Below are 55411 nucleotides of genomic sequence, written 5' to 3'. Positions count from 1 at the left end.
CGGCGGCCGACTCGTCAGACCCCAGCAGACGATCGGGGATGCATGCCGCGCGCTCTTCGAGGGCACGCCCGCGGTCGGTCAGCGAGATCTCCACACGCCTCTCATCGGTCGCGCTGCGCTGGCGGCGCACCAGCCCCGCCGATTCCAGACGCTTCAGCAGCGGTGACAAGGTTCCCGAATCCAGATGCAGGCGCTCACCGAGGTGGCCGACCGTGCATGGCTGTTCTTCCCACAGCACCATGAGGACCAGGTACTGCGGGTAGGTCAGCTCGAGTTCGTCCAAAAGCGGTCGGTAGGCAGCGGTCACCGCGCGTGACGCCGAATACAGCGCGAAACACAGCTGCTCATCCAGACGGGGGCCGGGCACGCCCGAACTTTATCGCACACTGCTCAATTGTGCACAATAGGTTCTGTCTCGGGTGACCCCGCGTGTCGCTCACCGGCCCACTCTCAGCGACAGAGTCGTCGGATGGGCAGACCCACTAACGGAACACCGACAGAGTCGCTCACGGTGGGCCGGGAAGCTGTCAGAGAATTCACAGCTCGTCCCCATCCGGTGGGAGTACTCCGGTCTGAGACGAGCGAAAGGACTGCTGATGAACACCGAGACCGTAGATCGTCAGTTCACGGCGCTGCAGGCGCAGGCCGATCAGACGGGTGCGTTGATCCGCACGCTGGCCGACAAGATGTCCGCGGCAGCGGCGGCCGGAGACGCGAATGCCCGGGAGTGGGGGCTCGATCTCAAAGAGATCGCGCTGGCGATCCGTGACGAACAGGCGACGACAACCGAACTCCTGCAGGCCATCCACGGACTCGTCGACAACCACGTCGCGGCGGTGCCTGAGCAGGCATACTCCACGCCCGCTGTCGCGTACGCCCCAGCCCAGTACCAACCGCCGCAGTACTCGCAGTACGCCCAGCCCGCGCAGGGCGGCGGTGCGCTGCAGCGGTTCCTCGGCGGGCGCTTCGGGCAGGCGATGGTGACCGGCGCCGGCATCGGGATCGGCGACGACATCGTCAACTCGATCTTCGATCGGTTCTGACGCCCTTCGCTGCGCGCGGCCTTGCGTGCCGATCCGTCGGTACGATCGGGAAGCACTATGGCTCGACAGCGCAGTGTGGTGCGGTCGGCGCTCGTCGCCACCACGGTGGTGGTGTGCGCCGCGCTGGGCTCGGCCACCGCCTGGGCCAGCGGGCTCGGCGACTACCTCTGGGAGCGTCGCCCCCTCGTGGTGTTCTCGCCCGCGGGCGACGACCCGAGGCTGACCGAGACCCTCCGCAGAATCGACGACAGCCAATGCGCATTCGCCGACCGCGACATGGTGCTCGCCCTGGTGGTGGCCGGCGGCAGCAGCACACTCGACAGCGCGGCGATGGACCCCGGTGAGTCGGACCGCTTGAGTCAGCGCTACCGCGTCGCACCGGACGCCTTCACCGTGGTGCTGGTCGGCAAGGACGGCGGCGAAAAGTGGCGCACCGACGAGGTTCCGGATCTCAAGGTCGTGTACTCGGTGATCGACGGCATGCCCATGCGGAGCCGTGAGACGCGCACCGACGCCGGGGGCTGCTGACGTGGCCCGGAATCCACGGTGGCTCGGCGTCGCCCTCGCGGTCTCGGCTCTTCTGGTGGTCGCATGCGGACGGCCGGCAAGCGCCGACGACACGACAACTGCGCCGGGAGGACGGGTGGTGAGCCTGGTCGACCTCGGCAACGCCGGCGCGGTGGCCGGCTGGACCACGGTCAACGACCCGGTCATGGGCGGCAAGTCCGCCTCGCAGGTCGCGTTCAGCGGCGGCGGGCTCGAGTTCTCCGGCACCCTGTCGCTGGAGAACAACGGCGGTTTCGCCTCTGCCCGCAGTCCACAGGACGCCGGCATCGGGCAGAAAGCCGCCGGCGCGACAGCTCTGAACGTGCGGGCCACGGGCGACGGCAAGACCTACGTGCTCAAACTCGGCATTGCCGGGCAGCCGTGGTCCTACATCCAGCGGTTCCAGACCGACGCCGGTGCGGCACGCAGCTACGCGCTGCCCGTCGCGGGTTTTGAACCGGTCGGCATGCGGCTGGACCCCGCACCCGACGCTCCGCGGCTCCTCGATCCGTCGACCATCGACCAGGTCGCCGTCTACATCCTCGACAAGCAGCAGGGCCCGTTCGCCATCACGATCACCGGGGTCGACGCGACCTCCTGACGGGCGGTTGCCCCAACTCGTCAGCCCACACCAGTTGCAGGGCAGAGATTTTCAACCGCGCGGCGTGGTGGTGATGTGCACGTGGTCGTAGTGGCCGTACCCGGACGCCTGGGGTCCGGCCGGGGTGGAGTAGGTGCCGCGCCAGATCACGTCCTGCAGCCCGAAGCGGGATGCGTTGGCCAGCGCGAACGCCCGGATCTGGTCGCCGAGCGCGATGCCCTCGGGGCTCTCGGGGTTGGGGATCATGATGTCGATCGCCAGCCCCCGCGGGTGCCACGGTTTCGAGTCCGGCCGCACGCCGTCGATGGTGGAGATCTGCGGGAACTGCGCGCTGACCGCCCGCGCGGCCAGGATCGTATTGGGTTGTAGGCCAGCCTCATTGGCGACACCGACCGGCAGGGCGTCGGGAACCTGCGGAGGCGCCAGGTCACCCGGCGGCACCGCGGGCATCGCGACGACGGCCGGGTCCTGCGGCAACGGAGGTGCGGCCGGCACCGGCGGTGGCACTGCCGCGTCGATGACGGCCTGCTGCTGCGGCGTCAACGCGGCGTACTGCGCCTCCGCGGCGGCGATCCGGCGCAGAAGGTCCTGCCATTTGGCCTGCAGTTCCGCGCGGATCGCAGCAGCGCGCTCGGCGGCGGCGCGGGCGTCGGCGGCCGAGCGCTCAGAGGCGCGGGCAGCGTTCTCGGCCTGTGTGCGCGTCTGGCTATACGACCGCAATTGGGCGGCCGTCGTCGCGTCCATCACGTGCTGCAGCGACAGTCGGTCGATGAGGCGCTGAGGCGACGAGGCGGTGAGCACCGTCGACATCTGGCTGTCGCCACCGCTCATGTAGGTCATCGCCGACAGGCGATCGACCGCATCCTGAAGAGGTGCGAGCTGTGCGGTCGCGGCGTCCAGCGCACCCTGGTCGGAGCGCCGACGGTCGTCGGCCACGGCGAGCTCCGCCTGCTTCGCGTCGACGTCACGCTGGGCCGCCGTCACGGCCTCACGACTCTGCACCGCTTGTGCCGAGAGCTCGTTGAGCCTGGCCAGCGCCTCGTCGGCCGGTTCCGCGTGTGCGATGCCGATCGTCGCCGCCACCAGCACGGCGCCCGCGATACCGCTGAACGTTCCCCGAGAGGCGTGGCGCATGCGGATTGTCACGATCCTTCGTCAATGGTCCCGGGAAAGGCTACGAACTGCGTCCGACGATGTCTAGTCGAACGCCGCGGCACTCAGTTGATGATCTGACCGCCGTCATCGGAGAGCAGGACCGACAGCCGCTCCCGCCACGTCTGCAGCTGCTCCGGTGTCAACCGCTGCCACTCGGTCACCTCGGCGATCACCCGCAGCGGGGCGGTGCTGCGGTAGGAGCGGGTCGGGTTCCCGGGGAACTTCTTGTCGGTCACATTCGGGTCGTCCTCGAACGCCCCCGTCGGCTCGACCTCATAGACCCGGGGCACGGAAGTGCCGCCGGCGAGTTCCGCAGCGATCTCCGCCGCCAGTCCGGCACCGTCGACCCGAGCCGTGAAATAGATGTGGTTCATCACGATCTCGGGACGGTAATTCGACGGCCGGCCCGCGGTGAGCAGATCACCGACCGTCAGATCAGCGATCGTGCCGTGGAAGAACGGGCCGTCGACGAGCGGTCGAGACACAGGCGACATCCTTGCGGTGGGGTACGGGGCCGGGTCAGCATGCCGCACGACCGGGGTCTTGCCACAAGCCCCGTACCCCCGCTTAACCTGGAGTGGGAGACGCGATCGGCACGCACCGCAGTGGCGGTCAGCAGCCTTGTCGCCTAGGACGCATACCCCCAAAGGGGTACGAACAGCTCACCAACGACGGCTGACCCCGCAGCTCTGTCGGTGCTTGCATGAGTGACGGCCATCACAACACCGACATTGGAGCGTCACCATGGGCTTTTTCGCCGATGCCGCCGAACTCGACACCTACATCGGGGGCGTCTTCCGCGACGCGTTCGACCATCCCGAGTCCGGACCCAAGCTCAAGGGAGCCAACCTGGTCATGCGGGTCATCTACACCGATCCCGACTGCGAGATGACGATGGTCTTCCGCGACGACAGCTCGGTGATCGCGGGACCCACCGACGAGAAGGCCGACGTCACGCTGCTGATGCGCGGCGACACCGCCGATCAGTTCTGGCGCGGCGACTACAACCTGGCGATCGGATTGGCCAAGGGTCAGGTCAAGGCCAAGGGGCCGGTCAACAAGATCCTCAAGCTCGTGCCGCTGACCAAGCCGCTGTTCCCGATGTACCGCGAGAAGGTCGCCGCCAAGGACGCACAGGCCGGCACCCATGCCTGACACCATGCGCGCGGCGGTGCTGCGCGCTCCGCATCGTGTCGAGGTCGCCGAGGTCGCGATTCCCGAGATCACCTCTCCCACAGACATTCTGGTTCGCGTCGAGCGGACCGCGATCTGCGGAACCGACCTGCACCCCTACGAAGGTCGACTGGAACTGGAAGCCGACGTCGTGCTGGGTCACGAGTTCCTGGGCACCGTGGTCGACACCGGTTCGGCGGTCGGCAGGTTCACCGACGGCGACAGGGTGGTCAGTTCGTGCGTGGTCAGTTGCGGTGCATGCCATCAGTGCCGCCGCCACCAACCCGGTAACTGCGCCGGCGCCCGCATCTTCGGCCTCGGACTCGCCCTGGGCGACCTGCAAGGCGGTCAAGCCGAGTACGTCGTGGTCCCCAACGCCGACAGCACCGCGCGCCTCATTCCAGACACCGGCACCGCCTCCGACGACGACATCCTGTTCGCCGGCGACATCATGACCACCGGCTACGAGGCGGTGGCTCGGGCGATCACCCCCGGCGACACCGTCGCGGTGGTGGGTGCCGGCCCGGTGGGGCTGTGCGCGGCGATGGCGGCCGACGTGCTGGGCGCCGCGCAGGTGATCGTCGTCGACAGAGTCGCCGCCCGCCTGAAGGAGGCCGCGAACCTCGGAGCCATCGCCGTGGACGCGACGCACGATGATCCGGCCGACGCGGTACTCGACCTCACCGATTGGCGCGGCGCTGACGTCGTCGTCGACGCGGTCGGCCACGAGTCAGCGCTCCTGTCGTCGATCGCACTGGTACGCGCGGGCGGCACCCTGTCCATCCCCGGCGTCTACAACGAGGATGCGATCACGCTGCCCTTCGGCGAGCTGTACCTCAAAGGTGTGACGGTGCAGATGGGCGTCTCGCACATCACCGAGTACATGGACGAGGTGATCGCGTTGACCAGCGCCGGAAAGCTGCGGCCCGGCGTCATCATCTCCCATCAGATGGGCCTGTCGGACGCGGTCGAGGCGTATCGCATGTTCGAAGCCCGCGAGGCCACCAAGATCGTGCTGGATCCGAGGACCTGACATGACAGAGGACCTGACATGACAAGCGTTGACATGAAGCATTATTCGATGCTGATCGGCGGATCTCCGGTCGACACGGAACGGCGTCGGGAGATCGTCGATCCCAGTACCGGCGCCACCGTGGCGACGGTCGCGCACGGCGATGCCGGTCACGTCGATGCCGCCGTCGCCGCAGCCCGCGCCGCATTCGACGCCGGTGTGTGGCGCCATCGCACACCGCAGGAGCGTGCTGCTGTGATGCGCCGGATCGTGGCCGCAGCCAACGAGATCGCCGACGAACTCGTGGAACTGGAGATGTCCGCGAACGGTGCGACGGTGCGTCAAGCCACCGGGTTCCACGTCGGATACGCCCTCGCGCATTTCGCCTACTTCGCGGACTTGGCGGAGACCTACGCCTGGCAACGCCCCGCGCCCATCACGACGTTCCCGGCTCTGGGCCAGGCGGTCGTGCACCGGGAGCCCATCGGCGTGGTCGGCGCTATCGCGCCCTGGAACTTCCCGCTGCTGCTGACCCTGTGGAAGGTCGGTCCAGCGCTGGCCGCCGGCAACAGCGTGGTGGTCAAACCCGACGAGCACACACCGCTGTCGATCCTCGAGTTCGCCCGTATCGCCGAGGCCAACGGTCTCCCACCCGGCGTGCTGAACGTCGTCACCGGCGACGGACCCGAGGTCGGCGCCCGGCTCGCCAGCCATCCCGACGTCGGCAAGATCGCGTTCACCGGATCCACGGCCGTGGGGCGGGAGATCATGCGACTGGCCTCGGGCACCGTCAAGGAGGTCACGCTGGAACTCGGCGGCAAGGGACCATCGATCGTCCTCGACGACGCCGATCTCGATCTCGCGGTCGACGGAGTTCTCTACGGATGCTTCGTCTACTCCGGGCAGATATGCGAATCCGGCACGCGTGCACTGGTTCCGGCTGATCTGCACGACGACTTCGTCGAGCGGCTCGTCACCCGAGCCGCCACCATCGTGCAGGGGCCGACCCGCGACTGGGACACCGACATGGGTCCGGTGATCAACGCCCGTCAACAGGCCCGGATCCTGGACCACATCCGCGGTGCGGTCGACGAGGGAGCGGAAGTGGCGCTCGGCGGCGAGGCACTGGACGAGCCGGGGTTCTGGGTGACCCCGACCATCCTCACCGGCGTGCGCAACGACATGCGCATCGCGCGGGAGGAAGTGTTCGGCCCAGTGCTGGCCGTGATCCCCTACCGCGACGACGACGACGCGGTCCGCATCGCCAACGACTCGGAATACGGCCTGGCCGCGAGCATCTGGAGCTCCGACAATTTCCGTGCCCTCGAACTGGCCGCCCGCATCGACTGCGGAAGTGTGTGGATCAACGACGCCCATCAGATCAACTGCCAGGTGCCCTTCGGTGGGTTCAAGCAGAGCGGCGTCGGCCGCGAACTCGGCCCCGATGCTCTCGACGCCTACACCGAGGCGAAGGCCGTGCACCTGGATCTGTCCGGGGGCCGGGACAGCAAGCCCTACGACATCCTGCTCAGCCACGCCGACGAATGAGGACCCCCCGATGACCACCATGGACGACGAACTGTTCAGTGCCGACCTGTCGTTCGACGATGACGACGACACGGTCGACGTTCCACCGACCAACGACGTCGCGGCGACCCGCGTCTACGATCCCCTCAACGTCTCCACCGACGCCTTCTGGGACCTCGATCTTCCCGAGCGCGAGCCGATCTTCGCCGAGCTACGGGCCGACCGACCGGTGAGCTGGCAGCCACCCATCGAGACCGCGGTCTCCCCCGACCCCGACGACCCCGGCTACTGGGCAGTGGTGAGGCATGCCGACATCGTCGAAATAAGCCAGAACAGTGATGTTTTCGTGTCGCGGTACGGCGTCATGTTCGACATGCTGCCGCCGGTGTTCCTGGAGATGGCGATGTCGTTCCTGGCCATGGACAATCCGCAACACCACAAGATCCGGCGGCTGGTGAGTTCGGTGTTCACGCCGCGCCAGATCCGGCGCATCGAGGGCGACATCGCGTCTCGGGCGCAGCGCATCGTCGCCGCGGCGGTGGACAGGAGCCGGGCCGGTGAGGCGGTGGACTTCGTGACCGACATCGCCAGGCACCTGCCGACCGAGATGTTCGGGGACATGTTCGGGTTCCCCGAAGAGTTGCGCGCCGACGTGGTGCACGCCGCCGACGAGACGCAAGCGTGGGCCGATCCGGTGCTGCTGGCCGGACGTGATCCCGCCGAGGTCCAGATCGAGGCGGCGCTGCGCATCCACGACATGACCCAGGAACTCATCGACGAGCGTCGCTCGAACCCGCGCGAGGACCTGCTGTCGGCGTTGGTGAGTGCCGAGGTGGACGGACAGAAGCTGTCCGACTTCGAGATCGGCGCCACCATGGTGCTGTTCTCGGTCGCCGCCAACGACACCACACGGCACACGTCCAGCCTGGCAGCCAAGGCGCTCAACGACTTTCCGGATCAGCGTGAATGGCTGTGGGCGGACTTCGACGAGCGGATCTCTGTGGCAGTGGAGGAGTTCCTGCGCTGGGGTTCGGTGGTGCAGAACTTCCGTCGGACCTGCGTCGCGCCCTACGAGTTGGGTGGCCAGCAGATCCTGCCGGGTGACAAGGTCGTCATGATGTACGCCTCCGGGAATCGCGACGAGGCGGTGTTCGCCGATCCGACCACCTTCGATCTGAATCGTGCGCCCAATCCACACATGGCGTTCGGCGGGGGCGGAATCCACTACTGCCTGGGCAGTCAGCTCGCCAAGGTCATGCTGCGCTCACTGTTCCGCGAGATCCATCTCCAGGCGCCGAACTTCACCACGGGTGATCCGGAACTGGTGCGCACCAACTTCATTCGCGGCGTGCTCAGCATGCCCTTCGACGCGGGCGCACCCGCATGAGCGGATGGCGAGTATCCGTCGACACAGCGCGCTGTTCGGGGATCGGATTGTGCGAGGCGCTCGCACCGGGCACCCTCGAGGTAGGTGACGACGGGCATGCGCGCGTGCTCGACGCGGGTGTCGGCGACTCACATCTTGAGCAGGTGGAGGAAGCGGTGCGAAGTTGCCCCACCCAGTCGCTGTCGGTCGAGAGGGTGAGTGATCAGGCGTCGTCTCCGCGATAGAGCATCGAGACGGCTTCGACACGGTTCTCGGCGCCGAGCTTGCGCAGGATGTGCTTGACGTGTTGTTTCACAGTGCCTTCGGCGATGAAGAGCTTGGCGGCGATGGCGGCGTTGGTTCGGCCGTTGGCCATGTGCTCGAGGATCTCGGCTTCCCGAGAGGTGAGCAGGCCGCGCACCGAGCGCTGCCCGGGGCGCACCGGCATCGCCGGCCCGCGCTCACCGGTGCTCGTGCCCAGCGTGTAGTCGCCGATGCCGGCCGCAGCGTCGGTGCAGTCACGCGACGCCAACTGCAACGCCACGCCCACGGCTTCCAAGCGCTCGGCGGCACGTGCACGACTGAACGCGAGCGACAACCCGTTGGCGTAAGCAGTCAGCACCTCGCAGTCGGCATCGTCGGTCTCGCGGTGCTGTCGGTACCGATCGGCATGGAGAAGCGCGACAACACGGTCACCGGCCACCACCGGCGCAGCGACGTAGGAATTGCTGCGCGACGCATCGGCGATCGGGCGGTGCACCCGGGCGTCGTGCTGAACGTCGGTCACCACTCGGGCCTCTCGACGCCGCACGATCTCCGTCTCGAACAGTCCGCGCACCAGCGGCTGCGGCTGCTCCTGTCCCACCCTGTTGATCTCCGCGGCCCAGTCGGGGTCGTCAGGGACATAGACCGACTGCGACACCCACACCCCGTCGACGATGCGGGAGAAGATGGCCCGGTCGAAACCGAGCCGGGTGACCAGTTGCGGTGCCAACTCCATCAGGTCGTCGACCGTGCACGGTGCGGCGTCCAGTCGCGCGAGTGCATCACCGAGCCCGCGCGTCCTGTCGCGCGCACGTGCGAATTCAGCCTCCCGGTCGGCGAGCATGCGCAGCGCCGCAAGCACGGCGGCCGCTTCTGCGTCACCGGCGAGTGCGTCCGCCAGCGTCGACCAGGACTCTGCGAGCACCGCTCGGCCCTCTCGCGATGACACCGCGCTCGGCCGTGTCTGGTCGGCGTCGATCAGACGTCGCAACCCATCACGCACAGCGCTCATCCGGTCATCACGCCGAGCATGCGACCCGTCCCTGTTCGCGCCACCGGTGTGAGGCACCGCACAAGAATAAACGACTCGTTCAATGCTGCCACGTAGACCGTATCAATGATACGGTCGAGACCATGTCCGACGGCTCCCGGCTCAGCCACCTCTCCTACGTGGTGCTCGGTGTCATCGCGGTGCGCGGCCCCACCACCTCGTATCAGCTCAAGCAGTACGTGGCCGAGTCCATCGCCTATCTGTGGCCTCTTCAGCACGCCACGCTGTACCGCGAACCGCGCCGGCTGGAGGACTGCGGGTTGTTGCAGTCCGAGACCGAAGACGGCGGCCGGCGACGCCAGTTCTTCAGCATCACCCCCGAAGGCCTTGACTCCCTCCGAAATTGGTTGCGCGACCCCGGGACCGCGCAGGCCTCCGAGCTCCACGACGAGGCGCTGCTCAAACTTCATTTCGGTGAACTCGCCGATCCGGCGAGCGTGCGAGAGCTGGCCGAGAACCAGATCGTGGAGCGCAAGGCCCGATTGGCCCACTTCACCGATCTTCAACACCGCTACCAGGATCGTCCCGGCATCGGCTATCCGCTGGCGACGTTGAGGGCGGGCCAGATGATCGAGAAGGCTTCCATCGCGTTCTGGCGCGAAATCGCCGAGACCGCAGACGAACTGGCTCCCCCGCCTCCTGGACGTTCCGAACAGCCATCCATTCATACCGATCACACCGAGTGAAAGTGACTGCCCCCATGGCCCTTCCTGAAATCTTGCGCGACAATCTCGCCCTGCCCGCCGTCGCGGCCCCGCTGTTCCTCTGCTCCGGACCGGAGTTGGTGATCGCGCAGTGCAGCGCCGGCGTCGTCGGATCCTTCCCCGCTCTCAACGCTCGCCCGGCCTCGCTCGTGCGCGAGTGGCTGGAGCAGATCACGACCACGTTGGACAGCCGGCGCCGTACGCATCCCGACACGGTGACGGCTCCGTTCGCGGTGAACCAGATCGTGCACAAGTCCAATGAACGTCTGGACGAGGACGTGCAGGCGTGCATCGACTTCAAGGTCCCCATCGTCATCACATCGCTGGGTGCCCGCGCCGACGTCAACGACGCCATCCACTCCTACGGCGGCATCGTGCTGCACGACGTCATCAACGACAGGTTCGCGCGCAAAGCCATCGACAAGGGAGCCGACGGCCTGATCGCTGTGGCTGCGGGAGCGGGCGGGCACGCCGGCACCATCTCACCGTTCGCGCTCGTGCAGGAGATCCGCGCGTGGTTCGACGGGCCGCTGCTGCTGTCCGGCGCCATCGGGCACGGCCGCTCGATCCTTGCCGCCCAGGCCGCCGGCGCCGATCTCGCCTACATCGGATCGGCCTTCCTGGCCACGACCGAGGCGCGCACCGAGGACGGTTACAAGCAGATGATCACCACCAGCGGTGCCAGTGACATCGTGTACTCGAACCTCTTCACCGGTGTGCACGGCAACTATCTGCGCGGTTCCATCGAAGCGGCCGGGCTGGATCCGGAAAACCTGCCCGAATCCGATCCGTCGACAATGGATTTCGGCTCCGGCGGGAACACCGACGCCAAAGCGTGGAAAGACATCTGGGGCGCCGGCCAGGGGATCGGCCCCATCCGGGATGTGGTCTCCACGGCCGAGCTGGTCGCGCGGTTGCGCGAGGAGTACGCCGCCGCTCGCGCCCGGTTGTTCGCCGAGGAACTCGCCGGCGTGTGACGCCGGGGGTCACATCGCGACGCGATGGACTGCCTCCGGGTGGATGACGATCCGCACCCACTGTTGGCGCTGCATCTCCGCGAGATCATGTGCGCGAGTGGGGTCGTCGAGGTCCCAGTAACGCGCGGCCAGTCGTTCGAGCACGGCCCGAGCGCCGTCGTCGGCAACCCTCGCTGTTCCCGTCACCGACACCCACCGTTCGCGCTCGCCCACCGGTGCCGTCACGACGAACGAGACGCGCGGGTCCCGTCGTAATCTGCGAACCCGGACGGCATCGGGTGCGCTGAAAACCTGGATGTCGTTGGCCTCGGTCACCTCGAACCACACCGGTCGCGGCTGTGGCGGCAGCGGACCCTCCGCCGTGGACAGGAATCCGTAGAGAGGGCGGCGCAGCAACTGCAGATCGTCGTCCGTCAGCCGGCTCATCGCGTCCACGCTCCTGTGACCGCCACTCGAAGGACATAGTCCTCGAAAGTCCGGGCGGGCCGTCCGAGAACCGCCGCGACGTCGTCGGTGGGCTCCGAGATCAGACCTTGCCCCATCAGCGCGAACATCGCGGTGACGTGCTCGGCGTCGCCGCGATCGAGACCCTGGGCGAGCAGCACGTCGACGTAGTCGTCGGGGTCGATTCTCCGATAGGTCAGCGGCCGGTCCGAGGCTCGCGAGATGGCCGCGACGGCGTCGGCGAAGGTGATCGAGCGGGGACCGCTCAGCTCGTACACGCGGCCCCGGTGCCTGTCTGGGTCGGTCAGCACTTCAGCGGCGACATCCGCGACGTCGTCGAGGTCGACGAACGGTTCGCCGATATCGCCTGCGGGCAGCGCCAATTCGCCGCCGACAAGTGGCGCGTACCAGAGTTCCTCGTCGAAATTCTGCGCGAAGTTGTTGGGCCGCACTATGGTCCACGACAGACGGCTAGCGCGCACCGCGTCCTCGGCATCGCGCATGTCACGACCGAACGACGAGTCGCCCCAGTCATCGGCACCGCGTCCGGACAGCAGGACGACGTGCTGCACGCCTGCGGCCGCAGCCTGTGTCACGAAGTCGTGGACCGGGCCGGGTACCGTCGGCGCGACGATGTACGCCGCGGTCACGTCGTGCAGCACCGCGTTCCAACCGCTCGGCGCAGCCCAGTCGAAGGGAGTTGCGCTGCGTCGCGACGCGGCGCGGACCTGCACACCTCTGAGCCGGAGTCGGGCGGCTACCCGTCGTCCAGACTTCCCGCTCGCGCCGATGACAAGGGTGGTCGAAGTAGTCATACCGTCGAGTCAACCCGGGTTTCTTGGACGAGTACATGGGTTGGAGTCCGCGATACCTGTTCGATCGTCTAGCCTCGGCACTATGGACGCGTTCGGTGACCTGTTCCGCGGCGTACGGGCGCACGGCTCGCTGTTCGGCAGTTCCCTTCTGACGCCGCCGTGGTCGCTGCACTTCGTCGACGGTGCACCGCTGACGCTGTGCACGGTCCTCGGGGGCGGCGGATGGATCGTCCCCGAGAACGGTCCGCCGCAACGCCTCGACTCCTACGAGACGGTCATCGTGCGCGGCCCGGACACCTTCACATTCGTCGATGCTCTCGACACGGCAGCCGAACCGGTGGCCTGCGGCGAATTCTGCGCGACACCGGAGCAGGGCGGAACCCGACACCGCCTCGGTTGGGCTGATCCTGGACATTGCTCGGGGACAACGACATTGATCGTGGGCGCCTACCCTCTGCGCGGCGAGATCAGCCGACGACTGCTCGACGCGTTACCTGTCGTCGTGCACGTCGGCGCGGGCGGAACCGGTGACGCCGTCCTGGATCATCTCGCCGAGGAGGTCGCCGTCGACGTGCCGGGACAGCAGGTTGTGCTCGATCGGCTCCTGGACTGGATGCTGGTGTGCACCATCCGCGGGTGGTTCGACCGACCCGGCGGTGAACCGCCGTCCTGGTGGGTGGCTCAGCGCGATCCCGTGGTCGGAGACGCGCTGCGGCTGCTGCACGACGATCCCGCGGCGCCGTGGACGGTGGCGATGCTGGCCGAACGCATCGGGGTGTCCCGATCGACGTTGGCCAAGCGCTTCAGCGAGTTGATGGGCGAAGCGCCGCTCACCTACCTGACGCGATGGCGGATGGCTCTGGCGATGGACAGGTTGAGCGACGAACCGGACCTGTCCATCGCCCAGGTGGGACGCGCCGTCGGCTATGCGGATCCGTTCGCGTTCAGTGCGGCGTTCAAACGGGTGCGAGGTGTCAATCCCCGCGATTTCCGTCGCGCCGCGCGCTCGACGTCCCCACGGTGACGTGACTCTCGGACGACAACGGCGTGGCTGTCGGCGGGCGATCAGCGCGCCATGGCCGCTGCCGCCTCGAACACCAACTTCGCATGCAGCTCGAACAGCTCGACGAAGCGTTCTGAATTCTCGTCGATCTCGTTGGCGATGAAGAGACCGTCGGCGCCGGCGATCAAATAGGTGGTGAGCAGTTCGACCTTGTCGGCAGCCAGCCCAGGTGCCACGGCTCGAATCACATCGGCGAAACGTTCGAAAGCGGCGATCCTGCTCTGCAGATAGTTGCTCTTCGCCCGCAATTCGTTCGGCCGGCGATCCAGCGCCAGTTTGAGGCCGAGCCGCAGGAAATCGGGGGTCTCCTGCAGCGCCTTGGCGACCTGCGAGCCGATCTGCCGCGCCCGCTCGCCGGCACTCCCCTCGTTCGGCAGATTCAACGCGTGCGACCACCGTTCGAAGCTGCGGTCGATCACCGCGGCGATCAGATCGTCCTTGTCCGCGAAGTGCCAGTAGATCGAGGTCGGAGGCAGACCGCTGAGCTCACTGACCGCCGAGATGCTGGTGGCGTCATACCCACGCTCCGTGGCGACGGCAGTCGCTGCATCCAGGATGCGCTGGCGCGACGCGTCACCGTTGGCGCGCGTGCGGCGCGGGGCCGAACTCGACCGTTTGGTGGGCATGAACAAGTCCTTCCTGTCCCACGATCATGCAATACTGCTTATTGTAGGGAGCACTACATCAACGATGGGACGGTTCATGCAATGTCAGGCGATGTCTTCTCGACACCAACCCGCCGCAGGTTTCTCGCGATGACGGGCCTCTCCATCGCCGCGACCGCCGCGGCGTGTTCTGCTCAACCGCCATCCGCACCCGCGCCCGCGCCGAGCCGAACCGGGCTCCCCTCGGCGTCCAAGCACAACATCGTGTTCGTCTTCACCGACCAGGAGCGCCATTTCTCCCAGTGGCCGAGCGGAATGTCCTTGCCCGGCCGGGAGCGCCTGCAGGCCGACGGAGTCGAGTTCACCAACCACTACTGCCCCGCCGTCATGTGCACGAGCTCGCGTTCGGTGATCCTCACCGGTCTGCAGACGCCGGACAACGGCATGTTCGAGAACGTCGACCTGCCCTACGTGAAATCCATGAGTACCGACATCCCCACCGTCGGCGACATGCTGCGCACAGCCGGCTACTACACGGCCTACAAGGGCAAGTGGCATCTCAACAGCGCATTCGAGACGGCGCAGCCAGACCACCTCTTCACGAAAGAGATGGAGGCGTACGGGTTTTCCGACTACGTGTGGCCGGGTGACGTGCTGACGCACACGCTCGGCGGGTACACCTACGACAACATGATCGGCGGGAGCGTGGTGTCTTGGCTGCGCGATCGGGGCCGCTCACTGGCCGACGAGAACAAGCCGTGGGCTCTGTTCGTCAGCCTGGTCAATCCGCACGACATCATGTACTTCAACACCGACGCACCCGGTGAGCAGGTCCAGGACAACGGACGGCTGTTGCTGCATGCGGCCCGCGCTCCGAAGAACGAGCTCTACGAAAAGCATTGGGATGTCGATCTTCCCGGCAGCCTCGAGCAGTCGATGACCGAAGCGGGCCGACCGGCCGCGCACGGTGAATACCTGAAGGCCTGGGGGTACACCCTCGGCACCATCCCGCCCGAGCAGGAACGCTGGCACAGATTCTCTGATTTCTATCTCAACAGCATTCGCAGTGTCGACCAGCAGGTCGAGCTGCTGCTGAACGAACTCGACTCGTTGATGCTCGCCGACAACACCATCGTCGTGTTCACCAGCGACCACGGAGAGATGGGCGGCGCGCATGGGCTGCGCGGTAAGGGGCCGTTCGCCTACCAAGAGTCAATTCATCTGCCTCTCTACATCAAGCATCCGGATGTGGCTGGCGGACAGAAGGTCACGTCGTTGACGGGGCACATCGACCTGGCACCGAGCCTGCTGTCCTTCGCTGGCGTGCCCGCCGGTTCTGTCGGCGACGCCGCCGGCCGTGACCTCCCCGGGTCGGATCTCAGCCCTGTGCTGAGCGATCCGAGCAGCGCCGACGTGCACTCGGTGCGGGACGCGGTGCTGTTCACCTACAGCGGACTGGCGACCAACGACAGCGAGGTGATCAGGATCGTCGCGGACGCGAAAGCGGCGAACCAGGATCCCAAGCAGGCGATGGCGCAGGCGGGCTACCGGCCGGACCTGGGTAAGCGGGGCAGCCTACGCACCATGTTCGACGGGCGCTACAAGTTCACCCGATACTTCGCGCCGACCCAGCGCAACCTCCCGCGCGACATCGACGAGCTCTACCGGTTCAACGACGTCGAGCTGTTCGACCTGCAGTCTGATCCGGCGGAGATGACGAATCTCGCTGCGCGGAAGGGCGACAACGCTGAGCTGGTGATGGCGTCGAGCGCTGTGCTCGAAGCGCTCATCACACACGAGATCGGTGTCGACGACGGCCGCGAGATGCCTGACTTCGACAACATCGACTGGACGATCGACCGCATGGACCTCTAGCTCTGAGGTGTCAATGCCTTCACCAAAACGTCGGCGGCGAGGAGTCCGAGGTTGTTGGCCGCGAGCGGACTGTCGCCACTGAGCAACAGACGATCCTGGTGGACCCGCCCGGTCATGTCATCGTTGAGCACTGTGATGCCCTGCGCTTGCAGTGCCTGCGCCAAGAGCCACGGCAAATGACCAGGGATGTAACCCATCTCGACATTGGCTCCCTCGTCGAGCGCATCGGGGAACACGCACATGGAGTACCCCGCGAATGGCGACTGGCGACCATCTCGACCCGCCGATAGCAACGCGGCCGGTCCGTGACACAGAGTGACGATGGATTTGTCGTGAGCCAGCGCCCACTCCAGGGTCTTGGCGACCTCCTCGGATTCCGGCAATCCGAGGAGCGCGCCGTGCCCGCCGGGTATGAACACCGCCAGATAGGGGGAATCGTCGCCGAGCTCGTCGGCGAGGACATCTGAGAGCTTCTTCGGCTGCTTGAGTTTCGGCTTGAGCGTCTCGTGAACGTGCCGAACGGTCTCATCCTCACTCGGCATCGCCCACAACTCGAGCTTGGCCGGATACCCGGTGATCGTGGCGACCTCGACCTCGAAACCGGCCTCGATCAGGTGATGAAGCGGCAGAAGCGTTTCCACGGGATGATTACCAGTGGAGAACATCTTCCCGTTCCTGCAGAGCAGATATCGTTCCTCGGCGGCGATGGTCAGGATCTTCCAGCGGCCCTCGGTGTAGGCGCCCTGGTGCTTCACCCCATCGAAGTCGGTCCGGGGTGGAACGTACTGAGTCAGCGAGTACGGCGAGGGGAAGAACGCGTTGTCTTCGGCTTCGTCGGGGCGGGGGTCGTGGCTCGCGTCTCCAGAGTGATTGGTCATCGGTCGTCCCTTCCTCGTCGATACGTCAACTGTTCGGGAAGTGGCCGTCGATCGCAATGGGCGATGAAGCCCTACGTCATCTGCTGGATCTGGATGAGGTTGCCGCACGTGTCGTCGAGCACTGCTGTGGTCACCGGTCCCATGCTGGTCGGTTCCTGGGTGAAGTAGACCTCGAGCGCACGGAGCCGTTCCCACTCGGCGCGGACATCATCGACGGCGAACGCGGTGAACGGGATGCCGTCGGCGACGAGCGCCTCCTTGAAGGGTTTGACCGCTGGGTGTGCATCGGGTTCGAGGACGATTTCGGTGCCGGTGGGATCTTCGGCGGACACCACGGTGATCCAGCGATGCTCGCCCATCGGGATGTCATGCTTGGCCCGGAAGCCCAGCACGTCGGTGTAGAACGTCAGCGCCTTGTCCTGGTCGTCGACGAACACGCTCGTCATCGTGATCCTCACGGTGTTTCCTCTCTGTCGTTGACCTGCGTCGTCGTCAGCCACCGCTGCACGATGGGTTTCAATGGCGTGGTGTCGATGTCGTGGAACTTGAAGCGGCCCTCACGTCGAGTGCTCACCAGACCCGCGGCCTCGAGAACATCGAGGTGCTGCGAGATCGCCTGCCGTGACGAGCCGAGGCCATGCTTGGACGCCAGGCGTGCACAGATCTCGAACAACGTCTGACCGGTCCGGTCGGTCAGCTCGTCGAGAATCGCCCGGCGTGTGGGGTCCGCCAACGCCTTGAAGACATCGCCCACACCCGACGACGTTAGGCAAGTATTCACTTGCATGTCAATGGCATGCGCGGCGAGAACCACGCGCTTTCCAAGGGGGCGTCCAGCGCATCTCACTGGCAGCGTTGAGACGTACTCGAGGACTGGCTCGCGCATGTCCCACCCGCCGGTATCCACGCTCCCGCCTGATCTGTCCTGATCAGGCATGTTCGCTGACTCCGTCAGCACGTACGTTGGTGAGCACAGCCGATCACGGGGGAATGTGATGACGCACTCGTACAGGCGCCGGGCGTTGAGCATCCCGGTCGCCGTCGCACTGGCTCTCGGTGGTGCAGCCTGCACCAACGACAGAGCCGAACCGGCAGCAGCGTCACCGGCGCCGTCGAGCCCCGCGGCGAATGGCAGCACTCACGATCGCGTCGAGAAGCTGCTGGACGAGGCCGAAGACGCCTTCGACTCGCCGGCGAGAACGTCGTCGGCCGGCAACACCGACAAGACGGTCGACAACATGCAGATCGTCGCCGAGCGCCTGATGCAGGCACACGACCTCGCGCCGTACCGAAACGATCTGCTGTTCAGTGCGGCCTCGGCCCAGATCGCCCGCAAGGACGTCGACGCGGCGATCGCGCTCTACAGAACGGCTCTCGACACGGCTCCCAATGATGTTGACGCACAGTCCTATCTGGCCGGCTGGTCGCGCTTCCTCGGCAGGCAAGCCGAGGCCGACACCTACCTGAACCAGATTCGTGCGCTGGATCCCGCACGCGCAGAGCACTTGCAGACGATGTTCGCCACCATTGACCAAAAGGTCGCGACCCCGTTGACCGATGCCCTGCCGGCGCTGCAGGAGCCGGGACTCGGCATCGTCACGCTCGGCTATGCGTTGCGGGACGACGGATCGATGGACGACATCTTGATCGATCGCCTCCAGCAGACCAAGGCCGCCGCACAACGCTGGCCGAACGCACCCATCATCGTCACCGGCGGCGTCGAGCAGTCCGGACGCACCGAAGGCGAGTCGATGAAGGAATGGCTGGTGGACAACGGCGTTGCGGCCGCGCGCATTCACGACGAGAACTTCGCGCGCTCCACGGTCGAGAACGCCTCCTACGGTGTCGAGGTGTTGGCGCAACTGCGCGCGACGCATGCGCTCGTCATCAGCTCCGCCAGTCACATCCGCCGCGCGCTGACGGTGTTCCAGCTCGCCGCCGCCGACACTCTCGGTAAGGACTACGTCTTCGCAGGAAGCGGAAGTGCAGACAAACCACTGGCCGAGCTCGCCACCGCGACTCCCGATGAGCTCCTCTCGATCTATCGCGACGCGTTCAGCTCGAGAGGGATGTGGAGTTACCGCAGCGCGCCACTGTTGCGGCAGTAGTTGCTCGCGACGCTCAGGAGCGCGGACGATCAGGCGGGTTGAACCCGGGATTGACCAATGCCGTGGCGGACGCGGTTCCGATCGGCCCCTGCTCGTCGACGAGAAGCGCTGTGCCCGTGGAAATCCCATCGCTACTGTGATGCGTCAGCGCGGCGAGCCCGATGAACGCACCGGAGGGTAAGCGGCTCAGCGACACCGTGTAATCGGCGTTGATGAACGGCAGCCCGTCCTCGCCGAAACCCGTGATCGAGCTCGCGACATCACCCGCCATCGCCGCGGACCCGAACGGCGTCTTGTCCAGCGCATCGACGATCGGCAGCATGTCGTGAAACCACACGAACTTGGGGCCGCTGTGCGCCCACGCCGCGAGGCCGTCACCGGGACGTGCATCGTCCCGCCCGTAGGAGTACATCAGCATCGGCGCGTCGTCGGAGACCGTTGCGGGCGTGATCGGCAGCGGGGGCATGACCACATCGGCAGACCAGCGCGGAGCGGTCGGCTGCTCACCGGACCGCAGATAGAGCAGGCTGGCGCGGGCGATCGGCCTGCCGTCCTGGGTCATCACGACGTCGGCGAGCAGCAGCCGTCGCCCGGCCCGAACGACGTCGGTGCTCACCGACACCGGCGCCAACGCTGCGGGCCGCATCAGATCGACCGTCAACCGTGCGGGGCGCATCCCGGCCGTCTGCCCCGCGAGGTCACGTTCACCGATGAGGCCGAGCAGACCGCCGAGGTAGTTGCCGCTGATGGTGTCGCCCCACGGCCCGCGCGCCCAGTCGGTGGGCGCGAAGAGCTCGCCACCCGCGTCGTCGGTCTGCAACGCGAAGAACGCCCGGATACTCATCGCCTGAGACGATAGCGCCCGCGGCCAGCGAATCTCGTAGGAGTCAGCTGGTACGGAAGATGGGCCAGCAGATCTCCGTGGCGGTGAATCGCGCGGGATCCAGCGAGCCACCGAGGTAATGCTCCCGCGTCGGGCCTTGATCGCTGATCAGCTGTTCGTTGGCGTACTTCCCCAGAGCCGCGTAGCTGCGGTCGATGCCCTCGTGGTCGCCGGAATGGGTCAGCACGGCATAGTCTTCCGCCGGGAGGATGCGGGCGGAGACAGCCTGCGGTGCCGCCCCCGATGGCGGTGCAGGGACGAAGAGCGTCGCCTCGCCTCGGGAATCACTGAACAGCGCTCGCTCGTAGAGGCCGCCAGGAGCGACAGCGGAGTGGACACCGGCGGCGGCCAATGCGGCACCGAGCTGTGTCAGCGCCCCCACGAACCAGGTGTCGATCTCATCGATGTCGATGGTCGCGGTCACCGACCACACTGCGAGTGCCGGCTCGTGACGCACCTCGACAGCGGCGGGAACATCGACGGGAGCGAGCAATTCACGCAAGGCACCCACCGTGTCGCGAGTCTGCTGTAGCTGCAGCTCCATCTGTTCCAGATGTGTGGTGATGATGTCCGTGCGGGCTGCGGCGTCTTCTGTGCTCAGCAGCGCCTTGATGTCCGGGATCGACATGCCCAGGGATCGGAACCGCCGGATGATGTGGGCGTGATCGACCTGACTGGTGTCATAAAAGCGGTAACCGGTGTGCGAATCGATGTGCGCCGGCTCGAGAATCCCGAGATCATGGTAGTGCCGCAGCGCTTTTCGGCTCAGACTCGTCATCAACGAAAAGTCACCGATCGACACCTGCGCACCCATGGGTTCCTCCTCCGCGAGCCGGCGCCTGCATCACCGGTCACGACGATTGTGCAGCTTGCCGCTAGGGGAAGGTCAACACATGGCGCCGTGCTTGACTCTCCCCTTGGGGGAAGCCCGACGGTGTGGTCATGAGAAAAGATTGGGATGCGCTCCCCGACACCGTCACGACGTTCATGACCTCACTTGCCGCACGAGAGGTCGACCGCGTACTCGCCACGCTGACCGCCGACGCTGTGGTCACCGACGAGGGCCACGACCACACAGGGCACCAGGACATCGGAGCATGGGTGGCCACCGCCGCCAGTGAGTACACCTACACCGCTGAGCTGACCGGCGCGACCGCCACCGATACAGCCGTCGACCTCACCCAGCACCTGGAGGGTGATTTCCCCGGCAGTGTCGCCGACCTGCACTACCGGTTCACCCTCGAGGGCGCGAAGATCAGCCGGGTGGTGATCGAGCCATGAGCAGGCGATGGTTCATCACCGGCGGAACCCCTGGCGGCTTCGGCGTCGCCTACGCCGAGACCGCACTGGAGGCCGGCGACCGCGTCGTACTCACCTCTCGGCGGCCGCAGGAACTCACGGCGTGGGCCGGCGCCTACGGCGACCGGGTTCTCGTGGTGGCCATGGACGTCACCGATCCTGCACAGGTGCGCCAGGCCGTGCACTCGGCCGAGGAACACTTCGGTGGCATCGACATCCTGGTCAACAACGCTGGGCGCGGCTGGTACGGATCGATCGAGGGAATGGACGAATCGACGCTGCGGTCGATGTTCGAGCTGAACTTCTTCGGGGTGCTCTCCGTGACGCGCGCCGCACTCCCCGGCATGCGCGCCCGGGGCGACGGCTGGATCGTCAACGTCTCCTCGGTAGCCGGCCTCGTCGCCGCGCCCGGCTTCGGCTATTACAGCGCAACGAAATTCGCGATCGAAGCCGTCACCGAGACGCTACGGGACGAAGTCGCCGCACAGGGCATCTCGGTGCTGGCCGTCGAACCCGGAGCGTTTCGCACCAACGCCTACGCCGGCTTCGCCGACGAGCCCGTCGCCGAGCCGATCCCCGAGTACCACGACATGCTCGAGCAGGTGCGCGCCACGTTCGTCGACATGGACGGCACCCAGCCCGGCGACCCCCACCGCGGCGCCCGCGCCGTCATCGCGGCGATGGCCCAGGACTCCCCACCCCGGCGACTGATCCTCGGCAACAGCGGCTACGACGCCGTCGTCGACACACTCGAGAGTGCCCTCGCCGACATCCGCGCCAACGAGACGCTCTCGCGCAGTGCGGACTTCCCGGACTGATTGCACGAGGAGCACCTCAAGGGTGGACACTGTGGCGTGGCCCTTTCTGCAACGGTGTTCAAAATCGACCTGGGCGTCTCCGATGTCGATCACGGCTACTACGCCGATCACAGCCTGACCGTCGCCCGTCATCCCAGTGAGACCGATGAGCGGATGGTGGTGCGGCTGCTGGCGTTCGGGCTACGCGCGCACCGGCTCAGTGACGTCGACGCCGAGTTGACGTTCGGGCCGGGCCTGTCCACCCCCGGCGTGCCCGACGTGCGGCTCGCCGACTACACGGGGCGAACGCTGGAGTGGATCACTGTGGGCCAACCCGACGAACGTGTGTTGAGCAAGGCGGCCAGCCAGACTGAGCAGGTGCTGCTGTTCCCGTTCGCCGCCAGCGTCCCCACCTGGTGGCGCACCGTCGGGCCGAAAGTGGCTGGACTGCAGAATCTTTCGGTCGTACAAATACCGCACCCGCCCGTGCAGCAGCTGGCTCAGACCGTCGATCGACGCGTCACCGCTCAGATGGTGGTGATCGAAGGGCAGGTGACGATGACCGTGGGCGGAGTGGACGTCACCTTCACGCCCGACCCGCTGATGTGACGGTGGCGCTCACGGTTCCGGGATGACGTCGCGCCGATAACGCCGGGCGGCAACCGCGTAGCAGGCGATCGCCACCACCTGAAGGGTCGGCACCAGGATCAGCAAGGCACGGCCCAGTGCCTGCGTGCCCAACGCACCGGTCAGAGCGTCGCTGACCACGCCGGTCAGGAACGGGCCGACCGCGCCCAGCGTCGCATTGAAGAACAAGAACACCGCCGAGGCCGTCGCGCGCTGTTCGGGAAGAACCAGACGCTGGATCGCCGCGATCGACGGCGCCAGATAGGCGATGCCGATGACGTAGGACAGTGCCAAGAGCCAGACGCACCACGTACGGTTCTCGACGACGAAGGCCAGCACAGACGCCGGCAACAGCGCCGCGATCAGAATCACCACGATCCAGAGCAACCAGCGCGGGTCGCGGGCCGCCAACCGATCAGCGATCCGGCCCACGACGAGTAATCCCAGAATCCCGAGAAGCCCCGTGACGAGGCCGTACTCGATGCCGACCTCGCCCAGCGACATCCCCCGGGTACGCATCAGGAAAGCGGGCGCGAAGGTCGTCAGCGAATAGCCCGCCGCGGACACCAACGCGGTGCCGGCCACCATCGCCAGAAAGCTTCGCTTACGCAGGAGGTCCCACCAGTTCACCGTCGCCTCGGCCGTCCGCGGGGGCGGAGTCGGTAGGCTCTGCCGGACCCCGACAACCCACAGCACCACCGGCGCCAGGATCACGCTGATGGCCCCCATCGTCACGAAAGCGCCTCGCCAACCCAAGCTTTCAGCTAGCAGCCCGCCGCCGAGCAGACTGGCGGCACTCGCCAGCGGAATCGCCATGGTGGTGACAGCCAGCGGCGCCGACCGTTTATTCGCGACGAAGTTGCGCGCCACGTAGGCGTGCGCGGCCGGGGTGCTACCCGCCTCGCCGACGGCCACACCGACACGGGTCAGCGCGAGCTGGAAGCCGGACTGGACCGCCCCACCGAGCATGGTCATCGAGCCCCACAACGTCAGGCAGCCTGCGATCACCGCGCCGAACGCGCCGCGGTCGGCGATGCGCGCGATCAGGATCCCCACCACGGCATAGACGATGAGGAATCCGAATCCGTTGATGACACCGATGGCCGTGTCGGACAACGCGAGATCCCGCTTGATCGGCTCGGCCAGAACGCCAGGCAGGAATCGGTCGACATAGTTCAGGGTGCCGACGAGGGCGAGCACCACGACCGCGGTCCACGCACGCATCGGCGAATGCGCGGCCTCGGTGGGCGGCGCGGTGTCCTGTGGCGTCGTCATCGTTCTCCTCGGTGGTCGCTACCGAGCAGCTTGGCAGACACAGTTCGGCCGGGGCGCGACGGGGACTCGCGCCGCGTAACACGTCTCATCAGCCGGCGCAAGGTCCTTCGGGTCGCTGTTAGTCAGGCCTGGAGGGCGATTCCGGTCGGTCGCGAACACTGAAGGCTGGCAGCATGCCCTCCCGCACCCTGTCGCGACGCACCGTGCTCGTCGGCCTCGCCGCAGCACCTCTCGCGATGAGCCTGGCGTGCTCCCGTGATCAGCGCATTCCACCGTCGACACGTCCCTTGCCGATTCCCCCGCTGGCGAAGCCCGCTCTCGACGCCAACGGAACCCGCAGCTTTACGCTGCGCGCGATGGCCGGGCAGGCCGAGGTGTTGCCCGGGGTGCGCACCGACACCTGGGGGTTCAACGGCTCGATACTGGGCCCGACTCTGCGCGCACGGCGCGGCGAGTCCGTGGCGGTGCGCGTCGAGAACACGCTCGCCGAACCCACCACTGTGCACTGGCACGGGATGCACGTTCCGGCGGCCGCCGACGGCGGACCACACCAGACGGTTCCAGCGGGTGGATCATGGGAGCCGCGCTGGCAGATCCGACAGCCCGCAGCGACGCTCTGGTACCACCCGCATCCGCACGGTGCGACCGAGAGGCACGTCTACCGCGGGCTGGCCGGACTCTTCATCATCGACGACGACACCGCACCCGACCTGCCCCACGAGTACGGAGTCGACGACATTCCGTTGATCATCCAGGATCGCCGCTTCACCGAAACCGGCCAGCTGGACGAGTCCGACCCGACCGACATCGGCTTGCTGGGCGACACGATCATGACCAATGGCATTGCGGGAGCGCATCTCACCGTCCACACCGAGCGTGTACGCCTGCGCATCCTCAACGGTTCCGGCGGCCGGTTGTACAACCTCGGATTCAGCGACAGCCGGGTCTTCCACATCGTCGCCAGCGACGGCGGCCTTCTCGCCGCGCCGGTCCCCGCCACCCGGCTCCAGGTGAGCCCAGGCGAGCGAGCCGAGATCGTCGTCGCACTTCGCTCCGGAGAGCGGACGCGCCTGCGCTCGTTCCCATTCGGCGATCGGGCGGGTCTGGCAGCCGAGGAAGCCGCCCGCTTCGGGGTCGAGGACACGTTCACCGTGCTGGACCTGATCGCCGGACAGAGCCTGCGCTCCAGCCCTACGCTGCCCACGTCGCTGGCTACGCTCTCACCGCCGCCGGCGGCGGCGGCAGTGCAACGGAAGTTCGACCTGCAGTGGTTCATGATCAACCGGAAGCGAATGGACATGAACCGCATCGACTTTCACGCGGTCGTCGACACCGACGAGATCTGGGTCGTCCGAAACGTCGACAACTGGCCACACAACTTCCATGTGCACGACACGCAGTTCCGTATCGTCGACATCGACGGCGTGCCACCGCCGGCACATTTGGCAGGGTTCAAGGACACGGTGTACACCCCACCGGGACAACGGATTCGGCTCGCAGTCCGCTTCGCGGACTACACCGATCCTCGGTCGCCGTACATGTACCACTGCCATCTGGCCTTGCACGAGGACCACGGCATGATGGGTCAGTTCTTGGTTCTCGGAGACCAGGAGCAGGCCGCCGCGCTGCCAGCACCTGCGCACGATCACGCCATGAGCTGATACCCGTACACCGCGAGTTGCACCCGGTTGCGTGCACCGAGTTTGGCGGCCGCGTTCGACACATGGGTCTTGACCGTCGTGACCCCGAGGTGCAAGGAGTCGGCGATGTCCTGGTTGGACAGGCCCTGCACGACCAGGCGGAGAACATCGTGCTCGCGCGCGGTCAACGGGTTGGCTGCCAGCGTGTCCTGCGGCGCCCCCGCCTCGACGGCTCGCGACACCAGCCGCTGCAGCAGATGCGGAGACAAAACGAAGTCGCCGGCCGCGATGCGGCGGATCGCCCCGAGCAGTTCGGCGGGACCGGTGTCCTTGACCAGGAAGCCCGCAGCACCGGCGGCCAGGGCGGGATACAGATGGTCGTCGTCGTCGAAGGTCGTCAGCACGAGAACCTTTGCCGTGGCGCGAGCAGCCATCACCTGTCTGACGGCGATGATGCCATCGACCCCGGGCATCCGCAGATCCATCAGGATCACATCGGGCTGGAGCTCGGCGCCCTGCCGGACGGCCTCCGCCCCGTCCGCAGCCTCGCCGATTACCACGATGTCGTCGGCAGCGTCGCACAGCATCCGCAGACCCGCCCGGATGAGGCGCTGGTCATCCGCGATCAGGACGCTGGTAGCCATGCCCGCACCTGCCAGCCGCCATCTCGGCGCCCCGCGGTGAGTCTGCCGCCGACCATCGCAATGCGCTCGGACATGCCGACCACACCGAGGCCGCCCTTCTGTTCCCCGACGCCGGTGCTGTCGACGCGGATGTCCACCCCACCGTCGGAGCGCCCGATCACCAGGTGGACCGTCCCGGCGGGATCGGCGTGCTTCATCACGTTGGTGAGCGCTTCCTGAGTCACCCGCAACAGCGTCAATCGTGCCATCGCGTCGAGGCCGGTGATCTCTCGGTCGACAGAGGCATCCACACGGAAACCCGCTGCGCGCGTGCGCTGTACAGCAGCGTCGACTTCACCCAAAAGCGCCTCGGGCTCCACCATGGCGACACCGGCCAACGCCGGATCCCGCAGTGCCGTCTGCCACCGGCGGATATCGGCGAGCGAATCCGCGGCGGTGCGGTGAACATCGCCGAGGACCTCGGCGATCCGCGGATCCGTGTCACTACCGATCACGTGTTCGGCGACACTGGTGCGCAGCACGATGGCCGCCATGTGGTGGGCGACGAGATCGTGCAACTCCCGCGCGATAACCGTCCGTTCCTGCGCGCGGACCTCGGACTCAGCGGCTGCCCTGACCTGCCGCTGTCCGCGTAGATACAACCCGAGCAGTAGCGGTATCACCGCTGCCGCGAGCACGACCGTGACGTCGGCCGCTCCCCACCGCGGCGTGTGGTCGTCGAGGGCCACGCCGAGAACGAGAGCCGCGAGCCACCCCGCTGCGGCGATGATCACGAGACGGGCGCCGTCTGTCCGGGCCGTCAGCTCCGCCAATGCCACCGCGCCCAGGTAGGGCAGAAGACCCGACAGTCCCCACGCCTGGGCGGCGAACATCGGCACGGCCAGCGCCGACAGCGCGAGCGAACCGGGAAGGGCCACCGCCCACCCAGCATGAAGATCGCGGCCGCCGAGCACGCGAACACCCAGTACTGCACCGACACCCGGAACTCGCCGGGAAATGTGCTCGCCGCCAGAAGCACCGGTGTCAGCAACAGCGGTGCGCTCCGAAGCAGCAGGGAGGGCACGGGATCAGGCTAGCGCGGCCTACATGCGTTGTTGCCGGCCTCAACCCAACGAATCAGCCTTGTCCTTCCGCGGAGCCGACGACCGTCGCTCTCGACGACATCGACAACGCCTTCCCGTCTACCCGCGACGCGTCAACTTCCGGCGCTGCGGCTTCGGCGCCGCGGCGTCGAGATGGTGCCCCAAGAGCAGAGTCAGTTGATCGCGAACGTCGTCGAGCGGAGTCAGGGAACGCTGCGCAACGGCCATGACCACGGCTCCTTCCACGGCGGCCAGGACGGTGTTGGCGAGGGCCGGCGCGGCGGCGGTGTCTATTCCATGCTGAGTGAGCGATGCGGCGATCGCGTCCCGCCACCCGTCGAACGTGCGCCCAGCGATATCGGCGATCCCGGGTTCTGTGGAGCGGGCCAGACCGGCAGCAGCAATGGGGCAACCCGCTGCGAAATCGCTGCCCGCGACCACGCTTTTCCACTCCGCGATAAACGCACTCAGTGACTCCTGGGGGGTAGGCAATTCCAGCGCGGTCGCGATCTGGTGGTCGATGAAAGTTCCGGCCACCCGTGTCGCTTCCTGTACGAGCTCGGTCTTACCGTCGGGAAAGTTGAGATAGATCGACCTCCGGGAGACGTGCCCGCGCTCCAGAATCGCCGCGATACCGGTACCCGCCACCCCGTGCCGGCGAACGAGATCAATTGTGCTCAGCACCAATTTGTCTCGCGCATTCACCCGTCATCCTCCACCTGCCGTTGTGATCAGGCTTGCCAGTATACCGATCGATGTATTACGTTGGCCGACACTGAGTACATCGATCGGTATACCGCGTTGTCGGGCGGTGGTGAGGAAGAGGTCTGATGGGCAAGCAATGGGATGCGATCGTGGTGGGCTCCGGACTCGGTGGGCTCTCGGCAGCGGCGTACCTGGCCGCGGCAGGGCGCAAAACGCTGCTGCTCGAGCGCTACACCACCCTGGGCGGGTCGTCACATGTCTTCGGCCGACGTGGACAATGGGAGTTCGACTGCGGCGTGCACTACGTCAGCCACTGCGGGCCTGACGGCATCGTCACCGCGATGATGCGCGGAATCGGCATCGATGACCGGATCACGTGGCTACCGATGGACCAGGGCGGCTTCGACCGCATAATCGCGCCCGGCTTCGAACTCGCCACTCCCGTCGGGTGGGACGCCTACGAGGCCCAGTTGCTCGATGCATTCCCGGAGGAGCGCAAGGCAGTTCGCCGCTTCCATGGCCTCATGCGGAGGATTGGTGAGGCTCACGACCGCAACGACATGGCGACCGCCGGCGGCATGGCTCGATGGGCGGGCCGAGCCGGGCGCGGCGCCCCATTCATGGCGCTGCCCTACGGCGCGACGTTGGCGGCGCTCGGCCTGTCCCCTCGGATGGCATACGCACTGTCGGTGCAATCCGGTGCCGTCGCGTGCAGCCCCACCGTGCTGCCCACCGCCGCGATGGCCGCGTTCTTCCAGGACTACATCGGCACCGGGTCCTACTACCCCAAAGGTGGGGGACAGATCCTGGCTGCCGGATTCGCGGCCGTGATCACCGCGCACGGCGGGTCGATTCGCACCAACAGCGAAGTCTCGGAGATCCTGCTCGACGACGGACGTGTGCAGGGCGTGCGACTGTCCGACGGAGAGGTGCTGGCATCCGCGACAGTGGTGTCCGACGCCGACATCATCAAGACCTATACCGATCTCATCGGCCTGGACAAGCTCCCGCGACTGTTCCGTCGGCGGGTGGCGGGCTGGAAAATGTCGCAGCCGTTGATCAACGGATTCTTCGGCGTGGAGCTCGATCTCGGGGAATGCCCCAACAGCAACTACTTCGCGATCCCCGATTGGGGACCCGCGAAATCCTTCGCCCACATGGCATCGTTCGGGAAGAACACCCTCAACGGCAAGGGATTCGACGTCGGCTCCGACTGGGCACGCGACATGGCGGCGCGGCAACCGATGTTCGTCCAGTCCTCGTCGCGACGCGACCCGACCAACCACCGCGCCGCACCACCCGGACATGCCACCATCGAGGTCCAGACCGTCACGCCCTCGGATCCGAGGCTGTGGGGCTTCGATGGTTACGACATCGCCGGCGGCCAGTACAGCCGCGACGACGGTTACCTCGAGGTCAAGAAGATCATCATCGACGGAATGCTGGATCGCATGGAGCAGGCTTTTCCTGGCTCATCCTCGAAGGTGAAACTCAGCGAGCTCGGAACACCCGCAACGCAAACACGTTTCGTGAACAACACCGCAGGAGCCCCGTTCGGACTGCAACTGCGCCTGTATCAAACCGGGCCACTGCGTCCGAGGGACACCACACCGATCCCGGGCCTGTACACCGTGGGTACCAGCACTGCATGGGGTCCGGGCACCGTCGGAGCCATGCTCAGTGGCGTCAACGCAGCGGGCAGCATCGTCGGCCGCGATCTCGTTCCCTTCATCCGCAGCGGCGGCCAGCTTGCCGACTCTTCTGCGCTCCCTACGTGGGAGGACGACTTCGACCCCTTCAGCACGACCCGAGCATTACGCGCCTGACGATCCCCCACTCGGAGCCATCGTCACCCGGTTGCGCCCGGTCTGCTTGGCGCTGTAAAGCGCTTGGTCGGCGGACTGAAGGAGATCCCGTGGCGAGACGGTGCCCGCGTCGATCGCCGCCACACCGACACTGATCGTGATGGGACGCCTCGGCCATGGTGTCCTCTGCACGGCGCGGCGAAACCTCTCGCCGAGGACGAAGGCGCCTTTGCAGGTGGTCTCAGGGAGAACAACCGCGAACTCTTCGCCGCCGTAGCGGAACAGCGAATCCGACTCGCGCATTTCTGATTGCAGGAGTTGTGCAACCGACCGGAGCACCTCGTCACCAGCGGGATGACCGTGGTCGTCGTTGAAGGATTTGAACTGGTCGACGTCGATCATGAGCAACGACAACGTCGTCCGCCTCGACTGCGCGCGCATGAATTCTTCTTCGAGCGTGAGATCGAAAGACCGCCGGTTCTTCACTCCCGTCAGCACGTCGGTGAGCGATTGGGACTCCAGGTGAACCCTCACCTTTTCGATATCGCGCTGGTACTCCTGCAGAAGCTCGACGTACTTCTCCTGGTCGAGAACGGCCTGCTCGAGTGTCTCGATACTCCGACGGAGTTCGAGTTGCGTGATGATCTCGCGAGAAAGGATCGCGAGCGCCTCCCGCTGGACCTCGCTGAGACTGCGCGGCTCGCGGTCGATCACGCAGATCGTGCCCAGCGCTTCGCCAGTCGGTGCCACCAGCGGTGCACCCGCGTAGAACCGGATCCGGGGGTCGCCGGTCACCAGTGGGTTCTCGGCGAAACGCCTGTCCGTGGTGGCGTCCTCGACGGTCATCACCTCGCCCGGGTCCATGATCGCGTGCGCACAGAAGGCTTGCGATCGGGGAGTCTCATTGACGCCGAGACCGACGTTCGCCTTGAACCACTGACGCTGGTCGTCCAGCAACGTGATGAGCGCGATCGGCGTCCCGCAGATCGCCGAAGCGAGTTTCGCGAAGTCGTCATACGCCTGCTCTGGTAGCGAGTCCATGATGTTGTAGTCAGCGAGAACTCGTAGCCGCTGGTCTTCGTTGGCGGGTATGGGAAAACCGTTGGCCGACATGTGTGCCCCCCTTACCTGTCGAGCAGCACCGGCGATGCCCTCGCTGCGATCTTCACGCGAGGCCAAATCTTAGCTCGGCTGGATGCCGCAGACTCGGGAAATTTACGCCTACGGAGTCATGGGCGCGCCGCAAACCCGGCAGCCATTCCTTGTCATGAAGGGCTGTCGTGATGCCCGTGCCACGCGCGCCTTAGGCCGGCGCGAGCGAGTGCGGACGGGACGCAGGCCGCGGCCGGCCGAGGTAGTACCCCTGGCCCCGCGATACCCCGAGTTCACGCAGTGCCCGCAGCTGGTCCTCGGTCTCGATCGCCTCGGCGACGGTGACCGCGCCGACCTCATCAGACAACTCGACGATGGCCGCGGTGAGCACCCGTCGCGCCGGATCTGACTGCACGCCCGCGGTGAACTCGGCGTCGATCTTGATGACATCGGGCTTCAGTCGCAAGATCTGCAGCAGCGTCGCGTACCCCGCTCCGACGTCGTCGACGGCGATGTCGAGTCCGTGGTGACGCAACGGTGTCAGCGCGTCGAACAGGTCGTCAGGGAAGCGGTCGTGTTCGGTGAGTTCGACGCAGACCGGTCGCCGTGCAGCGAGCAGCAGGGCCCGGGCGCGGGGGTCTGCCGCGGCGCACGGGCTGAGGTTGACCGCGACTGGAAGATCGACGGTCAATTGCGCACTGGCAGAAAGAATCTCATCCACGGCGTGGATCTCGAGATCGGCGCCCCGGCCCGCGCGCTGCGCCACGCCGAACCACTCCTCGACGTTGCGTTCGGGAGCATGCGGAAAGCGGCTCAGTCCCTCGTAGCCGACCGTATGACCGGTGGACAGATCGACGATGGGCTGGAACACCGGCTGAAGTGCACCGGGGGCGAAGAGCCGGTCGAGCTCGCCGTGTGTGGCGTCGGCCTCGATCGATTCGGGATAGAGCAGGCTTGCGACAAATTTGGCAGGCTCGGAGGGGACGCCCAGCTTCACTGCCTCCGGATGTAGCGTTGCAAACAGGTCGGTGAGCTGCTTTTGCGAGCTCATCAGCGCTGCGACGAAGCTACTGAGCGAGACGATCGCGGCGGCGGCCGAGTCGTCGAAGGCCGAGGGCGTCGGCGCAACCACCGACATGGCACCGACAACCAGATCGTGATGGCGCAGCGGAATCACGATCCACGACCGCACACCAAGGCCCGCCGCAATGGCCCGACTGCTCGACTGCACCCGGGGGTCGGCGGTGATGTCGTCGACGATGAGCGGCTCGCGCGATTGCATCGCCAACTCGACGAACGATCCCGCGCGAGGGAGTTTGTAACCGAGCAGGCTCGCCGTTGAGCCGTGGGCGGCGACGAAGACCAGATTGTCGGAGCACTCCGGATCACGCAGCACGATCGAGGCGCCCGACGCAGCGGGGGTGTACAGGCACATTTGCTCGGCGGCCCGTCGCACAAGTGACACCGGGTCCAGCGACGCTGACAGGTTCTCGATCAGCCGCCGCATGTCGTCAACTCCTCACTGGTGTCCACCGCGCACCAACACTCGAGGGTCACAAAGAGGACTCCCCACGAGCATGGCCCCACGCGGGCCGCGCTTGTCGCGCGCACGTATGTCGGCAACTGAGTGCCCAGACCCCCGCGAGGAAGGCCATCCACCGGAGAGCGCGGGCTCGCTCACTGCGAGAAGCCGCAACGGCCGGTGGATCGCCCCTTCACCTCACCCCGAAGACTCCCCCGGGTCGAGGCTGGTGGTTCAACCGTGCGCCCCGCGGAAAGCCGCCCGACCGCAACGGTGCCATTCGCGCGACGAACAGTCAGCTCCCCAGCAAACGCGTAAGACTTTTGTCATGTTCTAATCTGCCGGTTAGATTACGCTCGGCGGCACGGAGGCCACTCGGTGACGCGATCCCGGTATTCTTTTGCTGTACAGAGAAATACGACCCGCGCAGCCCAGCGCAGGACGGCGGTTTCCGGTCCCGCAACACGTCCCCGAGTTGGTAGGTGGACGCGGGCGCCTCGGCGCTCACTCCTCCGAGGCGAACCGACGCACCACATGGCTCCGTTCTCCGGCTCTCGCGCGGCCGGTGTTGCCGTCTACGGCATCGGCTTCTGGGTGAGGAGTCGACGCGACCTTCGTCGACTCAGTCCGTCTCGGCCACAACGTATGCATCACAGCAATACTGGGGAATGTGGCTAACGAGCATCCCGACGCCGTTCGCGTCATCACCGTGTGTGACCGTCGTGCCAAAAAGTGGTCGCGCGGGTCTTCACCTCGCCACTGCCGCAGGTCTGAGCTCTCGCCAATGATCGCTCCCACCGTCTGAGGATCTCGATGCACCCCACTTCGCCAGACGTCGACACACCGACCATCGTGGTCGACATCGACGTGCTCTCCCGCAACATCACCGCTAAGGCGACAGCGGTCCGAACCAATGGGCTGCAACTCCGGCCACACGCGAAAACGCACAAGATTCCCGAGATCGCCTCGCTCCAAATGGAAGCCGGCGCCGTCGGCTTGACCGTAGCGACCATCGGCGAGGCCGAGATCTTCGCCGAGCACGGCGTGCACGACATCTTCAGCGCCTACCCGCTCTGGGTTGGCCGTCGTGCAGCTGACCGCCTCCGCGCACTGGCGGCCGGCGCCAGAATCACTGTCGGACTGGATTCGTGCGAGGCGGCCAGGGCCACGGCGTCGTCGCTGGGTCCTGCGGTCGGCGACATCGAGGTCTCCTTGGAGATCGACAGCGGTCATCACCGCAGCGGGATAGCGCCCGAGGCGACAGTCGAGGTCGCTCGCGCGGCGACCGAGGCCGGGCTCCGCGTCACAGGCATCTTCACCTTTCCGGGGCACAGCTATGGCCCGGAAATGCCCGTCCGCGCAGCCAATGACGAGCGACGCGCTCTGGCTGCTGCTTCGACATTGTTGACGGAGGCAGGTTTCGGGATCGTTCACCGCAGCGGTGGCAGCAGTCCGACGGCCGGCCTGTTGGACATCGCAGCCTCGGCCGCCACGGAGGTCCGACCAGGCGTCTACGTGTTCAACGATGCGCAGCAACTCGAACTCGGCAGATGTTCGGTCGACGACATCGCGCTAAGTGTCCTCGCAACCGTCGTGAGCAGACATGAAGGCACGAAGGACATTCCACGAAGGATCATCGTCGATGCCGGCAGCAAGATTCTGGGTGGCGATCGCCCGGCATGGACCACGGGTTTCGGGCGGCTTCTGGACCATCCGGACGCCCGCATCACTGCACTGTCAGAACACCACGCGACGATCGTCTGGCCCGAAACCGCTGCCTTGCCCGCTCTCGGCAGCCGACTGCGCGTCATCCCCAATCACGTATGTGTAGCAATCAATCTCGTCGACAGCGTCACCGTGGTCAGCGACGGCGACGTCGTCACCCGTTGGAATGTTGCCGCTCGAGGACGTAACAGCTGAATCGCGCTGCTCCCGCGCCTGAAGCGGAGAGAGCTGCTATTGCTTGGCCATGTTCGCGAATCGCGACAGATGCAGCTGGTGCGCCACCGTCACTGTTCGCGTCGGGCCGGCGCGGTGCTTGGCGACGATGAGATCCGCTTCACCGCCGCGCGGGTCGTCATTGTCGAACGCATCCGGACGATGAAGCAGCACAACCATATCCGCGTCCTGCTCGATCGAGCCCGACTCACGCAGATCCGACAGCTGCGGCTTCTTGTCCGTTCGCTGCTCCGGACCACGGTTCAGCTGGCTCATCGCGACCACCGGAACCTCCAGCTCCTTGGCCAAAAGCTTGATCTGCCGGGAAAATTCGGACACTTCCTGCTGGCGCGACTCGACCTTCTTGCCCGATGTCATCAGCTGCAGGTAGTCGATGACCACAAGCCTCAAATCTGTCTTCTGCTTCAACCGGCGCGCTTTCGCACGGATCTCCATCATCGTCAGGTTCGGCGAATCGTCGATGTAGAGCGGCGCCTCGCTGATCTCACTCATGCGGCGCGCCAGCTTCGTCCAGTCGTCGTCACTCATCTTGCCCGACCGCATATCGGCGAGCTTGATCCGCGCCTCCGCCGACAGCAGACGCATGACGATCTCGGTCTTACTCATCTCCAGCGAGAACACGATGCTCGGCAGGTGATGCTTGATCGAGCACGACCGCATGAAATCCAGGCCCAGCGTCGAGTTGTGCGTCGGGATCATCGACCGGCTCGCCAGATACATGTGACTGGCATTGTCGACCTCCACGCACCGCACCGGCACGCTCGGCACCGGCCGAACATCGACAATGACCCGCGAAGCGGAGCCTGAGACGCGACGCTCCTTATGCAGTAGATCCTTGCGGTGCAGACGAAAGACGCCGTCGCCGGCGATGAACCGAAGCCGGTCAGTCGCCACTGCCTCGCAGTGATAGCCCAGCGACACAACGAGTTCCGCGACGTCGCGCGTGAGATCCTCGTCAGCCAGCCCGAGTTCGATAGACCCGTCGCTCGCGACAGTTCCGGAGACATCAAGCAACCCCGCCAGCAGCGCCCGGCGGTGGCCCTCGGCTGCGCGCAAGTACTCCGTGGGAATGCCCTCGGCAGCATTCAGTGCGATCGCGCCATGCGACTCGGCGTCGATCCACATCTGGATCTCCGGGTCCGTCGTCGCTGCACCGAGCGAGGCACCCAACGCATACGGCGGCACCGGCAGCGCAGCCCCCGCGCCCTGCACCGCGTGCGTGTTATCGACCGTGTGGTGCGCACCTGACTGCAGCGTCTCAGCGATCTCTTGTGTGGTGTGAATCGCACCCGAGCTCAACCACTGATGCTCCGCGTCCGCGACGATCACTGTGCCATCAGAGAACTCGACCTCGAAGCACGGCCGCTCCGTCATCACCTCGGTCGCGGCGACCACGCGTGTCGGCAGCCCGTCCGGCCCGATCAGCTCGTCCCCGACTGAGACCTCGCCCATCGTCGTCCATCCGGACGGCGTCGGCAGCGGGGTGTCCAGCGCCAGCGCCTTTCCCATACCGGGGCGCGCCGCGACGACGATCATCTGACCCGGATGCAGCCCGTTGGTCAGCTCGTCGAGCTCGGTGAAGCCCGTCGGCACACCCTTGGAGACACCGCCCTGGGACGCGATCGCGTCTATCTCGTCCATCGTCGGCTGCAGCAGTTCTTCGAGCGGGACGAAGTCCTCGGTGGCACGCCGTTCGGTGACGTCGTAGATCTCCGCCTGCGCGCGGTCGACGATCTCGTTGACGTCGGCTCCCTCGGCACCGGCGTAGCCGTACTGCACCACCCTGGTGCCCGCCTCCACGAGCCGGCGAAGCAGCGACTTCTCCGCGACGATCTCCGCGTAGAACCCGGCGTTGGCCGCCGTCGGCACCGTGGAGATCAGCGTGTGCAGATAGGGCGCGCCACCGACGCGGCGCAGCAGCCCACGGCGGTCCAATTCTGCGGCCACAGTGACCGCGTCAGCGGGCTCTCCGCGGCCGTACAAATCCAGCACTGCGTCGTAGACGAGTTGATTGGCCGGCTTGTAGAAGTCGCCGGGGCGCAGACGCTCGAGGACGTCGGCGATCGCGTCCTTGCTCAGCAGCATGCCGCCCAGCACGGCCTGCTCGGCCGCGAGGTCCTGCGGCGGCTGCCGGCCGAAATCCTCGTTCGGAGGAGGCTCCATGGCCGCACGATCATCAGGCCGACCCAAGTCATCGACGACAGCCACGCGGTGACCTCACCCCTCCCCATTCGGTGTCGAACGGACGTTCGATGAGACTGTAAGCCGGCGCACCGACACTGCCCCCGCGGCGTCCGTCAACGTGTCCGCGACGGCCAACGCTAGACGTTGCTGTCGCGGACGCAACCACCCCTTGTTGACAGAGCTGTGGATGATATGTGGATAGGTCTGGTGAGTCATGTTGAGGTGCTGGGGACAACTTGTGGATCAACACTGTGATCTGGCCCGTTTCCGCAGATGATCGCCTGTTCGGAAGGCATCAGCTCTGTGGATGGTAAATCAGTCGGCGTGTCGACCCGGGTTGCCTTCCCGGGCGTGTTGCGTTTCGGCTGAGGGCCGAGCAGGTTAACACCGGGTAATGTTCGCTGTGGCAAGATTCGCCGGGAAAGTTCGCCGTGAGCACGACAACGGCCGGGTTCGGACCTCTCGGTCCTCACCCGGCCGTTGACTCGTGAATCGTTAGTTGGCGACCACGTTCACCGACACGGTCGCGGCCACATCGTGGTGGAGCCGGATCGTGACGGCGTGGGTGCCCACGCTCTTGATGTGCGCCTTGGGCAGCTGCACGGTGCGCTTGTCGAGATTCGGTCCGCCGGCCTTCTTGATCGCGGCGACCACATCGGCCGCGGTGACCGAGCCGAACAGCTTGCCCGAGTCCCCGGCGGTCTTCACCGCGAGCTGGACGCCGTCGAGACCCTCGAGAGCGGTCTTGAGCTCGTTGGCATGCTCGAGGCTCTTGACGCTCTTGAGCTCCTGGGCGCGCCGGATGTCCTCGGCCTGACGCTGCGCACCACGGGTGGCCACGATCGCCAGCCCACGGGGAAGCAGGTAGTTGCGTCCGTAGCCGTCCTTGACCTCGACCGCGTCGCCGGGCGTTCCGAGGTGCTCGACCTCGGCAGTAAGAATCAGTTTCATCTCAGTAGTCCTTACCGCGTCGCCGAGCTGAACGGCAGCAGCGCGACCTCGCGGGCGTTCTTCACCGCAATCGCGATATCGCGCTGGTGCTGAACGCAATTGCCGGTCACCCGACGGGCACGGATCTTGCCGCGCTCGCTGATGTAGGTGCGCAGCAGCGCGGTGTCCTTGTAGTCGATGTTCTGCCCCTTCTTCGAGCAGAACACGCACTTGCGTGTCTTGACCGGCTTTTCCGGAGCCGGACGCCTCTTGGTGGAGGACTTGGCCATGTGTCTAACTCTTTCTTGAAATCACTCGAATTGTGTTGTCTCAGAAGGGCGGTTCATCGTCGGCGCCGCCGAAGGAGCCCGACGCGGGCGCGCTGCCCCACGGGTCGTCCTTGGGCTGCTCGGAGCCGCGCGACGAGTTACCGCCACCACCGCCGCCGCCGAAACCGCCACCGCCGCCGCCACTGCGGCTCGCCTTGTTCACCTTCGCGGTCGCGTAGCGCAGCGACGGCCCAATCTCGTCGACCTCGACCTCGACCACCGTGCGCTTCTCGCCCTCACGGGTTTCGAAGGACCGCTGCTTGAGCCGGCCCGTCACGATGACGCGCGACCCACGGGTCAGGCTCTCGGCCACGTTCTCGGCGGCCTCACGCCAGATATTGCAGCGCAGGAACAGCGCCTCGCCGTCCTTCCACTCCCCGCTCTGCCGGTCGTAGATGCGCGGGGTGGACGCAACGGTGAAGTTGGCCACCGCGGCACCGGACGGCGTGAAACGCAGTTCCGGATCGGCGGTCAGGTTTCCTACGACGGTGATGGTGGTGTCACCAGCCACGAGTTCCTCCTTGGTGAGCGGACGTTGGGCGCGAGCCTACGCAGCGGCTCCGACGATCGGCACTCTTTAGTGCTTGTCGGTCCGCATCACCTTGGTCCGCAGAACGGACTCATTGAGGTTGAGCTGACGATCGAGCTCGGAGACCGTCGCGGGCTCGGCTTTGACGTCGACGATCGCGTAGATGCCCTCGGCATGCTTGGCGATCTCGTACGCCAGCCGGCGCCGGCCCCAGATGTCGACCTTGTCGACACTGCCACCGTCCTTGCGGATGACGTTCAAGAACGTCTCCAACGACGGAGCAACGGTGCGCTCGTCGAGTGTGGGGTCGAGAATGACCATGATTTCGTATGGACGCATAGGAACCCATCACCTCCTCTGGTCTGATCGGCCACGGCGTGTCCATGGCAGGAGGGTCGCCTGCGTCGGCAACCGGCCAAGGCTACATGACCAGGGAGGACAGAACGAAATCGCTACCGGCGAACGGGCCAGTCCCAGACCGTCATGTCGCCCTTGGGGTAGTTCATGCAGACATCGGTGGCGTGGGCGACGACGCCCTTGTTGTTGAAGAACAATTTGGCCCAGTTGCCCCAGCGGGTCGCGACCTGCTCGTAGTACACGTTGGTCGCGGTGTCCTCGGAGTACTGACGCCGCGCGACCGGGTCGAGCGAGAAGAACCAGTGGATGCGATCGAAGGCCATCTGCTGGATGTCGGCGGGGCGGTTGCTCCGGTCGATCATGTAGCGCTCGAAGTACACCGGGCTGGTGTCGCGGGCGGCCGCCATGTACTGCTCGACGTCACAGGTGGTGACGATGATGCGGTGCGGAATCGGATAGTCGTCGGTCGAATCCGCCTGGGCGGTGCCCGCCGCGCCGAACAGCGCGCCCGCGGCAGCAGCCGTCGCCAGTGCGGTCCGCAGCACTCGACTCGCCAAACCGGTCATGGTCGCTCCTACTTCGTCGAATGCGGGCGCGCGTCGCGCCGTGGGCCAACTATATAGCGCAGCTAGGCAGCTGCCCAGTCCGATGCTCAGCCGCCGTTGGTGACGGGGTTGGACGACAGCGTGATGAACTGGCCGTGCTTCCACACACCCCAGCGGCCACCCCACATCGACGTCCACACCACCGGCTCGTTGTTCCACATGTCGGCGGGCTTGCGAGGCGCCCAATTCGGCACCGGCTCACCCGGCGGGTTCGGCGGGAATTCAGCCGGCCCGGGCGGAGGCGGGGGCGGTTGAGCGACCGATGTCGCCGCTCCGAAGCCCAGCGCGCCTGCGGCGAACCCGCCGAGGATCACCGCGACGGGCACGGTCTTGGTGAGGAAACTCATGAGACGACTCCAGCCTGCAGACTGCAACGAGATGCTTAGCAAATATAACCACCATGCGGCACCGGGAAACACCCCGGTTTCGGAGTCCGGGCCGCCGGGTAGAGCGCGATGATGTCCCGGCCGGAGATCGTCGACCGGATTCTGGCCCACGGCGGTGTCCGCCGCACGGTGCGAGCCGGCTTCATCGCCAGCGGTCTCCTGCACTTCCTCATCGCCTATGTGATCGCCCGGATCGCGCTCGGCCGCGGCGGGCACGCCGATCCTTCCGGTGCCATGGCGACCATCGCCGCCGCCACCGACGGGGTGCTGATCCTGTGGGCCATCGCCGCGGCACTCGTGCCGCTGGCCGCGTGGCGTCTGACCGAAGCGCTCCTCGGTCTGCATCCCGCCGAAGGGGGCCGCGACCCCAGCGACGCCAGCATCGGCAACCGGCTCAAGGCCCTGGGCCTGCTGGGCGTCTACTGCAGCGTGGGGTACACCTGCGTGCGCTTCGCGGTCGGACGCCGCGAGCCGAGCAGCGAGCAGAACTCCGGCGCGAGTGCCGTTCTGATGCAATCGTTTTCCGGTCGAACCCTGCTGGTCGTCGTCGGGGCGGTCATCGCCGTGATCGGCGGCTACTACGCGTACAAGGGAGCTTCCCGCCGCTTCGTCGACGACCTGACCACCTCCGGCGGCAAGGTGGTCGTCGTGCTCGGCGTGTACGGCTACGTCGCCGAGGGCGTTGTCTACGCGTTGGCCGGGGTGTTGGTCATCGTCGCCGCCGTCCGGGCCGACCCGGCCAAAGCCGCCGGACTCGACGCCGCGGTCCAAGCGCTGGGGTCGGCGACATCCGGCGATGCGATCCTGTGGTTCGCCGCCCTCGGCTTCGCGTCCTATGGGCTGTACAGCTTGGCGTTGGCCCGCTGGGCGCGGATGTGACCGCGCGGCTGTAGCCAGTCCGGCACCCACGGTGCATACGCGTCCGGGGCGCGGTCGAACGGGCCGCCCGCCGGATCGTCTGTGCCGTGAGCGCGGACCAGGTCCAGCTCCGGCCGATAGATCTGACGAATGATCAACGCGCATAACGTGACCACCGCGACATCGCGAAGCAGCACCGTCGCGGTGAACCACTGCTCGGGCAACCCCTTGTTCTGTTCGCCGAACAGGTACAGCATGCGCGGCACCCAGACCAGCATGTCGATCGTCATCCACGCTAACAACACCCGCCGGTGCGGCAGCGCCAACACCGCCAACGGCACGAGCCACAGTGAGAACTGCGGACTCCACACCTTGTTGGTCAGCAAGAAGGCCGCCACCACCAAGAACGCGATCTGTGCGATACGTGGCCGGCGTGCGGCGGTCAGCGTGATGTAGCCGATCGCGATGCAACACGCCACGAACAGCGCGGCGCTGAAGGTGTTGAGCACCACCGGCGGCTCCCAGAAGCCGAGGTTCGGATCGAACCCCTGCCACCCGGTGAACGACTTCATTACGTTGTAGAGCGAATCCATGTCGTCGCCGCGACGGGTGTTGAGCCGGAAGAACTCCGACCATCCCCGCGGGAACAGGAGCATGATCGGCAGATTCACCACCAGCCAGGTCGCCCCCGCTGCGAGCGCGGTCTTGGCGACCTCCTGCAACCGCGACGTGCGAATGGCCAACAGCACCATGGGAATCAGCAGCAGCAGCGGGTAGAGCTTGGCCGCCACCCCGAGACCGATCAGCACGCCGGCGAGGACGGGCCGTCGTCGCGCCCACGCCAGCAACGCACCGGCGGCACACGCGGTCGCGAGGGCGTCGAAGTTGGTGAAGATCTGGAAGATCACCAGCGGTGAGGCCGCGACCAGGGCGGCGTCCCAGATGCGGCGGGCACCGGCCAGCAGCGCCGTCGCCCACACCGTCGTCAGCCACGCCAGCGCGAGTCCGAATGCGGAGATGTTGAAGAACATCACCACCTCGGCGATGATCGGCACCGACGTCAGCTTCGTCAGTGTCGTGTACGTCTTGGCCAGCGACATCGACAGGTACTGGTAGATCCCGGTCAGCACCGGATACTCCATGTAGCGGACCGCGGGGGTGCCGTCGTACTGGACGCGCGGCATGCCCTTCTCGTCGGTTTCCAGCCAGCTCGACTTGTATGGGAACTTCCCGAGATTCAGTAACTCCGCGGTGTAGAGCGGCACGGTGTCGGAATAGCAGAGCTCGTAGTACGCCCGGTTATTGGCCCAGTTGCCCACCCGTTGATCGGCGGTCCCCGTGCCCGTCGTCTGCAGGCACGCCGCCTTAGTCGAATAGCCCAGCGCCAGGAACACCAGCGCGATGAGCAACATCACCCGCAGCGGCGTCAGGAATCGGGTGCGACCGACCAGCGCGTGCCGGCCGACGGGGCCGCCGATGGTGCCCGACAGCGCGGCGCCGAGAGTGTCCGTGCGGCTGGGGAAGTCGCGATCATCGAGGCTCCGGAGATCACCAGCGAGTGGGGCTGGCGAGTGGACCTCATGCGGCGCACGCTCTTCCTCGGTACCGGCCGGCGGAACCGACGAGGTCACGGAGGCGGCGGCGGAGCGCCTGGCACCACCGGAGCCGGAGCACCCGGCGGTGGCGAACCGGGCACCGTCTCCGGACCGGGCGCAACTCCTACCGGGGCGGGCCCCGGCGTCGCCGGCACCGTCGTCGGCGGGCCCCACGGAATCGTGATGCCGGGCGCGATCTCCAGCGTCGGCTGGATCACCGTCTCCGACGGCGGAGGGGCAACAGTGGTCGACGGCGGCGGTGGCGGCGCCTGCGGCACACCGGCATAGCCGCCGATCTCCTCGGGCTTCGGGAACGACTCATTGTCGGTGCCGTCCAGGGCACCGTCCATCGTGGCTTTCCAGATGTCGCTCGGGATGCCGGAGCCGTACACCGGCGAGCCCCACTTGTTCTCGAGTGGCTTCGTGCCGTCCACGGTGCCGACCCAGACCGCCGTCGACAACGACGGCGTGTAGCCGACCATCCAGGCGTCACGGTTGGCGCCGGTGTCACCGAGCTGGTTGGTGCCCGTCTTGGCTCCCGACGGGCGGCCGCCGGCCAGCGCGTGCCCGTTGGAGTAACCGGCGATCGGCTGCATGGCGGCGATGACGTTGTCGGCCACTGCCTTGTCGATGCGCTGCTCGCCCGCGTTGTCCTCCTGGCTCGCGTCGAACAGGACCGTGCCCTCGGCGTTGACGACCTTCTGCACGAAGTGCGGCTTGTGGTAGACCCCGGACGCCGCGATCGTCGCGTAGGCCGACGCCATGTCGATCACCCGGGATTGATACTGACCCAGCACCACGCCGTTGTTCGGCGGTCCGCCCTTGCCGTCCTCGGACAGCGTGTGCTCGACACCGGGGAAGCTCTCGGCGATACCGGCGGCGTGCGCCGCGTCGGCGACGTCCTGCGGACCGTTCTTGAGCTTCAGCATCAGCCGGTAGTAGCTCGTGTTCAGCGATCGCTTCAACGCTTCGGCGATGTTGCAGTTGCCGCAGCTGCTGCCTTCGACGTTGGTGATCTTGATGCCGTCGACGGTGACCGGGGAGCTGTCGACCTGGTAGCCCAGCCCCATGCCCTGCTGCAGGGCCGCGACCAACGCGAATACCTTAAACGACGACCCGGTCGGCAATCCGGCCTGCGCGAAGTCGAAGCCGTTGGCGTCAGACCCGCCGTAATAGGCCTTCACGCCGCCGGTCTTCGGGTCGATTGACACCACGGCCGTTCGCATGTCCGGGTCCTGCCCGTCCATGTACTCGTTGACGGCGTCCAGTGCCGCGGACTGTGCCTTCGGATCGATGGTCGTGGTGACCTGCAAGCCCTCGGTGTTGAGCTGCTGCTCGCTGATGTTGAAGATGTCCATCAGCTCGTTGATGACTTCGCGTTCGATCAGGCCGTTGGGCCCGGTCGTCTGGTTCTGGGTGGTCGCCGCGTCAGGCGGGATCGTCGGCGGGAACACCTGCGTCGCGCGATCCTGCGCGGACAGCGCGCCGATGGACACCATGCCGTCGAGGACCCAGTTCCACCGCTCGGTGGCGGCCTCCGGGTCCACTGACGGGTCCAGGGCCGAGGGCCGCTGGATCAGGGCGGCCAGCAGCGCGCCCTCCGACACCGTCAGTTGTTCGACGGGCTTGTTGAAGTACGCCTTCGATGCTGCGGCCACGCCGTAGGCGCCGCGGCCGAAGTAGATGATGTTCAGATACGACTGCATCACCTGGTCTTTGGACCACTCGCTGGACATCTTGGTGGAGATGACCAGCTCCTTGGCTTTTCGGATCAGCCCACCGACGCCGGAGCGGGCGTCGCCGACCAACGCGTTCTTGACGTACTGCTGGGTGATCGTCGACCCGCCCTGCAGGTCGCCGCCGAAGATGTTGTTCTTGAATGCGCGCAGGAAGCCGGTGAACGAGAACCCCGGATTCGAATAGAAGTCCCGGTCCTCGGCGGCCATCACCGCGTCACGCACGTGCACCGGGATCTGGTCGATGTTGACGTCGACCCGGTTGCCTTCGGGCGGAATGATCTTCGCGATCTCCGACCCGTCGCTGGCCAGAATCGTCGACACCTGCGCCGTGCGGATGTCCCCGGGCTTGGGCACGTCGACGATCATGTACGCCATACCGAAGGTCAGCAGCGGCAGCACGATGAGAACGGCGGCGCACACGATCAGGCCGCGCCGCACCCACTTCCAGTTGACCTGCTCGCGCCACCCGGGCCGACGACCCGACGGGCCACCACCCGACCCTCCGCCACCCGTCGGGCGACGCGGCGGCGGCGGCGGTTGCTTGGGCGGCCGACCGTCGAGCGCACGTTTGACGTCGTCGATCGGGTCCCGCAGATGGCGCGGCCGTTCCTCCCTGACAGGAGGGAGCACCGTGGTCAGCCGGTCGTCGGGATGCGGACGCGCTGCGTGAGCGGGTCCGTCGGTCCGGTGCCGAGGCTGCTGGGGCCGGGGTTGAGGCTGGGGCTGGGGTCGCGCGCCACCGCCGTCGGCCGGCCTGCGCCCATCACGGGCTCGGTCGGGTGAACGGTCGGGGCGCCCCGGGTTATTCACTGGCCGTCCGCGCGGTGCTGCGCGCGGTCTGCGTGCGGCGCGGACGGGATCCCTTGGGCGGCGGAATGGCGCCCAGAACGTAGGACTTCACCAGGTGATTCCAGCTGCAAGTCCGACATACCTCCACTACATGGACCGAGAACTCGTCATAACGCGTCGCCAGCAGGACAAGCTCCTCGGCGGTGCGGGCCGATCCGGACACGGCGCCGAGGTGATCGCCGAACACCCAGGACACCAGCGTCAGCTGTTCCTTGCGGCAGATCGGACACATCACCGAACTGGGCTTGCCGTGGAATTTCGCGGCGCGCAACAGATAGGGGTTGGCGTCGCAGACCTCCGAGACACCGGTGCGCCCGGAATACACCTCGGCCAGCAGCGACCGGCGCCGCAGGGCGTAGTCCACCACCTGTCGCTGCAATCGCACGCTGACCAGAGTACGTCGGCCCTGCGACGGCGGAGGCGCGACGGGGCACCCGACTCGACCGGGTTCACAGCTGGCCTGCGAGATCAGCAATCCAACTCTTACGATCTCCGTCGTGGCTTCCGGCAGCTCAGCTCGCGGAACTTCGTGGACGCGCGCGAAAGACAGTGATCGGACCGACACGTGCCAGATCCTCGACACCGCGCTCGCCGAAGGGCAGCTGTCGATGACCGAGCACGGGGAGCGGGTGAAGGCCGCCACCAACGCGACCACGCTCGGGGAGCTCCAAGAACTGGTGTCAGACCTCCAGACCGCGAACGCCCCGACTCAGCTGCGCAAACCTCCGCGACGGCTGCCGTCGCTGCCCGGCGGCGCCGGCATCCGCATCGCGATGGCCGTCGTGCTGGTGGTGTTCGGGATCGCAATCGGCTGGGGCCTCTACGGCAACACCCCGTCGCCGCTGAACTTCACCTCCGACCCGGGAGCCAAGGACGACGGAATCCCCGCCGAAGTGCTCACCCCGCCGCGGCAGCTGCATTCCCTGGGTGGGCTCACGGGCCTGTTCACCCAGATGAAGCAGAAGTTCGGCGACACCACGGGGTACGACCTGACCATCTACCCCGACTACGCGTCGCTGGAACGGCCTGACCCGAACGAGCCTCGGCGCGCACTGAGCTACAGCTACCGAGGTGGGTGGGACGACCCCAGCGAGACGAGCATCGGCTCCGATGCGCGCGTCGTCGATCTGGGCGCGCTCGACATCCCCAAGCTGGTCGGGATCCTGCGCGGCGCTCCCGAGGCCGTGGGGATCGAGCCCAAAGAGGTCAAGTCGACGTACATGATCATCCGCTCCAACAGCGACATGACCGCTGCACCCGAGAGCATCGAGATCACCATCTACGTCACGCCCAATTTCGGGAACAGCGGATACATGGAGCTCAACGGCGATTTGACCGTCAAGCGCATGAACTACGCCAACGACTGAACCTGTCACTCCCGTCCTGCGACAGCGCACCCGTGTGGCGCTCAATATATCGGCGCGATACAGTTGCACGAGGTGTCGAACCGTCGTAGCGGCTGAATCATGGAGGAGGTGCCGGGATGCTCGAACTCGCCATCCTCGGGCTGCTCCAGGAATCGCCCATGCACGGGTATGAGTTGCGCAAGCGGCTGACCGGTCTGCTGGGAGCGTTCCGCGCGTTCTCCTACGGTTCGCTTTATCCCGCCTTGCGCCGCATGCAGGCCGACGGCCTGATCGTCGAGGACGCCGCCCCGGAAGGCACTCTCAAAGTGCGCCGGGCGCGTCGCGTCTACCAGCTCACCGAAGCGGGCAAGCAGCGCTTCACCGAACTGGTCGCAGACACCGGGCCACAGAACTTTTCCGACGACGGATTCGGCGTGCACCTCGCCTTCTTCAACCGCACCCCGGCCGAGGCCCGGATGCGGATTCTGGAAGGCCGCCGACGTCAGGTGGAAGAGCGCCGGGAAGGTCTGCGTGAAGCAATTGCGCGGGCGAGCAACTCGTTCGATCGCTACACCCGCCAGCTCCATCAGCTGGGCCTGGAATCGAGCGAACGCGAAGTCACATGGCTCAACGAGTTGATCGCGGCGGAGAAGTCGGCGCAGGGCCGCGCTGAACAGAGTTGAGCCGCAGTACCACCGCTACAGCCAAGTACCACCCATCACAGCAGTGAAGTAGGACAAGAGGAGAAGTCGTCATGACCGCAAGCAATGACGTCCGGGTCGCGATCGTCGGCGTGGGTAACTGCGCGTCCTCGCTCGTACAGGGCGTGCAGTACTACAAGGACGCCGACGAGAACGCCAGCGTGCCCGGCCTGATGCACGTCAAGCTCGGCCAGTACCACGTGCGCGACGTGAAGTTCGTCGCCGCGTTCGACGTGGACGCCAAGAAGGTCGGCTTCGACCTGTCCGAGGCGATCTTCGCGTCGGAGAACAACACCATCAAGATCGCCGACGTGCCGCCCACCGACATCGTCGTGCAGCGCGGTCCGACTCTCGACGGCATCGGCAAGTACTACGCCGACACCATCGAGGTGTCCGACGCCGAGGCCGTCGACGTCGTCAAGGTGCTCAAGGACGCCGAGGTCGACGTGCTGGTGTCCTACCTGCCCGTGGGTTCTGAAGAGGCCGACAAGTTCTACGCCCAGTGCGCCATCGACGCCGGCGTCGCCTTCGTCAACGCACTGCCCGTCTTCATCGCCTCGGACCCGGTGTGGGCCAAGAAGTTCGAAGACGCCGGTGTCCCGATCGTCGGCGACGACATCAAGAGCCAGGTCGGCGCGACCATCACCCACCGCGTGATGGCCAAGCTGTTCGAGGATCGCGGCGTCACGCTGGACCGCACCTACCAGCTCAACGTCGGCGGCAACATGGACTTCCTCAACATGCTCGAGCGCTCGCGTCTCGAGTCGAAGAAGGTCTCCAAGACCCAGGCCGTCACGTCGAACCTGCAGGGCTCGCTGGCCGGCAAGATCGAGGACAAGAACGTCCACATCGGCCCGTCCGACCACGTCGCGTGGCTCGACGACCGCAAGTGGGCCTACGTCCGCCTCGAGGGCCGCGCCTTCGGCGACGTGCCGCTGAACCTGGAGTACAAGCTCGAGGTGTGGGACTCGCCCAACTCGGCCGGCGTGATCATCGACGCGGTGCGCGCGGCGAAGATCGCCAAGGACCGCGGCATCGGCGGCCCCATCGAAGCCGCGTCGGCCTACCTGATGAAGAGCCCGCCCAAGCAGCTCGCCGACGACCTCGCGCGCGAGCAGCTGGAGCAGTTCATCGAGGGCTGATTCTTCGCGTCGAGACTGCGGGGAGATCGCCATTCCACCGGGATGGCCGATCTCCCCGCAGTCTCGTTTCGGGGGTCAGAAGCCCCGTTAAAAACCGAAGCCGAGCTCGGCAGGCACGTCACTGGCGAAGGTCTTGTCGAGTGCGGTGACGACACGAGAGTCCGTGCAGTGCAGTCGTTGTGCGGCGGCGAACGACGATGCGCGATGCGCGCCGAGGTACAGACTGCCCAGCACCGACACATCGAGGTGGACATCCGCCTCGGCGTCCGTGGGCTCGCACTGCGCGCGGCCATCGCGCGACGTCAGCGCGAAACGTCCACCGCGACCCAAGAACTCGTCGGAGACATCCAGCACCACCGCCAGATCAGCCGAGTACGCGCGCGCCTGCAGCACCGCGGGGATGTCGAGCATTCGCAGCCACAACCCGTCGAACACATCCGTGGTGCGCACCAGCCGCGGATCGGTCAACAGGTAGGGCAGCACATTCCCGGGGTGGGTGTGGACGCCGATGACGTCCTTGAGGTCGAGTCCGAGCAGGACCCGCCACAGCGCGATTTGCGCCTCCGCGGTCACCGCCGCGAACTTGGTCACCTCGGCGGTCGACTTCTCGTCACCGCGGTGCAGGCGGTAGAACGCGAAGCCGTCCGGATGCAGGAGGCAGTAACGCGGCGTTCCACCGTCTCTCGACGACTCCCGATCTGCCAGGACCTCGTCCCACAGCCGGGCCGGCGTGTGCAGGCCGCCGGGAGTCTGACGTCGCCAGCGCTCGTCGATGTCCTCCAGCTGGGCGCGGTGCTCCGCAGGCCGCACGATCCGTACACCGCCGGGATCGCGAACGCCGGGATGGAATCTCGCGGTGCGACGCTGTACCTCGAGCCGCTCCCAGACCGTTGCCGGGCCGTACCCGAAACGGCCGTAGATCTCGGCTTCGCTGGCCTCCAAGCCCGCGATCGGGTAGTCCTCCATCCGACGATGCAACTCGTCGAACATGCCGCTCAACGCACCCCGCCGACGGTGCGTCGGCGCGACCGCGACCATCGACACTCCGGCCATCGGTAGCACCGCCCCGCCGGGCACCGTCACCTCCAGATCCAGGAACAGCGCGGTGCCCACCACGGCGTCGCCGTCGCAGGCCACGACGGCACCGTCGCGAGCGACCAGGGAACGCCACACTGCGGCAGTCTCCTCTGGCTGTTCGTGCGCGAAGCCCGTCGCAGTGATCAGGCCCATCGCCGGCCAGTCGGCCTCCTCTGCACTGCGGAACGTGATGTGGGACATGGGAGACATGGCCTCGACGGTGGCACATCCGGCACACCGGTCGCATCCCAATATCAGCGCGGTGCGTAGTGTCCAACCATGGACGACACCGACGACGAACTGGCCGGGCTCTCCGAATTCGTCTTCCTTCCCGAGAATGCTCGGCAGGCCGGGGTCACCGGTGAACCGATGTCGGCCGCACGGATCGAGCGCGGTCCGGTCAGTGCCCTGCGTTTCGGCGACGAGCCGGTGCGCGTCGTGTTCCTGCACGGCGGCGGCCAGAACGCGCACACCTGGGACACCGTGATCCTGGGCCTCGGTCTGCCCGCGTTGGCGATCGACCTACCCGGGCACGGCCGGTCCGCATGGCGCGAGGACGGCGACTACGGCCCGGTGCGCAACGCTGAGGCCGTCGAGCCGGTGGTGCGTGACCTGGCACCGAACGCCGATCTGGTGGTCGGAATGTCGCTCGGCGGGCTCACCGCGCTGCGACTGGCTGTGAACGCGCCCGAGCTGGTGCGCCGCCTGGTCCTGGTCGACGTCACCCCGTCGGCACCTGAGCGGCACCGGCAGATGACGGACGCCCAGAAGGGAACCGTCGCACTGGTACAGGGCGAGCGAACCTTCCCGTCTTTCGCGGCGATGCTGGACGTGACCGTCGCCGCGGCACCGCATCGTGATCGAGAATCGTTGCGGCGAGGCGTGTTTCACAACTCGAAGCGGCTCGATGACGGCTCGTGGACATGGCGCTACGACTCGATCCGCACGGGTAAGGGCTTCGAGGGGCTCTGGGACGATGTGCCGCGGCTGCACACTCCGACGACGTTGATCCGCGGCGCGAACTCGTTCTTCGTCGACGACGACGATGCCGCCGAATTCGCCCGTACAGCACCCGGTTTCGGCGGCGTGCACGTCGTCGAGAACTCCGGCCATTCGGTCCAGAGCGATCAGCCGCGGGTTCTCGTTGACTTACTACGGGGTGTGCTCAGCAGCTGATCGCTTGTTCCGGCGACGCAGGATCGGCACCAGCAGGCCCGCGAATGCCAGCGCCGGCGCGGGCGTGCGGACGTCGTATCCGAGATCGCGCAGGATTCCGATTTCGACCGGGCTGAGTACCCTCACCCCCGGGCCTTTGTCGGTGCGCGCGTTCATCATCTTCTCGTTCGCGCCGGTGAAGGTGCTGTCGTCCAGGTGGCCCATCGAGCTGCCCTGGTCCCACGGGTTGGGCGTGTACAGCGGGACCAGGCCGCCGTACGCGGCGACTGCGTACCGACCGCCGAAGTACAGTCCGCCATCACCACCGGTCAGATTCGGGTCATACCGGGTGATCCACCGATGTTCCCGGCTGATGGGAGACTTCCCGTCGGCGGTTCTGACGAAGCGACTCCCCATGGCCCAGTCGCGGTCCGTGTTCTCACCCGGCGCTGAGATGCCGGTGCGAAAGCCGAACGAGTGCAGGAGCTCGTGCATCGCAGTCGCCGCGAAGTCGTACTCATCGCTTGTGACGGTGTCGCCCAGTCCCCAGTCGTGGTCGAAGTTCCAATCGATTTCGCCATCGGCGGCTTTGCCGTTGGCATCGATCCCGGTCAGCAGCTTCTTCTGCACGACGGACGGCCAGAACCCCGGTCGCTGACTGACGAGATTGCTGCCAGCGGCGGCGAGCGTCGTCGAGTCCGGATCGTCTTCGCCGTTGACCTTGTAGGTCAGGGTGACCGGCTTCTTCACCCGGAGATACACCAGCAGGTCATTGGCCGCATCTTGCAAGGCTTCCCGACGCTCGGGGGTCCAGTACTCCGCTCCGTTGGCGTAGTCGAACTCGAAAGTCACTGCGTCCTGGTTGATCAGTGCCGTCGCGCGGGTCCCGACGGGCCGGAAGACCTTGGGCCGCGCAGCCTCGTCGATGGCGATCACCCGGAATGTGTCGACACCGTTGAACGACGACCCCGGCGTGTAGGTGTACGTGCCGTCGTCATCGAGAGCTACCGATCCCGACTTGGGCGATCGAATCACGCGGTAACGGATCGGGTCGCCGTCAGGGTCGACGGCGCCGACCGTGCCGGTGATCGGTCCCTCGATCACCCCGCTGAGCTGCTCAGGGGCGACCGTGGGGGCCTTGTTTCGCTGCCGCTTCGGCGTTGCCGGTTCAGGCGCGCTGTCGTCGGATGTCTCGGCCTCAGCACCGGCGCGGCGGTCGGCTCGGCGAGAATCGCGGTTCGCGGCGCGGGTGTTCCTGGCCTCCGTGAGGCGGGCCCGCCGCGCCGCCGGACCGGTGTCGGCCCTGCTCTCACTCGACGAAGCTGACGTACCACCGGTCGAGTCGGCCGCGGCCACACCGATCTGCGGCCCGAGGACAGCTAGTCCCGCGGCCGCTCCCGCCGACGCCGCGGCCAGTGCCAGCCACCGCCGCACCGGGAGGTCGCCCCGCATCCCCCTTGTTCCCGGCTTGTTCCCCCGCACGAACGGCATCATCGACCCCTTGCTGAGCAGTTTCCTCGGCACGCTATACCGGCTGACCGCGAGCGCGCCGAGAATTCGCTGACAAGGCCGATCATCGGGCTGCCCACTGTTCCTGGACATCGGCTGTTCATTTGCTGGTTGTCTGCTGCTAGCCCTGCTGCCGTAGGTTCGCGCCGGTCCGGCCGTCCAGCCCACGGTCGGATTCCGCGCTGGAAGGAATCGAAAGCACCCATGACGCTCCTGCCGTTGAACCTGTTCGTCAGCCACGACGGGAAGTCGCGCCGCCAACACGTCACATGCGTGTTCAAGTGCGGCGACGCCTGCTCGAAGCCCGTACCCAACCGCAGCGACAACGAGTACTTCGGGGACATCGCCAAGGCGGTCTCGCGCCGCTCGATGCTGCAGGCGGGCGGCGTGGCCGTGCTCGCCGTCGGCGCCGGCTCCGCCCTCGCGGCATGCTCCTCCCCCACCCAGCCCGCACCCACGTCCTCGTCGGCGGCGCCCGCGCCCGGACCCGTCCCCGGGATGAACTTCGCATCAGTGGCACCCAACAGCGAGGACGCTGTTGTCGCCGCCGACGGCTACCGGCACGCCGTCGTCATCAGCTGGGGAGACCCGGTCCTGCCCGGCGCGCCCGCCTTCGACGTCGCCCGGCAGACCGGCGCGGCGCAGCGCGGCCAGTTCGGCTTCAACAACGACTTCGCGGGGTTGCTGCCCATCCCCGGCCGGCGGGATCGCTTCCTGCTGGTCACCAACTTCGAATACGTGACACCGCAGTTCATGTTCCCCGGCTACAAAGCCGACGCCCCCACCCGTGACCAGTTCGAGGTGGAGATCGCGGCCGTCGGGATGGGCGTCGTCGAGGTCGAGCGCACCCCGGACGGTCTGAAACCGGTGATGGGCACCTACAACCGGCGCATCACCGCCGACAGTCCCTTCACGCTCGTCGGGCCCGCCGCCGGAAGCGCCTTCCTTAAGACAGCGGCCGACCCCGACGGCCGCACCGTCTCCGGCACGTTCGCCAACTGCTCGGGCGGGGTCACACCGTGGGGCACGGTGCTGTCGGGCGAGGAGAACTTCCACGAGTACTTCGGCGCGGCCGAAGGCGCCCCGAAGCCGGGGCCGGTCGACGCCGACCGGATGGATCGCTACGGCGTGGAAGCCGAACCGACCGCACTGAAGTGGGAGACCTTCGACCCGCGGTTCGACCTCACCAAGAACCCGAACGAGGTGAACCGGTTCGGCTACGTCGTCGAGCTGAATCCGTGGGATCCGGCGTCGACCCCGGTCAAGCACACCGCTCTCGGCCGGCTCAAGCACGAGGGCGCCACCATCTACGTGACCGACGACGGCACCGTCGTCGCCTACACGGGCGATGATCAGCGCTTCGACTACATGTACAAGTTCGTGTCGTCGAAAAAGGTTCAGGCAGGTGCGGATCCGGCCGCCATGGCGCACAACATGACGATCCTCGACGAGGGCACGCTCTACGTCGCCAAGCTCTCCAGTGACATCCCGCCGGGACAGATCGACGGCTCGGGCACGCTGCCGGAGAAGGGTTCGTTCAGCGGAACCGGCACCTGGCTGCCCCTGCTGCGCAGCGGCCCCGGCGGGCAGGCGCAGTCACTGGTCGAGGGCATCACCGCGCAGGAGGCCGCGGTGTTCACCCGCATGGCGGCGGACAAGGCGGGCGCCACCAAGATGGACCGGCCCGAGGACTTCGAGGCCAACCCCAAGACCGGCAAGGTCTACGTGGCGCTGACGAACAACGACGAACGCGGCGCGCCGGGCGAGGCTGCACCGGACGCCGCGAACCCCCGCAACGACAACAAGAGCGGGCAGATCCTCGAGATCACCGACAACCACACCGGTACCGACTTCACCTGGGAGCTGCTGCTGGTGTGCGGTGACCCGGCTGCCGCTGACACCTACTTCGCCGGCTTCGACAAGACCAAGGTCAGCCCGATCTCCTGCCCTGACAACCTCGCCTTCGACAGTCACGGCAACCTGTGGATCTCGACCGACGGCAATGCGCTCGACTCCAACGACGGGCTGTTCGCCGTCGCGCTCGACGGCCCGAATCGTGGTGAGGTGAAACAGTTCCTGACGGTGCCGATCGGCGCGGAGACCTGTGGACCGGTGGTCACCGACACGCTCGTCACGGTGTGCGTGCAGCATCCCGGTGAGAACGACGACAACAGCATCGACGACCCCCAGTCGCGCTGGCCCGAGGGCGGCAACGGCACGGCCCGGCCGTCGGTGGTGGCGGTGTGGAAGGACAACGGCCAGATCGGCGTCTGAGCGCTGTCGAGACTGCGGGCAGATCACCTTTTCGCAAGAAATCGCGATCTCCCCGCAGTCTCGGGCAGGGCTACGGTGAGTAGATGACCTCCCCCACGCGACCCGTGCGCATCGGCGTGCAACTGCAACCCCAGCATTCGACCGAGTACCGCCACATCCGCGACGCGGTGCGCCGTTGCGAGGACATCGGCGTCGACATCGCCTTCAACTGGGACCACTTCTTCCCGCTGTACGGCGACCCCGACGGCGCGCACTACGAATGTTGGACCATGCTTGCCGCGTGGGCTGAGCAGACCTCGCGCATCGAGTTCGGCGCGCTGGTGACCTGCAACTCCTACCGCAACCCGGAGCTGCTCGCCGACATGGCCCGCACCGTCGATCACATCTCCGACGGCCGGCTGATCCTCGGCATCGGATCCGGTTGGAAAGAAAAGGATTACGACGAGTACGGCTACGAGTTCGGCACCGCGGGAAGCCGGCTCGACGACCTGGCCGCCGCGATGCCCCGCATCACGTCACGCCTGTCCAAGCTCAACCCTGCGCCAACGCGCGACATCCCGATCCTGATCGGCGGGCAGGGCGAAAAGAAGACGCTGCGCCTGGTCGCCGAGTACGCCGACATCTGGCACGGCTTCACCGACGCCTCCACCTATCCGCGCAAGGCCGAGGTCCTCGACGGCCACTGCGCCGACGTCGGACGGGATCCGTCGGCGATCGAACGGTCCTCCGGTGTGCCCGAGGGCAGCGAGGACGCGATGCTGGCCGGTGCCGAGTCGCTCGTCGGGCTCGGCGTCACGCTGCTGACCATCGGCGTCAACGGGCCCGACTACGACCTCACGAAGGCCGAGGCCCTGTGCCGGTGGCGCGACGGACGCGACGGCTGACATCCACGCGTTTCGGCTCTGAATGAGCCGAACCAACCGGGCCCGCCACGCCGCCCACTACGTTGCTTGAGATGAGCTGTAAGCGGACTGCGCGTCCGATCGTGAAATGGTTCGCACTGCTGTGGGTGGCCGGTCTGCTCGTCGCGATGGGGCTGGCCGCCCCGGCGGGCGCCCAGAACGACCAGTGCGCGCCGCCCGGGGAGCAGAGCGCCAGCGCACTGCCGACCAACCTGTCCGCGGCGGCGGCCGGTCCCGGTGCGGACAAGTACACGACCCCGGGCGTGAAGCCGCTGCAGGACATCGACGTCAACGCTCTCGGACTCTCACGCCCCGGCACGCTGACCGTGGGCACCCTGTCCGACGCCCCGCCGAGCATCTGCATCGACTCCGCGGGCCAGTTCACCGGCTATGACAACGAACTGCTC

Annotated in this window: 58 protein-coding genes (2 of these 58 only partly in view); 27 read left to right on the top strand and 31 right to left on the bottom strand. The window is 66.6% G+C overall.

From position 1 onward, the window contains the following. Nucleotides 1-367: the 5' portion of a MarR family winged helix-turn-helix transcriptional regulator gene (locus PGN37_RS05660; protein ID WP_335330039.1), read on the bottom strand. It extends 71 nt beyond the left edge of the window; 367 of the gene's 438 nt are visible here — the first part of the coding sequence; its start codon is at nucleotides 365-367; its stop codon lies off the left edge, out of view. A 229-nt stretch (nucleotides 368-596) separates the two neighbouring features. On the opposite strand from PGN37_RS05660, the gene PGN37_RS05655 reads away from it, so the two are divergent. The 3 genes from PGN37_RS05655 to PGN37_RS05645 all read left to right on the top strand — a co-directional run bounded on the left by PGN37_RS05655 (nucleotide 597) and on the right by PGN37_RS05645 (nucleotide 2190). After that, on the top strand, nucleotides 597-1043 hold the full coding sequence (locus PGN37_RS05655; protein WP_335330038.1) for a hypothetical protein: 447 nt from the start codon (nucleotides 597-599) through the stop codon (nucleotides 1041-1043). A gap of 57 nt (nucleotides 1044-1100) precedes the next feature. Continuing rightward, nucleotides 1101-1571 carry a DUF4174 domain-containing protein gene (locus PGN37_RS05650; protein WP_335330037.1) on the top strand — a complete coding sequence of 157 codons (471 nt, stop codon included), beginning with the start codon at nucleotides 1101-1103 and terminating at the stop codon, nucleotides 1569-1571. A gap of 118 nt (nucleotides 1572-1689) precedes the next feature. Then, the gene (locus tag PGN37_RS05645) at nucleotides 1690-2190 is read left to right on the top strand and encodes a CIA30 family protein (protein WP_335330036.1); all 501 of its coding nucleotides are present in this window, start codon (nucleotides 1690-1692) and stop codon (nucleotides 2188-2190) included. Between the two features lie 51 nt (nucleotides 2191-2241). On the opposite strand, the gene PGN37_RS05640 is transcribed toward PGN37_RS05645, so the two are convergent. Both PGN37_RS05640 and arr read right to left on the bottom strand, forming a co-directional pair. Beyond that, entirely contained in the window at nucleotides 2242-3324 is a 1083-nt protein-coding gene (locus PGN37_RS05640; RefSeq protein WP_335330095.1) for a coiled-coil domain-containing protein, read from the bottom strand. 83 nt (nucleotides 3325-3407) lie between these two features. After that, complete coding sequence (gene arr, locus PGN37_RS05635) at nucleotides 3408-3839, bottom strand: NAD(+)--rifampin ADP-ribosyltransferase (RefSeq protein WP_442932852.1); 432 nt, start codon at nucleotides 3837-3839, stop codon at nucleotides 3408-3410. 250 nt (nucleotides 3840-4089) lie between these two features. Between arr and PGN37_RS05630 the strand changes: the two genes are divergently transcribed. Genes PGN37_RS05630 through PGN37_RS05610 form a run of 5 tightly spaced genes read left to right on the top strand, consistent with a single transcriptional unit; the run spans nucleotide 4090 to nucleotide 8668 of the window. Next, nucleotides 4090-4500 (top strand): SCP2 sterol-binding domain-containing protein, encoded by a 411-nt coding sequence (locus PGN37_RS05630; protein ID WP_335330034.1) that lies wholly within the window; start codon nucleotides 4090-4092, stop codon nucleotides 4498-4500. Then, nucleotides 4493-5551, top strand: coding sequence for an alcohol dehydrogenase catalytic domain-containing protein (locus tag PGN37_RS05625; protein ID WP_335330033.1), 1059 nt, complete (start codon nucleotides 4493-4495; stop codon nucleotides 5549-5551). Before PGN37_RS05630 ends, PGN37_RS05625 begins: the two co-directional genes overlap by 8 nt. An 18-nt stretch (nucleotides 5552-5569) precedes the next feature. Beyond that, nucleotides 5570-7078 (top strand): aldehyde dehydrogenase family protein, encoded by a 1509-nt coding sequence (locus PGN37_RS05620; protein WP_335330032.1) that lies wholly within the window; start codon nucleotides 5570-5572, stop codon nucleotides 7076-7078. A 10-nt stretch (nucleotides 7079-7088) separates the two neighbouring features. Beyond that, nucleotides 7089-8444, top strand: a complete 1356-nt coding sequence (locus PGN37_RS05615; RefSeq protein ID WP_335330031.1) for a cytochrome P450 — start codon at nucleotides 7089-7091, stop codon at nucleotides 8442-8444. Beyond that, nucleotides 8441-8668, top strand: coding sequence for a ferredoxin (locus PGN37_RS05610; RefSeq protein WP_335330030.1), 228 nt, complete (start codon nucleotides 8441-8443; stop codon nucleotides 8666-8668). Before PGN37_RS05615 ends, PGN37_RS05610 begins: the two co-directional genes overlap by 4 nt. Here the strand turns inward: PGN37_RS05610 and PGN37_RS05605 are convergent. Further along, nucleotides 8647-9699, bottom strand: coding sequence for a LuxR C-terminal-related transcriptional regulator (locus PGN37_RS05605; RefSeq protein WP_335330029.1), 1053 nt, complete (start codon nucleotides 9697-9699; stop codon nucleotides 8647-8649). The genes PGN37_RS05610 and PGN37_RS05605 overlap by 22 nt on opposite strands. Nucleotides 9700-9821: 122 nt before the next feature. Here PGN37_RS05605 and PGN37_RS05600 point away from each other — a divergent pair, with 122 nt between their 5' ends. Beyond that, nucleotides 9822-10424: a PadR family transcriptional regulator gene (locus PGN37_RS05600; RefSeq protein ID WP_335330028.1), complete on the top strand. Its 603-nt coding sequence runs from the start codon at nucleotides 9822-9824 to the stop codon at nucleotides 10422-10424. A 14-nt stretch (nucleotides 10425-10438) separates the two neighbouring features. Then, on the top strand, nucleotides 10439-11419 hold the full coding sequence (locus PGN37_RS05595) for an NAD(P)H-dependent flavin oxidoreductase (protein ID WP_335330027.1): 981 nt from the start codon (nucleotides 10439-10441) through the stop codon (nucleotides 11417-11419). Between the two features lie 9 nt (nucleotides 11420-11428). Here the strand turns inward: PGN37_RS05595 and PGN37_RS05590 are convergent, their stop codons facing one another. Continuing rightward, complete coding sequence (locus tag PGN37_RS05590) at nucleotides 11429-11845, bottom strand: pyridoxamine 5'-phosphate oxidase family protein (protein WP_335330026.1); 417 nt, start codon at nucleotides 11843-11845, stop codon at nucleotides 11429-11431. Next, nucleotides 11842-12678: an NAD(P)H-binding protein gene (locus PGN37_RS05585; RefSeq protein ID WP_335330025.1), complete on the bottom strand. Its 837-nt coding sequence runs from the start codon at nucleotides 12676-12678 to the stop codon at nucleotides 11842-11844. Before PGN37_RS05585 ends, PGN37_RS05590 begins: the two co-directional genes overlap by 4 nt. 82 nt (nucleotides 12679-12760) lie before the next feature. Here PGN37_RS05585 and PGN37_RS05580 point away from each other — a divergent pair, with 82 nt between their 5' ends. Next, nucleotides 12761-13702, top strand: a complete 942-nt coding sequence (locus tag PGN37_RS05580) for an AraC family transcriptional regulator (RefSeq protein WP_335330024.1) — start codon at nucleotides 12761-12763, stop codon at nucleotides 13700-13702. A gap of 41 nt (nucleotides 13703-13743) precedes the next feature. Here the strand turns inward: PGN37_RS05580 and PGN37_RS05575 are convergent, their stop codons facing one another. Continuing rightward, nucleotides 13744-14367 carry a TetR/AcrR family transcriptional regulator gene (locus PGN37_RS05575; RefSeq protein WP_335330023.1) on the bottom strand — a complete coding sequence of 208 codons (624 nt, stop codon included), beginning with the start codon at nucleotides 14365-14367 and terminating at the stop codon, nucleotides 13744-13746. A gap of 129 nt (nucleotides 14368-14496) precedes the next feature. Between PGN37_RS05575 and PGN37_RS05570 the strand changes: the two genes are divergently transcribed. Then, the gene (locus PGN37_RS05570; RefSeq protein WP_335330022.1) at nucleotides 14497-16221 is read left to right on the top strand and encodes a sulfatase-like hydrolase/transferase; all 1725 of its coding nucleotides are present in this window, start codon (nucleotides 14497-14499) and stop codon (nucleotides 16219-16221) included. Here the strand turns inward: PGN37_RS05570 and hchA are convergent. The 3 genes from hchA to PGN37_RS05555 form a co-directional block, all read right to left on the bottom strand. Next, nucleotides 16218-17099, bottom strand: coding sequence for a glyoxalase III HchA (gene hchA, locus PGN37_RS05565; RefSeq protein WP_335330021.1), 882 nt, complete (start codon nucleotides 17097-17099; stop codon nucleotides 16218-16220). The genes PGN37_RS05570 and hchA overlap by 4 nt on opposite strands. A gap of 71 nt (nucleotides 17100-17170) precedes the next feature. After that, nucleotides 17171-17557, bottom strand: a complete 387-nt coding sequence (locus PGN37_RS05560) for a VOC family protein (protein ID WP_335330020.1) — start codon at nucleotides 17555-17557, stop codon at nucleotides 17171-17173. Continuing rightward, nucleotides 17554-17886: an ArsR/SmtB family transcription factor gene (locus PGN37_RS05555; RefSeq protein WP_335330094.1), complete on the bottom strand. Its 333-nt coding sequence runs from the start codon at nucleotides 17884-17886 to the stop codon at nucleotides 17554-17556. Before PGN37_RS05555 ends, PGN37_RS05560 begins: the two co-directional genes overlap by 4 nt. 208 nt (nucleotides 17887-18094) lie before the next feature. On the opposite strand from PGN37_RS05555, the gene PGN37_RS05550 reads away from it, so the two are divergent. Next, nucleotides 18095-19207 carry a YdcF family protein gene (locus PGN37_RS05550; protein WP_335330019.1) on the top strand — a complete coding sequence of 371 codons (1113 nt, stop codon included), beginning with the start codon at nucleotides 18095-18097 and terminating at the stop codon, nucleotides 19205-19207. A 13-nt stretch (nucleotides 19208-19220) separates the two neighbouring features. Here the strand turns inward: PGN37_RS05550 and PGN37_RS05545 are convergent, their stop codons facing one another. Both PGN37_RS05545 and PGN37_RS05540 read right to left on the bottom strand, forming a co-directional pair. Next, on the bottom strand, nucleotides 19221-20051 hold the full coding sequence (locus PGN37_RS05545; protein WP_335330018.1) for an acyl-CoA thioesterase domain-containing protein: 831 nt from the start codon (nucleotides 20049-20051) through the stop codon (nucleotides 19221-19223). 43 nt (nucleotides 20052-20094) lie between these two features. Continuing rightward, complete coding sequence (locus PGN37_RS05540) at nucleotides 20095-20904, bottom strand: MerR family transcriptional regulator (RefSeq protein ID WP_335330017.1); 810 nt, start codon at nucleotides 20902-20904, stop codon at nucleotides 20095-20097. A gap of 128 nt (nucleotides 20905-21032) precedes the next feature. Here PGN37_RS05540 and PGN37_RS05535 point away from each other — a divergent pair, with 128 nt between their 5' ends. The 3 genes from PGN37_RS05535 to PGN37_RS05525 are packed head-to-tail and all read left to right on the top strand — an operon-like array spanning nucleotide 21033 to nucleotide 22795. Beyond that, nucleotides 21033-21371, top strand: coding sequence for a nuclear transport factor 2 family protein (locus PGN37_RS05535; RefSeq protein WP_335330016.1), 339 nt, complete (start codon nucleotides 21033-21035; stop codon nucleotides 21369-21371). Next, complete coding sequence (locus PGN37_RS05530; RefSeq protein WP_335330015.1) at nucleotides 21368-22207, top strand: SDR family NAD(P)-dependent oxidoreductase; 840 nt, start codon at nucleotides 21368-21370, stop codon at nucleotides 22205-22207. Before PGN37_RS05535 ends, PGN37_RS05530 begins: the two co-directional genes overlap by 4 nt. A 36-nt stretch (nucleotides 22208-22243) precedes the next feature. After that, the gene (locus PGN37_RS05525; RefSeq protein ID WP_335330014.1) at nucleotides 22244-22795 is read left to right on the top strand and encodes a YaeQ family protein; all 552 of its coding nucleotides are present in this window, start codon (nucleotides 22244-22246) and stop codon (nucleotides 22793-22795) included. A gap of 9 nt (nucleotides 22796-22804) precedes the next feature. Here the strand turns inward: PGN37_RS05525 and PGN37_RS05520 are convergent, their stop codons facing one another. Beyond that, nucleotides 22805-24088: a spinster family MFS transporter gene (locus PGN37_RS05520; protein ID WP_335330013.1), complete on the bottom strand. Its 1284-nt coding sequence runs from the start codon at nucleotides 24086-24088 to the stop codon at nucleotides 22805-22807. A gap of 173 nt (nucleotides 24089-24261) precedes the next feature. On the opposite strand from PGN37_RS05520, the gene PGN37_RS05515 reads away from it, so the two are divergent. Further along, nucleotides 24262-25749 carry a multicopper oxidase family protein gene (locus tag PGN37_RS05515; protein ID WP_335330012.1) on the top strand — a complete coding sequence of 496 codons (1488 nt, stop codon included), beginning with the start codon at nucleotides 24262-24264 and terminating at the stop codon, nucleotides 25747-25749. Here the strand turns inward: PGN37_RS05515 and PGN37_RS05510 are convergent. The 3 genes from PGN37_RS05510 to PGN37_RS05500 all read right to left on the bottom strand — a co-directional run bounded on the left by PGN37_RS05510 (nucleotide 25734) and on the right by PGN37_RS05500 (nucleotide 28159). Further along, on the bottom strand, nucleotides 25734-26372 hold the full coding sequence (locus tag PGN37_RS05510; RefSeq protein WP_335330011.1) for a response regulator transcription factor: 639 nt from the start codon (nucleotides 26370-26372) through the stop codon (nucleotides 25734-25736). The genes PGN37_RS05515 and PGN37_RS05510 overlap by 16 nt on opposite strands. Beyond that, nucleotides 26354-27289, bottom strand: a complete 936-nt coding sequence (locus tag PGN37_RS05505; RefSeq protein WP_335330010.1) for a sensor histidine kinase — start codon at nucleotides 27287-27289, stop codon at nucleotides 26354-26356. Before PGN37_RS05505 ends, PGN37_RS05510 begins: the two co-directional genes overlap by 19 nt. Before the next feature lie 264 nt (nucleotides 27290-27553). After that, nucleotides 27554-28159 (bottom strand): TetR/AcrR family transcriptional regulator, encoded by a 606-nt coding sequence (locus tag PGN37_RS05500; RefSeq protein WP_335330009.1) that lies wholly within the window; start codon nucleotides 28157-28159, stop codon nucleotides 27554-27556. Between the two features lie 125 nt (nucleotides 28160-28284). On the opposite strand from PGN37_RS05500, the gene PGN37_RS05495 reads away from it, so the two are divergent. Next, the gene (locus PGN37_RS05495; RefSeq protein WP_335330008.1) at nucleotides 28285-29985 is read left to right on the top strand and encodes a phytoene desaturase family protein; all 1701 of its coding nucleotides are present in this window, start codon (nucleotides 28285-28287) and stop codon (nucleotides 29983-29985) included. Here the strand turns inward: PGN37_RS05495 and PGN37_RS05490 are convergent. Both PGN37_RS05490 and PGN37_RS05485 read right to left on the bottom strand, forming a co-directional pair. Beyond that, on the bottom strand, nucleotides 29974-31077 hold the full coding sequence (locus PGN37_RS05490; protein ID WP_335330007.1) for a GGDEF domain-containing protein: 1104 nt from the start codon (nucleotides 31075-31077) through the stop codon (nucleotides 29974-29976). The two genes, PGN37_RS05495 and PGN37_RS05490, sit on opposite strands and share 12 nt — an antisense overlap. A 190-nt stretch (nucleotides 31078-31267) precedes the next feature. Continuing rightward, nucleotides 31268-32563, bottom strand: coding sequence for a sensor domain-containing phosphodiesterase (locus PGN37_RS05485; RefSeq protein ID WP_335330006.1), 1296 nt, complete (start codon nucleotides 32561-32563; stop codon nucleotides 31268-31270). 828 nt (nucleotides 32564-33391) lie between these two features. Between PGN37_RS05485 and PGN37_RS05480 the strand changes: the two genes are divergently transcribed. Next, a complete protein-coding gene (locus tag PGN37_RS05480; protein ID WP_335330005.1) occupies nucleotides 33392-34498 on the top strand; it encodes an alanine racemase in 1107 nt (368 codons plus the stop codon). Between the two features lie 36 nt (nucleotides 34499-34534). Here the strand turns inward: PGN37_RS05480 and dnaB are convergent, their stop codons facing one another. The 7 genes from dnaB to PGN37_RS05445 form a co-directional block, all read right to left on the bottom strand. Continuing rightward, nucleotides 34535-36745: a replicative DNA helicase gene (dnaB, locus tag PGN37_RS05475; protein WP_335330004.1), complete on the bottom strand. Its 2211-nt coding sequence runs from the start codon at nucleotides 36743-36745 to the stop codon at nucleotides 34535-34537. A gap of 471 nt (nucleotides 36746-37216) precedes the next feature. Further along, nucleotides 37217-37672 carry a 50S ribosomal protein L9 gene (gene rplI, locus PGN37_RS05470; RefSeq protein WP_335330003.1) on the bottom strand — a complete coding sequence of 152 codons (456 nt, stop codon included), beginning with the start codon at nucleotides 37670-37672 and terminating at the stop codon, nucleotides 37217-37219. An 11-nt stretch (nucleotides 37673-37683) separates the two neighbouring features. Continuing rightward, the gene (gene rpsR / locus PGN37_RS05465) at nucleotides 37684-37941 is read right to left on the bottom strand and encodes a 30S ribosomal protein S18 (protein WP_335330002.1); all 258 of its coding nucleotides are present in this window, start codon (nucleotides 37939-37941) and stop codon (nucleotides 37684-37686) included. A gap of 40 nt (nucleotides 37942-37981) precedes the next feature. Further along, nucleotides 37982-38491: a single-stranded DNA-binding protein gene (locus PGN37_RS05460; RefSeq protein WP_335330001.1), complete on the bottom strand. Its 510-nt coding sequence runs from the start codon at nucleotides 38489-38491 to the stop codon at nucleotides 37982-37984. Nucleotides 38492-38557: 66 nt separating this feature from the next. Next, nucleotides 38558-38848, bottom strand: a complete 291-nt coding sequence (rpsF, locus tag PGN37_RS05455) for a 30S ribosomal protein S6 (protein ID WP_003931678.1) — start codon at nucleotides 38846-38848, stop codon at nucleotides 38558-38560. 113 nt (nucleotides 38849-38961) lie between these two features. Continuing rightward, nucleotides 38962-39432: a DUF5078 domain-containing protein gene (locus tag PGN37_RS05450; RefSeq protein WP_335330000.1), complete on the bottom strand. Its 471-nt coding sequence runs from the start codon at nucleotides 39430-39432 to the stop codon at nucleotides 38962-38964. 86 nt (nucleotides 39433-39518) lie between these two features. Beyond that, nucleotides 39519-39818 carry a hypothetical protein gene (locus tag PGN37_RS05445; RefSeq protein ID WP_335329999.1) on the bottom strand — a complete coding sequence of 100 codons (300 nt, stop codon included), beginning with the start codon at nucleotides 39816-39818 and terminating at the stop codon, nucleotides 39519-39521. A gap of 108 nt (nucleotides 39819-39926) precedes the next feature. On the opposite strand from PGN37_RS05445, the gene PGN37_RS05440 reads away from it, so the two are divergent. Next, nucleotides 39927-40736 carry a DUF1206 domain-containing protein gene (locus PGN37_RS05440; protein WP_335329998.1) on the top strand — a complete coding sequence of 270 codons (810 nt, stop codon included), beginning with the start codon at nucleotides 39927-39929 and terminating at the stop codon, nucleotides 40734-40736. Here PGN37_RS05440 and PGN37_RS05435 read toward each other — a convergent pair. From PGN37_RS05435 to PGN37_RS05420, 4 genes are read right to left on the bottom strand one after another with little or no spacing between them, the layout of a single operon-like run. Further along, complete coding sequence (locus tag PGN37_RS05435) at nucleotides 40691-42346, bottom strand: glycosyltransferase family 87 protein (protein ID WP_335329997.1); 1656 nt, start codon at nucleotides 42344-42346, stop codon at nucleotides 40691-40693. The genes PGN37_RS05440 and PGN37_RS05435 overlap by 46 nt on opposite strands. Further along, nucleotides 42343-44679: a transglycosylase domain-containing protein gene (locus tag PGN37_RS05430; RefSeq protein ID WP_335329996.1), complete on the bottom strand. Its 2337-nt coding sequence runs from the start codon at nucleotides 44677-44679 to the stop codon at nucleotides 42343-42345. The genes PGN37_RS05435 and PGN37_RS05430 overlap by 4 nt, the downstream gene beginning before the upstream one ends. Before the next feature lie 5 nt (nucleotides 44680-44684). Beyond that, nucleotides 44685-44813: a hypothetical protein gene (locus PGN37_RS05425; RefSeq protein ID WP_335329995.1), complete on the bottom strand. Its 129-nt coding sequence runs from the start codon at nucleotides 44811-44813 to the stop codon at nucleotides 44685-44687. Nucleotides 44814-44851: 38 nt separating this feature from the next. After that, nucleotides 44852-45283, bottom strand: a complete 432-nt coding sequence (locus PGN37_RS05420; protein WP_335329994.1) for a DUF5318 domain-containing protein — start codon at nucleotides 45281-45283, stop codon at nucleotides 44852-44854. Nucleotides 45284-45395: 112 nt separating this feature from the next. Between PGN37_RS05420 and PGN37_RS05415 the strand changes: the two genes are divergently transcribed. From PGN37_RS05415 to PGN37_RS05405, 3 genes are all read left to right on the top strand, one after another. Next, a complete protein-coding gene (locus tag PGN37_RS05415) occupies nucleotides 45396-46265 on the top strand; it encodes a DUF1707 SHOCT-like domain-containing protein (RefSeq protein ID WP_335329993.1) in 870 nt (289 codons plus the stop codon). Nucleotides 46266-46381: 116 nt separating this feature from the next. Then, nucleotides 46382-46927, top strand: coding sequence for a PadR family transcriptional regulator (locus tag PGN37_RS05410; RefSeq protein WP_046364566.1), 546 nt, complete (start codon nucleotides 46382-46384; stop codon nucleotides 46925-46927). 71 nt (nucleotides 46928-46998) lie between these two features. After that, nucleotides 46999-48087, top strand: coding sequence for an inositol-3-phosphate synthase (locus tag PGN37_RS05405; protein ID WP_335329992.1), 1089 nt, complete (start codon nucleotides 46999-47001; stop codon nucleotides 48085-48087). An 87-nt stretch (nucleotides 48088-48174) separates the two neighbouring features. Here the strand turns inward: PGN37_RS05405 and PGN37_RS05400 are convergent, their stop codons facing one another. Beyond that, complete coding sequence (locus PGN37_RS05400; protein WP_335329991.1) at nucleotides 48175-49374, bottom strand: enhanced intracellular survival protein Eis; 1200 nt, start codon at nucleotides 49372-49374, stop codon at nucleotides 48175-48177. A gap of 69 nt (nucleotides 49375-49443) precedes the next feature. Here PGN37_RS05400 and PGN37_RS05395 point away from each other — a divergent pair, with 69 nt between their 5' ends. Further along, nucleotides 49444-50340 carry an alpha/beta fold hydrolase gene (locus PGN37_RS05395; RefSeq protein ID WP_335329990.1) on the top strand — a complete coding sequence of 299 codons (897 nt, stop codon included), beginning with the start codon at nucleotides 49444-49446 and terminating at the stop codon, nucleotides 50338-50340. Here PGN37_RS05395 and PGN37_RS05390 read toward each other — a convergent pair. Continuing rightward, nucleotides 50317-51771 carry an Ig-like domain-containing protein gene (locus tag PGN37_RS05390; RefSeq protein ID WP_335329989.1) on the bottom strand — a complete coding sequence of 485 codons (1455 nt, stop codon included), beginning with the start codon at nucleotides 51769-51771 and terminating at the stop codon, nucleotides 50317-50319. The two genes, PGN37_RS05395 and PGN37_RS05390, sit on opposite strands and share 24 nt — an antisense overlap. Nucleotides 51772-52032: 261 nt before the next feature. Between PGN37_RS05390 and PGN37_RS05385 the strand changes: the two genes are divergently transcribed. The 3 genes from PGN37_RS05385 to PGN37_RS05375 form a co-directional block, all read left to right on the top strand. Next, nucleotides 52033-54102 carry a PhoX family protein gene (locus PGN37_RS05385; RefSeq protein WP_335329988.1) on the top strand — a complete coding sequence of 690 codons (2070 nt, stop codon included), beginning with the start codon at nucleotides 52033-52035 and terminating at the stop codon, nucleotides 54100-54102. Nucleotides 54103-54185: 83 nt separating this feature from the next. Then, a complete protein-coding gene (locus PGN37_RS05380; RefSeq protein ID WP_335329987.1) occupies nucleotides 54186-54986 on the top strand; it encodes an LLM class F420-dependent oxidoreductase in 801 nt (266 codons plus the stop codon). A 71-nt stretch (nucleotides 54987-55057) separates the two neighbouring features. Next, nucleotides 55058-55411, top strand: the start of a protein-coding gene (locus PGN37_RS05375; RefSeq protein WP_335329986.1) for an ABC transporter substrate-binding protein/permease. The gene runs 1446 nt beyond the window's last position; the window shows 354 of its 1800 coding nt (coding positions 1-354); the start codon lies at nucleotides 55058-55060; its stop codon lies off the right edge, out of view.

Source organism: Mycobacterium kyogaense (genome assembly GCF_036946525.1).
Classification (GTDB): Bacteria; Actinomycetota; Actinomycetes; order Mycobacteriales; family Mycobacteriaceae; genus Mycobacterium; species Mycobacterium kyogaense_A.
The sequence above is the reverse complement of the archived record's forward strand: the minus strand, read 5'-3'. Positions and strand labels throughout refer to the sequence as shown.

Bases quoted from the DNA above. Each gene is read 5' to 3' on its own strand.
- PGN37_RS05605 (WP_335330029.1), bottom strand. From the start codon at position 9,699: ATGAGCGCTGTGCGTGATGGGTTGCGACGTCTGATCGACGCCGACCAG.
- PGN37_RS05485 (WP_335330006.1), bottom strand. From the start codon at position 32,563: ATGCGGCGGCTGATCGAGAACCTGTCAGCGTCGCTGGACCCGGTGTCA.
- PGN37_RS05550 (WP_335330019.1), top strand. From the start codon at position 18,095: ATGACGCACTCGTACAGGCGCCGGGCGTTGAGCATCCCGGTCGCCGTC.
- PGN37_RS05400 (WP_335329991.1), bottom strand. From the start codon at position 49,374: ATGTCTCCCATGTCCCACATCACGTTCCGCAGTGCAGAGGAGGCCGAC.
- PGN37_RS05595 (WP_335330027.1), top strand. From the start codon at position 10,439: ATGGCCCTTCCTGAAATCTTGCGCGACAATCTCGCCCTGCCCGCCGTC.
- PGN37_RS05395 (WP_335329990.1), top strand. From the start codon at position 49,444: ATGGACGACACCGACGACGAACTGGCCGGGCTCTCCGAATTCGTCTTC.
- PGN37_RS05580 (WP_335330024.1), top strand. From the start codon at position 12,761: ATGGACGCGTTCGGTGACCTGTTCCGCGGCGTACGGGCGCACGGCTCG.
- PGN37_RS05440 (WP_335329998.1), top strand. From the start codon at position 39,927: ATGATGTCCCGGCCGGAGATCGTCGACCGGATTCTGGCCCACGGCGGT.
- PGN37_RS05610 (WP_335330030.1), top strand. From the start codon at position 8,441: ATGAGCGGATGGCGAGTATCCGTCGACACAGCGCGCTGTTCGGGGATC.
- PGN37_RS05620 (WP_335330032.1), top strand. From the start codon at position 5,570: ATGACAAGCGTTGACATGAAGCATTATTCGATGCTGATCGGCGGATCT.
- PGN37_RS05600 (WP_335330028.1), top strand. From the start codon at position 9,822: ATGTCCGACGGCTCCCGGCTCAGCCACCTCTCCTACGTGGTGCTCGGT.
- PGN37_RS05650 (WP_335330037.1), top strand. From the start codon at position 1,101: ATGGCTCGACAGCGCAGTGTGGTGCGGTCGGCGCTCGTCGCCACCACG.
- PGN37_RS05590 (WP_335330026.1), bottom strand. From the start codon at position 11,845: ATGAGCCGGCTGACGGACGACGATCTGCAGTTGCTGCGCCGCCCTCTC.
- PGN37_RS05425 (WP_335329995.1), bottom strand. From the start codon at position 44,813: ATGGGCGCAGGCCGGCCGACGGCGGTGGCGCGCGACCCCAGCCCCAGC.
- rplI (WP_335330003.1), bottom strand. From the start codon at position 37,672: ATGAAACTGATTCTTACTGCCGAGGTCGAGCACCTCGGAACGCCCGGC.
- PGN37_RS05535 (WP_335330016.1), top strand. From the start codon at position 21,033: ATGAGAAAAGATTGGGATGCGCTCCCCGACACCGTCACGACGTTCATG.
- PGN37_RS05615 (WP_335330031.1), top strand. From the start codon at position 7,089: ATGACCACCATGGACGACGAACTGTTCAGTGCCGACCTGTCGTTCGAC.
- PGN37_RS05390 (WP_335329989.1), bottom strand. From the start codon at position 51,771: ATGCGGGGCGACCTCCCGGTGCGGCGGTGGCTGGCACTGGCCGCGGCG.
- hchA (WP_335330021.1), bottom strand. From the start codon at position 17,099: ATGACCAATCACTCTGGAGACGCGAGCCACGACCCCCGCCCCGACGAA.
- PGN37_RS05495 (WP_335330008.1), top strand. From the start codon at position 28,285: ATGGGCAAGCAATGGGATGCGATCGTGGTGGGCTCCGGACTCGGTGGG.
- PGN37_RS05625 (WP_335330033.1), top strand. From the start codon at position 4,493: ATGCCTGACACCATGCGCGCGGCGGTGCTGCGCGCTCCGCATCGTGTC.
- PGN37_RS05520 (WP_335330013.1), bottom strand. From the start codon at position 24,088: ATGACGACGCCACAGGACACCGCGCCGCCCACCGAGGCCGCGCATTCG.
- PGN37_RS05630 (WP_335330034.1), top strand. From the start codon at position 4,090: ATGGGCTTTTTCGCCGATGCCGCCGAACTCGACACCTACATCGGGGGC.
- PGN37_RS05405 (WP_335329992.1), top strand. From the start codon at position 46,999: ATGACCGCAAGCAATGACGTCCGGGTCGCGATCGTCGGCGTGGGTAAC.
- PGN37_RS05445 (WP_335329999.1), bottom strand. From the start codon at position 39,818: ATGAGTTTCCTCACCAAGACCGTGCCCGTCGCGGTGATCCTCGGCGGG.
- PGN37_RS05450 (WP_335330000.1), bottom strand. From the start codon at position 39,432: ATGACCGGTTTGGCGAGTCGAGTGCTGCGGACCGCACTGGCGACGGCT.
- PGN37_RS05490 (WP_335330007.1), bottom strand. From the start codon at position 31,077: ATGTCGGCCAACGGTTTTCCCATACCCGCCAACGAAGACCAGCGGCTA.
- PGN37_RS05555 (WP_335330094.1), bottom strand. From the start codon at position 17,886: ATGCAAGTGAATACTTGCCTAACGTCGTCGGGTGTGGGCGATGTCTTC.
- PGN37_RS05480 (WP_335330005.1), top strand. From the start codon at position 33,392: ATGCACCCCACTTCGCCAGACGTCGACACACCGACCATCGTGGTCGAC.
- arr (WP_442932852.1), bottom strand. From the start codon at position 3,839: ATGTCGCCTGTGTCTCGACCGCTCGTCGACGGCCCGTTCTTCCACGGC.
- PGN37_RS05515 (WP_335330012.1), top strand. From the start codon at position 24,262: ATGCCCTCCCGCACCCTGTCGCGACGCACCGTGCTCGTCGGCCTCGCC.
- PGN37_RS05570 (WP_335330022.1), top strand. From the start codon at position 14,497: ATGACGGGCCTCTCCATCGCCGCGACCGCCGCGGCGTGTTCTGCTCAA.
- rpsF (WP_003931678.1), bottom strand. From the start codon at position 38,848: ATGCGTCCATACGAAATCATGGTCATTCTCGACCCCACACTCGACGAG.
- PGN37_RS05545 (WP_335330018.1), bottom strand. From the start codon at position 20,051: ATGAGTATCCGGGCGTTCTTCGCGTTGCAGACCGACGACGCGGGTGGC.
- PGN37_RS05585 (WP_335330025.1), bottom strand. From the start codon at position 12,678: ATGACTACTTCGACCACCCTTGTCATCGGCGCGAGCGGGAAGTCTGGA.
- PGN37_RS05410 (WP_046364566.1), top strand. From the start codon at position 46,382: ATGCTCGAACTCGCCATCCTCGGGCTGCTCCAGGAATCGCCCATGCAC.
- rpsR (WP_335330002.1), bottom strand. From the start codon at position 37,941: ATGGCCAAGTCCTCCACCAAGAGGCGTCCGGCTCCGGAAAAGCCGGTC.
- PGN37_RS05530 (WP_335330015.1), top strand. From the start codon at position 21,368: ATGAGCAGGCGATGGTTCATCACCGGCGGAACCCCTGGCGGCTTCGGC.
- PGN37_RS05380 (WP_335329987.1), top strand. From the start codon at position 54,186: ATGACCTCCCCCACGCGACCCGTGCGCATCGGCGTGCAACTGCAACCC.
- PGN37_RS05640 (WP_335330095.1), bottom strand. From the start codon at position 3,324: ATGCGCCACGCCTCTCGGGGAACGTTCAGCGGTATCGCGGGCGCCGTG.
- PGN37_RS05540 (WP_335330017.1), bottom strand. From the start codon at position 20,904: ATGGGTGCGCAGGTGTCGATCGGTGACTTTTCGTTGATGACGAGTCTG.
- PGN37_RS05510 (WP_335330011.1), bottom strand. From the start codon at position 26,372: ATGGCTACCAGCGTCCTGATCGCGGATGACCAGCGCCTCATCCGGGCG.
- PGN37_RS05655 (WP_335330038.1), top strand. From the start codon at position 597: ATGAACACCGAGACCGTAGATCGTCAGTTCACGGCGCTGCAGGCGCAG.
- PGN37_RS05575 (WP_335330023.1), bottom strand. From the start codon at position 14,367: ATGCCCACCAAACGGTCGAGTTCGGCCCCGCGCCGCACGCGCGCCAAC.
- PGN37_RS05385 (WP_335329988.1), top strand. From the start codon at position 52,033: ATGACGCTCCTGCCGTTGAACCTGTTCGTCAGCCACGACGGGAAGTCG.